This is a genomic window from Candidatus Zymogenus saltonus (assembly GCA_016929395.1).
GTDB lineage: Bacteria > Desulfobacterota > Zymogenia > Zymogenales > Zymogenaceae > Zymogenus > Zymogenus saltonus.
Window position 1 is genome coordinate 115,343 of sequence record JAFGIX010000054.1, and the last position, 57,671, is coordinate 173,013.

At 52.0% G+C, this 57,671-nt stretch carries 54 protein-coding genes (2 of these 54 running past the window's edge); 37 read left to right on the forward strand and 17 right to left on the reverse strand.

The genetic code is table 11. From position 1 onward, the window contains the following. The 3 genes from JW984_10880 to JW984_10890 form a co-directional block, all read left to right on the forward strand. A protein-coding gene (locus JW984_10880) for a hypothetical protein (GenBank protein MBN1573687.1) crosses the window boundary here: on the forward strand, positions 1-276 show its 3' end. It extends 345 nt beyond the left edge of the window; the window shows 276 of its 621 coding nt (coding positions 346-621); its start codon lies beyond the left edge, outside the window; the stop codon is at positions 274-276. Between the two features lie 116 nt (positions 277-392). Next, complete coding sequence (locus tag JW984_10885; protein MBN1573688.1) at positions 393-965, forward strand: hypothetical protein; 573 nt, start codon at positions 393-395, stop codon at positions 963-965. Between the two features lie 268 nt (positions 966-1,233). Then, positions 1,234-2,652, forward strand: coding sequence for a sulfatase-like hydrolase/transferase (locus tag JW984_10890; GenBank protein ID MBN1573689.1), 1,419 nt, complete (start codon positions 1,234-1,236; stop codon positions 2,650-2,652). A 376-nt stretch (positions 2,653-3,028) separates the two neighbouring features. Here JW984_10890 and JW984_10895 read toward each other — a convergent pair whose 3' ends face one another. The 3 genes from JW984_10895 to JW984_10905 all read right to left on the reverse strand — a co-directional run bounded on the left by JW984_10895 (position 3,029) and on the right by JW984_10905 (position 6,957). Then, entirely contained in the window at positions 3,029-3,796 is a 768-nt protein-coding gene (locus tag JW984_10895) for a gamma-glutamyl-gamma-aminobutyrate hydrolase family protein (protein MBN1573690.1), read from the reverse strand. Between the two features lie 9 nt (positions 3,797-3,805). Further along, positions 3,806-5,038 carry a Gfo/Idh/MocA family oxidoreductase gene (locus JW984_10900; protein MBN1573691.1) on the reverse strand — a complete coding sequence of 411 codons (1,233 nt, stop codon included), beginning with the start codon at positions 5,036-5,038 and terminating at the stop codon, positions 3,806-3,808. Positions 5,039-5,226: 188 nt separating this feature from the next. Next, the gene (locus JW984_10905; protein ID MBN1573692.1) at positions 5,227-6,957 is read right to left on the reverse strand and encodes an amidohydrolase family protein; all 1,731 of its coding nucleotides are present in this window, start codon (positions 6,955-6,957) and stop codon (positions 5,227-5,229) included. A gap of 349 nt (positions 6,958-7,306) precedes the next feature. Between JW984_10905 and JW984_10910 the strand changes: the two genes are divergently transcribed. The 10 genes from JW984_10910 (at position 7,307) to JW984_10955 (ending at position 16,695) form a co-directional block, all read left to right on the forward strand. Next, positions 7,307-8,695, forward strand: a complete 1,389-nt coding sequence (locus JW984_10910) for a YihY family inner membrane protein (protein ID MBN1573693.1) — start codon at positions 7,307-7,309, stop codon at positions 8,693-8,695. A gap of 1 nt (position 8,696) precedes the next feature. Next, positions 8,697-8,915 carry a hypothetical protein gene (locus JW984_10915; protein MBN1573694.1) on the forward strand — a complete coding sequence of 73 codons (219 nt, stop codon included), beginning with the start codon at positions 8,697-8,699 and terminating at the stop codon, positions 8,913-8,915. 320 nt (positions 8,916-9,235) lie between these two features. Then, entirely contained in the window at positions 9,236-9,880 is a 645-nt protein-coding gene (locus JW984_10920; protein MBN1573695.1) for a deoxynucleoside kinase, read from the forward strand. A gap of 578 nt (positions 9,881-10,458) precedes the next feature. Next, on the forward strand, positions 10,459-11,262 hold the full coding sequence (panB, locus tag JW984_10925; GenBank protein MBN1573696.1) for a 3-methyl-2-oxobutanoate hydroxymethyltransferase: 804 nt from the start codon (positions 10,459-10,461) through the stop codon (positions 11,260-11,262). Positions 11,263-11,398: 136 nt separating this feature from the next. Further along, positions 11,399-12,262 carry a pantoate--beta-alanine ligase gene (locus JW984_10930; GenBank protein ID MBN1573697.1) on the forward strand — a complete coding sequence of 288 codons (864 nt, stop codon included), beginning with the start codon at positions 11,399-11,401 and terminating at the stop codon, positions 12,260-12,262. Next, on the forward strand, positions 12,256-12,654 hold the full coding sequence (locus tag JW984_10935) for an aspartate 1-decarboxylase (protein MBN1573698.1): 399 nt from the start codon (positions 12,256-12,258) through the stop codon (positions 12,652-12,654). Before JW984_10930 ends, JW984_10935 begins: the two co-directional genes overlap by 7 nt. A gap of 165 nt (positions 12,655-12,819) precedes the next feature. After that, positions 12,820-13,353, forward strand: a complete 534-nt coding sequence (locus JW984_10940; protein ID MBN1573699.1) for a hypothetical protein — start codon at positions 12,820-12,822, stop codon at positions 13,351-13,353. A gap of 156 nt (positions 13,354-13,509) precedes the next feature. After that, a complete protein-coding gene (gene crtI, locus JW984_10945) occupies positions 13,510-15,009 on the forward strand; it encodes a phytoene desaturase (GenBank protein ID MBN1573700.1) in 1,500 nt (499 codons plus the stop codon). Positions 15,010-15,030: 21 nt separating this feature from the next. Continuing rightward, positions 15,031-15,183: a hypothetical protein gene (locus tag JW984_10950; protein MBN1573701.1), complete on the forward strand. Its 153-nt coding sequence runs from the start codon at positions 15,031-15,033 to the stop codon at positions 15,181-15,183. Positions 15,184-15,495: 312 nt separating this feature from the next. Next, on the forward strand, positions 15,496-16,695 hold the full coding sequence (locus JW984_10955; GenBank protein MBN1573702.1) for a hypothetical protein: 1,200 nt from the start codon (positions 15,496-15,498) through the stop codon (positions 16,693-16,695). Positions 16,696-16,847: 152 nt separating this feature from the next. On the opposite strand, the gene JW984_10960 is transcribed toward JW984_10955, so the two are convergent. From JW984_10960 to JW984_10970, 3 genes are all read right to left on the reverse strand, one after another. Then, positions 16,848-18,401 carry a hypothetical protein gene (locus JW984_10960; GenBank protein ID MBN1573703.1) on the reverse strand — a complete coding sequence of 518 codons (1,554 nt, stop codon included), beginning with the start codon at positions 18,399-18,401 and terminating at the stop codon, positions 16,848-16,850. 271 nt (positions 18,402-18,672) lie between these two features. Then, positions 18,673-19,446: a hypothetical protein gene (locus JW984_10965; GenBank protein MBN1573704.1), complete on the reverse strand. Its 774-nt coding sequence runs from the start codon at positions 19,444-19,446 to the stop codon at positions 18,673-18,675. A gap of 12 nt (positions 19,447-19,458) precedes the next feature. Then, the gene (locus JW984_10970) at positions 19,459-20,208 is read right to left on the reverse strand and encodes a hypothetical protein (GenBank protein ID MBN1573705.1); all 750 of its coding nucleotides are present in this window, start codon (positions 20,206-20,208) and stop codon (positions 19,459-19,461) included. A gap of 305 nt (positions 20,209-20,513) precedes the next feature. Here JW984_10970 and JW984_10975 point away from each other — a divergent pair, with 305 nt between their 5' ends. Genes JW984_10975 through JW984_10985 form a run of 3 tightly spaced genes read left to right on the forward strand, consistent with a single transcriptional unit; the run spans position 20,514 to position 22,441 of the window. Then, positions 20,514-20,804 carry a winged helix-turn-helix transcriptional regulator gene (locus tag JW984_10975; protein MBN1573706.1) on the forward strand — a complete coding sequence of 97 codons (291 nt, stop codon included), beginning with the start codon at positions 20,514-20,516 and terminating at the stop codon, positions 20,802-20,804. 56 nt (positions 20,805-20,860) lie between these two features. Next, positions 20,861-22,171: a permease gene (locus JW984_10980; GenBank protein ID MBN1573707.1), complete on the forward strand. Its 1,311-nt coding sequence runs from the start codon at positions 20,861-20,863 to the stop codon at positions 22,169-22,171. A 33-nt stretch (positions 22,172-22,204) separates the two neighbouring features. After that, on the forward strand, positions 22,205-22,441 hold the full coding sequence (locus JW984_10985) for a TM0996/MTH895 family glutaredoxin-like protein (GenBank protein MBN1573708.1): 237 nt from the start codon (positions 22,205-22,207) through the stop codon (positions 22,439-22,441). A 301-nt stretch (positions 22,442-22,742) separates the two neighbouring features. Here JW984_10985 and JW984_10990 read toward each other — a convergent pair whose 3' ends face one another. From JW984_10990 to JW984_11010, 5 genes are all read right to left on the reverse strand, one after another. After that, complete coding sequence (locus JW984_10990) at positions 22,743-23,036, reverse strand: DUF3467 domain-containing protein (GenBank protein MBN1573709.1); 294 nt, start codon at positions 23,034-23,036, stop codon at positions 22,743-22,745. Between the two features lie 179 nt (positions 23,037-23,215). Next, positions 23,216-23,665, reverse strand: coding sequence for a DUF3795 domain-containing protein (locus JW984_10995; protein ID MBN1573710.1), 450 nt, complete (start codon positions 23,663-23,665; stop codon positions 23,216-23,218). 94 nt (positions 23,666-23,759) lie between these two features. Beyond that, entirely contained in the window at positions 23,760-24,389 is a 630-nt protein-coding gene (locus tag JW984_11000; protein MBN1573711.1) for a TetR/AcrR family transcriptional regulator, read from the reverse strand. 10 nt (positions 24,390-24,399) lie between these two features. Beyond that, the gene (locus tag JW984_11005) at positions 24,400-24,912 is read right to left on the reverse strand and encodes a hypothetical protein (GenBank protein ID MBN1573712.1); all 513 of its coding nucleotides are present in this window, start codon (positions 24,910-24,912) and stop codon (positions 24,400-24,402) included. 274 nt (positions 24,913-25,186) lie between these two features. After that, positions 25,187-26,464, reverse strand: coding sequence for an acyl-CoA/acyl-ACP dehydrogenase (locus JW984_11010; protein ID MBN1573713.1), 1,278 nt, complete (start codon positions 26,462-26,464; stop codon positions 25,187-25,189). 295 nt (positions 26,465-26,759) lie between these two features. Here JW984_11010 and JW984_11015 point away from each other — a divergent pair, with 295 nt between their 5' ends. The 14 genes from JW984_11015 to JW984_11080 all read left to right on the forward strand — a co-directional run bounded on the left by JW984_11015 (position 26,760) and on the right by JW984_11080 (position 39,921). After that, positions 26,760-27,302, forward strand: a complete 543-nt coding sequence (locus JW984_11015; protein MBN1573714.1) for a fumarate hydratase C-terminal domain-containing protein — start codon at positions 26,760-26,762, stop codon at positions 27,300-27,302. Between the two features lie 45 nt (positions 27,303-27,347). Further along, positions 27,348-28,331, forward strand: coding sequence for an NAD-dependent epimerase/dehydratase family protein (locus JW984_11020; protein MBN1573715.1), 984 nt, complete (start codon positions 27,348-27,350; stop codon positions 28,329-28,331). A 13-nt stretch (positions 28,332-28,344) separates the two neighbouring features. Next, positions 28,345-29,358: a Gfo/Idh/MocA family oxidoreductase gene (locus JW984_11025; protein ID MBN1573716.1), complete on the forward strand. Its 1,014-nt coding sequence runs from the start codon at positions 28,345-28,347 to the stop codon at positions 29,356-29,358. Between the two features lie 144 nt (positions 29,359-29,502). Further along, positions 29,503-30,324 (forward strand): EFR1 family ferrodoxin, encoded by an 822-nt coding sequence (locus JW984_11030; GenBank protein MBN1573717.1) that lies wholly within the window; start codon positions 29,503-29,505, stop codon positions 30,322-30,324. 460 nt (positions 30,325-30,784) lie between these two features. Continuing rightward, entirely contained in the window at positions 30,785-32,017 is a 1,233-nt protein-coding gene (locus tag JW984_11035; protein MBN1573718.1) for a citrate synthase, read from the forward strand. A gap of 146 nt (positions 32,018-32,163) precedes the next feature. Then, complete coding sequence (locus JW984_11040; protein ID MBN1573719.1) at positions 32,164-33,399, forward strand: aminotransferase class III-fold pyridoxal phosphate-dependent enzyme; 1,236 nt, start codon at positions 32,164-32,166, stop codon at positions 33,397-33,399. 38 nt (positions 33,400-33,437) lie between these two features. Further along, complete coding sequence (locus tag JW984_11045) at positions 33,438-33,827, forward strand: VOC family protein (GenBank protein ID MBN1573720.1); 390 nt, start codon at positions 33,438-33,440, stop codon at positions 33,825-33,827. Between the two features lie 217 nt (positions 33,828-34,044). Further along, positions 34,045-34,836, forward strand: coding sequence for an enoyl-CoA hydratase/isomerase family protein (locus JW984_11050; GenBank protein ID MBN1573721.1), 792 nt, complete (start codon positions 34,045-34,047; stop codon positions 34,834-34,836). 92 nt (positions 34,837-34,928) lie between these two features. Beyond that, positions 34,929-35,087: a hypothetical protein gene (locus JW984_11055; protein ID MBN1573722.1), complete on the forward strand. Its 159-nt coding sequence runs from the start codon at positions 34,929-34,931 to the stop codon at positions 35,085-35,087. Between the two features lie 224 nt (positions 35,088-35,311). Further along, positions 35,312-35,914 (forward strand): DUF1007 family protein, encoded by a 603-nt coding sequence (locus tag JW984_11060; protein ID MBN1573723.1) that lies wholly within the window; start codon positions 35,312-35,314, stop codon positions 35,912-35,914. Beyond that, a complete protein-coding gene (locus JW984_11065) occupies positions 35,911-36,825 on the forward strand; it encodes a hypothetical protein (GenBank protein ID MBN1573724.1) in 915 nt (304 codons plus the stop codon). Before JW984_11060 ends, JW984_11065 begins: the two co-directional genes overlap by 4 nt. Before the next feature lie 275 nt (positions 36,826-37,100). After that, positions 37,101-37,676 carry a PadR family transcriptional regulator gene (locus JW984_11070; protein ID MBN1573725.1) on the forward strand — a complete coding sequence of 192 codons (576 nt, stop codon included), beginning with the start codon at positions 37,101-37,103 and terminating at the stop codon, positions 37,674-37,676. Positions 37,677-37,685: 9 nt separating this feature from the next. Further along, entirely contained in the window at positions 37,686-39,071 is a 1,386-nt protein-coding gene (locus JW984_11075; protein MBN1573726.1) for an NAD(P)H-dependent oxidoreductase, read from the forward strand. Between the two features lie 157 nt (positions 39,072-39,228). Next, the gene (locus JW984_11080; GenBank protein ID MBN1573727.1) at positions 39,229-39,921 is read left to right on the forward strand and encodes an enoyl-CoA hydratase/isomerase family protein; all 693 of its coding nucleotides are present in this window, start codon (positions 39,229-39,231) and stop codon (positions 39,919-39,921) included. Between the two features lie 95 nt (positions 39,922-40,016). Here the strand turns inward: JW984_11080 and JW984_11085 are convergent, their stop codons facing one another. From JW984_11085 to JW984_11095, 3 genes are all read right to left on the reverse strand, one after another. After that, a complete protein-coding gene (locus JW984_11085; GenBank protein ID MBN1573728.1) occupies positions 40,017-40,307 on the reverse strand; it encodes a hypothetical protein in 291 nt (96 codons plus the stop codon). A gap of 122 nt (positions 40,308-40,429) precedes the next feature. Next, positions 40,430-40,756, reverse strand: coding sequence for a peptidoglycan-binding protein (locus JW984_11090; GenBank protein ID MBN1573729.1), 327 nt, complete (start codon positions 40,754-40,756; stop codon positions 40,430-40,432). 567 nt (positions 40,757-41,323) lie between these two features. Beyond that, on the reverse strand, positions 41,324-41,806 hold the full coding sequence (locus JW984_11095) for a hypothetical protein (GenBank protein MBN1573730.1): 483 nt from the start codon (positions 41,804-41,806) through the stop codon (positions 41,324-41,326). A 585-nt stretch (positions 41,807-42,391) separates the two neighbouring features. Here JW984_11095 and JW984_11100 point away from each other — a divergent pair. The 5 genes from JW984_11100 to JW984_11120 all read left to right on the forward strand — a co-directional run bounded on the left by JW984_11100 (position 42,392) and on the right by JW984_11120 (position 49,705). Then, a complete protein-coding gene (locus JW984_11100; protein ID MBN1573731.1) occupies positions 42,392-45,583 on the forward strand; it encodes a hypothetical protein in 3,192 nt (1,063 codons plus the stop codon). Positions 45,584-45,595: 12 nt separating this feature from the next. After that, positions 45,596-47,050, forward strand: coding sequence for a hypothetical protein (locus JW984_11105; GenBank protein ID MBN1573732.1), 1,455 nt, complete (start codon positions 45,596-45,598; stop codon positions 47,048-47,050). A gap of 67 nt (positions 47,051-47,117) precedes the next feature. Continuing rightward, entirely contained in the window at positions 47,118-48,185 is a 1,068-nt protein-coding gene (locus JW984_11110) for a hypothetical protein (protein MBN1573733.1), read from the forward strand. A gap of 15 nt (positions 48,186-48,200) precedes the next feature. After that, positions 48,201-48,893, forward strand: a complete 693-nt coding sequence (locus tag JW984_11115) for a hypothetical protein (GenBank protein MBN1573734.1) — start codon at positions 48,201-48,203, stop codon at positions 48,891-48,893. A 185-nt stretch (positions 48,894-49,078) separates the two neighbouring features. Then, entirely contained in the window at positions 49,079-49,705 is a 627-nt protein-coding gene (locus JW984_11120) for a hypothetical protein (GenBank protein ID MBN1573735.1), read from the forward strand. A gap of 258 nt (positions 49,706-49,963) precedes the next feature. On the opposite strand, the gene JW984_11125 is transcribed toward JW984_11120, so the two are convergent. From JW984_11125 to JW984_11135, 3 genes are all read right to left on the reverse strand, one after another. Beyond that, the gene (locus JW984_11125) at positions 49,964-50,761 is read right to left on the reverse strand and encodes a FecR domain-containing protein (protein MBN1573736.1); all 798 of its coding nucleotides are present in this window, start codon (positions 50,759-50,761) and stop codon (positions 49,964-49,966) included. 31 nt (positions 50,762-50,792) lie between these two features. Continuing rightward, a complete protein-coding gene (locus tag JW984_11130; GenBank protein MBN1573737.1) occupies positions 50,793-53,027 on the reverse strand; it encodes an adenylate/guanylate cyclase domain-containing protein in 2,235 nt (744 codons plus the stop codon). 165 nt (positions 53,028-53,192) lie between these two features. Next, complete coding sequence (locus tag JW984_11135; protein MBN1573738.1) at positions 53,193-54,767, reverse strand: glycosyltransferase family 39 protein; 1,575 nt, start codon at positions 54,765-54,767, stop codon at positions 53,193-53,195. Between the two features lie 206 nt (positions 54,768-54,973). On the opposite strand from JW984_11135, the gene JW984_11140 reads away from it, so the two are divergent. Continuing rightward, positions 54,974-56,965, forward strand: a complete 1,992-nt coding sequence (locus JW984_11140; protein MBN1573739.1) for an adenylate/guanylate cyclase domain-containing protein — start codon at positions 54,974-54,976, stop codon at positions 56,963-56,965. A gap of 8 nt (positions 56,966-56,973) precedes the next feature. Next, on the forward strand, positions 56,974-57,671 hold the 5' portion of the coding sequence (locus JW984_11145) for a 16S rRNA (uracil(1498)-N(3))-methyltransferase (GenBank protein ID MBN1573740.1). It continues 46 nt past the right edge of the window; 698 of the gene's 744 nt are visible here — the first part of the coding sequence; it begins with the start codon at positions 56,974-56,976; its stop codon lies off the right edge, out of view.

The window sequence follows — 57,671 nt, forward strand, 5'->3', positions numbered from 1 at the left end:
TTTAAGAGGATATACCAAATAATAGTTGACGCTTCAATAGCCATCTATGGGGAGGTCTACAAATTCTACGATTGTGAAGAGGGTGCAACTTTGGAGATGTCGCCCTGCCTTTGGTGTGTCGGATTAAAGACGGAAAAGCCGATATGTTTCGCGCAGGTGGGATTTCAATACGGCGTAACCCGATGGATTTTAGGCAAGACCGTAAAGATAGAGGAAACCGAATGTATCGCCTGTGGAGACGATAAATGCAAGTTTGTAATTCACAGGCCCGAATAGCTCAACTTTCCTTTTAGATTCATATCGCTTAGATTTATCACTACATCATAAAGGAGTCTTCTGAAAGGTAATAATAGGCTGTCCTATTTTTAGCTCAACTGTTGGTGGAGAAAAAAATGGAAAAACGGAGTTTTATGAACAGATTCATCATCCCTGTTTTGATCGTCTTCGTCGTAATGTCCGTATCGTGGATTGTCTACAACCTCTCGTGGCGGCTCGACAACGACACGATTCATCAACTCCTCGCCGACATCTCCGGAACTCTGCTCTTCATTTCGATCACCTTTGGCGTCATTGTCGTCTATTCCATGGCGTTTTTCAGGAGGGCGTCGCTTTTGGAGAGAGTGATCGCCTCCTTCGTCAATCCCGCAATCTGGGTAATAAAGGAGGTCTTCAGGATGTTCACCTCCTTTTCAATTACGGAGTCCCTCTATTTTGCGGCAAATCCGCTGGTCGTCTGGCTGGTGTTGGGGACGATAACCCAGATGGGATTGCTGGAGATAATCTTGAGGTGGAGGCTCAAGAGGCGCGGAGAAAAAGTCAAGGTCTTCAACATCCCCGCGATTCTGGCGTTTGCCCTGGGCCTCTTTCTGGTGATAGTCCTCTATGCATGGGGGAGGGGCGAAAACGTCTTCAGCTTCTATCTCGAGATGTACAGGGCGATCTTTGGGGCCGGCGTGGGGATCTAAACAGAATTTTTAACGGTAAATGAAAGGAAAAGAGAATAGAGACATTATGTTAAAAGGTGTTTAAAAGAGGGATTAGATGTCATTCCCGTGAAAACGGGAATCCAGCAGATACTATATTACTATTCTGGAGTCATTTGTATCGCTGAGGATGATAAAACAGAAATGGAATCGAGAAGCATTGGGTATTTTGAAGAGGGACCATTTTGGGGTTTTTTGAGAGGGCTTTTATCGCGGGAGAGTTAGAAAACTTGTTGGTCGAGGTAATAAAATGTCTGACGATAAAAAGAGAGAGTTTTTTAATAACTTCATTTCCAGAAGGGATGTTCTGAAGGCGGCCGGGGCCGCGTCCGCCGCGGGGATGATGGGACTTATGCTCCCCGGGATTGCAAAAGATGCCTTCGCCTCTCCCTTTCCCAAGGGAAAACCGAATATATTATTTATCCTGAGCGACAACTGCAATGCGGACTTCATGGGATTTGTGGGGCACCCCTTCCTCAAGACTCCCAATCTCGACAGGCTGGCGAGGGAGGGGGTAGTCTTCGACCGGGCCTTTTGTACCACCGGTCTTTGCAGCCCCAGCCGGGCGAACTTCCTGACCGGCACATACCCCACAACCCACGGGGTCAAGAACAACCACACCCCCTGGACGGGCCAGAAGACGATCTTCATGGAGTATCTCAAGGACGCCGGCTACGACACCGCGTTCGTAGGGAAGTTCCACCTGCCGGGGAAGGGGCTCCCCGACCTGCCGTTTCTCGATCTCTTCATGTCATTCACCCAGAAGGAGAACCAGGGGAGCTACTACAACTGCCCCCTCGTGGTGAACGGGGTGCCGACCCCATCGAGAAAGGAATATTTGATCGAGGAGACAACCGACTGGGCACTCGACTTCATGAATCAAAAGAGGGGAAACCCGTTCTGCCTCTACCTCTCCTACAAGACCGCCCACTTCCCGTTCCTCCCGCCGAAGGATCTGGCGGGAATCTACAAAGACGAAGAAGTTAATCTTCCCAAGGAGGTCGACTCGTGGCTGGGGAGGACCAACGGGAACGTCTTCGAGGGGACGATGGTGGGATCCTTGCCCGCCCTCTACCGGAGGTACTGCGAGGCGATCACCGGCATGGACAGGGAGATCGGGCGGGTCTTGGCGAAGATCGACGAGATGGGCATCGGGGAAAACACGATTGTGGTCTACGCCTCCGACAACGGCTACATGTGGGGCGAGCACAGGATAATAGGGATTAACTGGCCCTACGAGGAGTCGATCAGGCTCCCGTTCATCGTCCGTTGCCCCTGGCTCGTAAAAGACCCCGGTGCGACGAGGCCGCAGATGATCCTGAACGTCGACCTCGCCCCGACGCTCCTCGATATTGCCGGGCTTCCGATACCGGAGGATATCGAGGGGGACAGCTTCATCCCGTTCCTGGTGGACGGCTCTGAGTCGGGGCGAAAGGCTTGGCTCTTTGAGTACTTTAAGTATTTCCCCGAGAACGTCCCGAACATCTACGGCCTGAGGACCGAGACCCACAAGTACTTCGAGTTCGAGAAGGGGATGAAGCCTAAACTCTACGATCTCGTCAACGACCCGAAGGAGAACAACAACCTTTTCGGCACGCCGGAGGGGGAGGCGCTTCTTCCCGGGTTGAAAGCGATGCTCGAGGAGCTTAAGGTCGTGAAGACCATGTAGGTTGCCGTCGGGTCGTCGTCGGTCAATATCGAGAAAGAATGGGAATTGAGATATGTCGTGTAAAGAACAACCTGGAGGATTTTTGCCCGCTGGCATGTTGACGGGCCTATTGATATGGGGTGATCTCTAAATAGGCAGGCCGGTGGAGGGAGTGGCGATGTTTTGTACGTTCAAAGCCCGGGGAGGTTCCCTCCGGGCTTTTTATAAAAAGGTGTATTCCGCCTGTTTGTCATGCAACCGAGTGCGGGAGAGGGCGGGCGCCCTACTACTTCCGCGTCCGCCAATCCATAGCAGGTTTGGATTTGTCACCTGAACTGATTAGAAAATAGTGCAGTCATCCGACTGAAAACGGTTTCCTTAAAACACGAAGTCGGCTCTAATCCGATCCGGGCGCTATCCCCGCTATCTTGAGAAAGTTCCTGAAGATCACAACTCCGTCCCCATGTCGCATCGAGGAGTACTCCGGGTGAAACTGAACCCCGTAAATCGGTTTCGTCTTGTGCCTCATCATCTGAACGCGGCATGTCTTCCCTACGCCGAGTAAGATAAAATCCTCCGGCAGCGGATCCACCTGGAGCTCGTGCCAGAAATACGTCCTTATGGGGGATGACAATCCCTCGAGGATCGGGTCCTCGGCCACGAGCTCAACCTCGATAAAGCCCTTCTCGACCGTCCCCAAGGGGACGATCTCCGACCCGTAGGCCTTACCGATAAACTGGTGCCCCCCGCAAATCCCTAAGACCGGAAGCTCCGTCTCCCTTAAGAAACTAAACAGTCCCTCCATTTTCTCGAAGTCGTAGGTGGAGAGGGGCTGCTTGTATCCGGATAGAATAACCGCCGCAGGTTTGTGGGAGTCGACTAACTCCTTCGTTACGTCGAGGAAATGGACGATAACGATGTTGACGTCCGTCTCCTCGTCGAGGAAGCTTCCCGGCCCCCTCCACTCCAGCGGCCACGAGTCGTTCGAGCCCATATCCACCAGAACTACGGTCTTGAGGTCCTTGTCGATCTCTGCCGGCGTCCAGAGGGCGTTCGTGAAGACCCTCGGCGGCACCTTGTATATCTCTATTATCCCTATCCACGCCGCCACTAAAACGACCGCAACGGCGGCGGCGATTTTGACCGAAAACTTTTTCATCTTCATAATCAGTCCTTAAATATTATTCTCTTTCACGTTCTCATTTAATAGTCCGTCTATGTCGATAACGCTCCCCCTCTTGATCGACTCCTCGGCGGCGGCACCCACGACTATCGACCAGAAACCCTCCTCGGCCGTGGCGGCGTTGGTCTCTTTTCCCTCGATGTTGTCGACGAACTCCACGTGCTCGTAGTAGGTGGCCCCGTTGTGCCCGCTCCCCTCGATGTATGCGGGGTAGCAGGGGGCCGAGACCTTCGAGGGTCTCAGCTCACCGCAGTTGATCTCGAGCCGGCTCTTTGATCTTGATATTGGCGACAGCGGCAGAAAGTCCTCGTTCTCCGAGGCCAGAAGGCGCCCCTCGTCCCCGCAGAGGATTATCTCCTCGTAGAGCATGGGGGAGAACATGCAGAGTGTGAAGTTCGCCCTTATCCCGTTTTCGTATATCACCGTGACGTAGGCGTTGTCGATGATGTCCGACTTCTCGCCGCCGTACTCGAAGTCGATGAAGTTGACCGCCATGCTTCCCGTGGCGAAGACCTTCTTCGGCCTCGATCTTGCGAAGAGGTTCATCAGGTCGAAGTAGTGGCAGCATTTTTCCACGAGGGTTCCGCCGGAGTATTTCGAGAACTTGTTCCATTGGTCGACCTTGTCCAGAAAGGGTATCCGCTGTTCGAGGACGTTGATCGTCTTGATATCGCCGATAGATTTTCTGACCAGCGCCTCGTGGATCGCTTCCACGCATATCGCCTTGTATCGATACTGGAGGCCGAGCTGGAAGACCGCCTTGTACGTTTTCGCGATCTCCGCTATCTCCCTGGCGTCAGGGATCGTCGTCGCCATCGGCTTTTCGAGGAGGATGTGCTTTCCCGACTTGGCCGCCTCCCTCACCACGTCGATGTGGGTGTAGTTCGGGGTGGAGATGATCAGCCCGTCCACATCAGGGTCGCTGCAGGCGTCCTTTAGGGAGTCGTATATCTTCAGGGTACGGCCGGGGGCGAGCATCGAGAACTCCCCCTTCGTCTTTTCGATGCAGATGTTGTTCGTGTCGTAGATGCCGTGGATCGTTCCCCGCCCCTCGAGGAGCGTGATCTTCATGTGCTCCCTCCCCATCAGCCCCGCCCCGATGATGTTGAACCTGTACTTCGGCTCCGGGAACGAGAAGAGGTACTTGTCCTTGTCGGCCAGGTATTGGAAGCCCGGGTTTAGAGACAGAAATCTGCTTTTGAACTCCTTTCCCTCCTTTTTCATAAGACTCCCCTTTATATATATGATATTAATTTGCAGGATATGATTCAAGACAATATATCGTTTTCGATTTTATGTCAAGGAAAAACGGCTCGTGCCTCCCGTGAGAGAAGTACAGAATTGTATTCTTCTCACCGGCCGGAGTGAAGGAGTCTGACGGGATCGAAGCTAAAAGACGTTTTGGAAAGCTTTTAATTCCTCCTCAGGACCTCCCCCGCCATGACGCCCCTCTGGTAACCCTCCGGCGTAACCACCGGCTTCCCGTTTATGATAACGTACTCTATCCCGTCAGGGAAATTCGCCGGCTCGTAGAAGGTGGAGTTGCTCCTGAGCCGATTCCAGTCGATCACCAGTATGTCCGCGCAGAAGCCCTCGGTGATCCGCCCCCTTCGCGGGATGCCTAACTGTTTTGCCGGAAGGGAAGTACACTTCCTTATCCCCTCGGCGATGCTCAATCCCCCCTTCCCCTTGGCGTAGAGGTCGAGGAACCTGGGGAAGCAGTCGTAGAAGACGTGGGCCGGACGACCCAATCCCAACAGGATCGTGTCGGTCACGATCGAGACCTCCGGATGTAAAAGGGCGTATCGCATTGAGCGGGCCACCAGCGGGTCGTCCGGGACGGTAGGGGTGTGGAATACCATGACCCTCCCCGACTCCTCTGTCAATAAATCGCACATGACGTCGAAGGGGTGCTTCTTCAGCTCCCTTCCCAGCTCCGGGAACGACCTCCCCTCCATGTAGCGGTTCTTCTCGCTCGGCACGGTCATCACCCTGACGCCCCCCCACCCGGTCATCTTGAAGTAGTTCATCGACCACCCGGCCCTGTCCGTGTGGGGCCAGTCCGGCTCCCCCTTCTCGATGTCCTTTTTTATCTCCGCCCTCGTCTTGGCGTCCGATATTCTTTCGAGGGCCTTCTCCCTTCCCCCCTCCAGAACCCAGGGGGGGAAGAAGGCGAATAGCTCCGTGAAGCCCTGGGACGTGGGGACTACGTCCGCCCCCACGGGGAGTCCATCCGCTATCGCGTTATCTATCGGCTTGAACTGCCCCTTGAGCCCCAGCTCGATAGGTATCGGGACGCCGACCTTGTTGTAGAAGAGCGACGCCCCCTGCATGAATCCCTTCACGAGGGGGGTGATATATTTTGTGTAGGGCTGCCAGTATATGTGGGAGATCTGGACCCGGATGTCGTTCTTTCTGCCGACGGTCAATACCTCATCGATCGAGTTGGGCAGCGTATGGCAGTAGCTCCTGAGATGGGAGGTGAAGACCCCGCCGTACTTCGACAGGACCTTGCCCATATCCAAAAGCTCCTCGGTGTTGCTCTGGGAGCCGGGGAAGTATTGGAGCCCGGTCGACATTCCGAAGGCGCCCTCCTCCATCGTCCTTTCGAGGAGGGAAGCCATCCTCTTTTTCTCGTCGGCCGCAAGGAGCCTCCTCACCGGGCCCGCCGCCGAGAGGCGTAGGATACCGTGGGGGGCGAGCATCCCCATATTTAATATTATGCCCCGCTTCTCTATGTTGCTCAAAAACTCGGAGAGTCCCCACGTGCGACCGTCCGTCTCGACCCGGCGCATGACGAAGGCCTCGTTGTAGGCGACGATGTCCTTTCGGTTCTCCTCCGTCACCGGCGCCGCCCCCAGGCCGCAGTTCCCCCCGATGCAGGTGGTTATTCCTTGCATCACCATAGGCATCAGGATATCCTCGTGCTCCTCGAGGTTGACCGAGAGGTCTGCGTGGCTGTGGATGTCGACAAAGCCGGGCGTGACAAGCTTTCCCTTTGCGTCTATTGTTTTCACAGCCACCGCGTCGGCCAGGTCTCCCACCTCTTCGATCTTTCCGTTCAGTACCGCAAGATCGGCCTTGAAAGGATCAGCCCCCGTGCCGTCGACGACCGTTCCCCCCCTGATTATCAGGTCGTACATGTTTTATCTCCATATTTTTCTGGATTCCCGCTTCCCAAGGGAACCGCAATTATTCCGTCATTCCCAACTTGATTGGGAATCCAGTTGACATTTTGTCTGGATTCCCGTTTCCACGGGAATGACAATAAGGATATTTTTCCGGATTCCCATTTTCACTGGAACCGCAATTATTCCGTCATTCCCAACTTGATTGGGAATCCAGTCGATATTTTGTCTGGATTCCCGTTTTTTACGGGAGTGGTCAATGACAAATAATTCAAAAAGTCCTTGCCAAAAAGCGTATTAGGCATATAATTGTTTAATAAGGCCGAGTATACTCTAAAATTATTGTTCAAGTAAAGGGGAAATCATGTTCAAGGGGACGCTCTTGAAGATTCAAAAGCGGATCACCAATATCCTCACCATGAAGATCACCTCCTCCCACGAGGGAGAGATCACGGTGGAGAGCTTCATCAAGAGGGAGTGGAATACCATCAAGCTCATATATCAGACGCTGGTGGGTAGAAACGTGTCGATCAGGGCCGCCGCCCTCACCTTCACCACCCTCATATCTCTGATTCCAATGCTCGCCTTCGCGTTTTCCATCCTTAACGCCCTCAAGGTGAACTACAAGGCAAAGGAATATATCATTGAAAGGATACCCGGACTGAGCGATGTAGCCAGCACCGTCATCAACTATATCGACAACACCAACTTCGCCACTCTGGGGTCGATTGGGCTTGTGGTCACGTTCACGGCGGTTTACTTTGCCCTCGGCTCTTTCGAGCAGACCATAAACAACATATGGGGAATTCGTCAGAAGCGCCCCTTGCTCGCCAGGACTTCCTACTATACGAGCATCGTCGTCCTTTCACCCATAATAATATTCTTTTCCATCGGCCTGAACACCATGATGGAGAGCAACACCATAGTCGAGAAGCTCTCCGAGATATTCATCTTTTCAACCCTGTTGAAGATATTTTTCAGGTTGCTCCCTTATTTCGTGATATGGCTTCTCTTCACCTTCATCTATAAGGTGATTCCAAACACAAGGGTTAAGCTCACGTCCGCCCTCTTCGGCTCGGTGGTAGGCGGAACCCTATGGCAGCTTACCCTATATTTTTATACAAAGTTCCAGTTCGGTCTCGCCCGGTACAAGATCATATATTCGGTCTTCGCATCGATACCTTTCTTCATGGTGTGGCTCTACCTGAGCTGGCTTATGATAATCCTCGGGGCCGTGGCGGCGTATATCCATCAGAACTACGGGGGTTTTCGGAGCTACGCGGCAACGGAGAGGGTCAGCTTCTCCTTCAGGGAACGCCTAGCCCTGAGGATCTTTATGGCGATTGCCGTCAACTTCCACGAGGGGAGAGAACCCCTTGGCTCCGAAGAGCTGTCCGAGTTTCTCGACATCCCCGTCCACCTTATAAACGACGTCCTCTTCGTCCTGATAAGCGAGGGGCTGATATCCCAGATGGCCAACGACGAAGGGGGGTATCTGCCGGTAAAAGACCTGTCGAAGATACGGTTTACGGACGTCATGGAGGCGTTGAGAGAGAACGGCGAAAATCCCCAGGAGCATATCGCCAAGGCGGAAAAGGGTTTTCTCTCGGAGACAATAGAAGAGATACTAAAGGACGCCCGGATAAAATACAAGGACGTTACGTTCGACGATCTCTGCAAGGCCCACGCCAAGGAGTACGCGGCGGAGATTAAAAAGTCAATCAAGAAGATTGAGGAGACGGCTGGCAAATAGGATGAAAAAGGGCAAAGAAAAGTCGATGGAGAGAGATAAGGCATCAAAGGGGATGGATAAAGATATTCTGGACAGCGGCAGCGATGACGATATGGTCATTCCGCTCTGCTTCGGTGAGCTGAGCCGAAGAGACGCGGAGGGGATCAAGGAGCTTTGGGAGAAGACCTGGTCAGCCGATTCGAGGTTCAGCAGGAAATCCAAGGGGGACGACAAGGATTAATTGATTAACGGGGGGGCTGACAGGGGACAATCAATGGGGGGGTAGGGGTGAATGATGGGGAGGGATTGGTCTTTTTGTCTTATTCTTTTGCAAAACACGATTGTCTGATATATAATATACAGGGGAAAGAGCAAAAAGGGCTGGACAGATACCCCGCAATGTGTTATAAAAATGTCCTGTTTTCAAATGTGTGGGGGGGGTCGGCGGGGTCGGCGGGGTCGGCAGTTTTAAATTTCTGGATTTTTTGAATTTTATTCAAATTTTACTTAATATAGCAAACTTATTAAAAAGAAGCTCAAGGCATTATATATTAGTTATCGATGCATAAGGCCAGGTACATCGCCCTCGAAGGCCCCATCGGCGTGGGAAAGACATCTCTGGCCGCACTTCTGGCGAACGAGTTTTCCGCCAGGACGCTCTTTGAAAATGCGGAAGAAAACCCGTTTTTGAAGGATTTTTACCGGGACCGAAGGAAAAACGGTTTCAAGACACAGCTCTTTTTTCTCCTTTCGCGATACCAGCAGCAGCTTGAGCTTGCCCAGTCGGACCTGTTCAACAGGATCACCGTATCCGACTACATCTTCGCAAAGGACAGGATCTTCGCCCACATCAACCTCGACGAGCACGAGATAGCCCTCTACGAAGAGCTGTACCGCATCCTCGACCCGAAGGTTCCTAATCCCGACCTCGTGATCTACCTTCAGGCCGACCTGGATGTCATCTTGAGAAGGATCAGGAGGAGGGGATATTCATACGAGAGGGGCGTTGACCCCGAGTATCTCGAAAGGGTAATCTCGGCTTACAACGAGTTCTTCTTTAACTACAGCGAGACCCCGCTTCTGGTCATCAGCACAAACAAGGTCGATTTCGTTGCGAACGAGGGGGATTTCAGGGAACTGGTAAAAGAGGTAAAAAAATTCAGATCGGGTACCCAATATTTTGTGCCGCTTGGATCCAAGCCTTAGCCGAAATATCGATATTTACGGCGGAGGGCGGACTGGGACGGACACAATAACGGCAGACAGATATTGGATATCGGGATATCGGGATATCGATATTTGTCTTAAGGGGCTTTGGGAAGATAGATAAGTGCTTGGGAGAGAGGGGTCAGGGAAAGAGGATTTCAGGGAGAAGGGATTTCAGAGAGGCGGGATTACAATTTTGAGTATGTGTGGGAGAGGCCATTAAGAATGCGTGGGAAAGGATGTTTGGGAGAGATACTCAGATACAGGGGAGCGGGGACGAGAGAAGCACTGATGCCGAATAACCCTTGTAATTCGACAGCGAAGAGATCGTTCGATTCAGACATTTGAGGTGAGACAAAGGGCGGTTTTATAAGAGAGATTTCAATACAGGGACTTCAGGCAATTATCTTCCGGGCTCAAATCAAGAAAAAAATCCGAGATAAAAGGTATCGGCCTGCCGCTATTAAGGGCGTAAATTAAGGAAATCAAGTTATTTCATCAACCCCCCGTGTCCAATGGCACGGGGGGTTTTTTATTTTGGGACTTTTAGCCGATTCTATGGAAAAGGAGGAATTGAGATGACGAGGAAAGTTACAATTCTGGACCTGAAGAAGATGAAGGACGAGGGTGAGAAGATCACCATGATTACGGCGTACGACTTCTGTTTTTCCAAGATATTTTCGGATGCGGGGGTGGATGTAATTCTCGTGGGCGACAGCGCCGCAAACGTCGTCTGCGGGATGGAATCCACGCTTCCCATCACCATGGACGATATGCTGTTTCTGACCGGTGCGGTCTCCCGGGCGAAGCCGGAGGCCCTGGTCGTGGGCGATATGCCCTTTATGAGCTACCACACCTCCATCAAGGAGACGCTGCTGAACGCCGGGCGCTTTCTGAAGGAGGGACACGCGGAGGCGGTCAAGCTCGAGGGGGGGGAGAACGTGAAAGACAAAATAGCCGCCATAACGAACATGGACATCCCCGTTATGGCGCACATCGGGCTTACTCCCCAGTCCGTGCACAGGATGGGGGGTTACAAGGTCCAGGGTAAAGACGATGTCAGCAGAAAGAAACTCCTCATGGATGCAAAGGCGGTCGAGGAGGCGGGGGCGTTCTCCGTAGTCCTCGAGGCGATACCGTCGACCCTCGCAAAAGAGATAACCGAATCGGTGAGTATCCCAACGATCGGCATCGGGGCGGGGGTCGACTGCGACGGTCAGGTGCTTGTAATGCACGACATCCTGGGGCTCTCCTTCGGCAAGAGGCCGAAGTTCGTAAAGGAATACGCCAATCTCAAGGAAATGGCGGAAAAGGCGGTCAGGGAATTCGTCGACGAGGTACATGCGAAGCAGTTCCCGACCAATGAACATATTTATTCATAACAGGAATGTCGATTGAAGAGGGTGTTGGGAAGGTTTTCGGGCCGGGTTGCTTCGTCGGTCGATTTTGAGTATTGACTTTGTGTAAAAAATATACTAATTTGAAATCGCTGACGCAAAATTTAGATGGGAGTTGATAATGGAGATAATCGAAAAGATAAAGGATATGCAGGCCTATTCTCAGGATCTGCGGGTGGAGGGAAAGGTCATTGCCCTTGTGCCCACCATGGGATATCTCCATGAGGGTCACCTCTCCCTGATGAGGGAGGGAAGAAGACGGGGCGACGTCCTCGTGGTGTCCGTGTTTGTGAATCCGACGCAGTTCGGCCCGAACGAAGACCTGGATAAGTATCCCAGGGATTTTGATCGAGACAGGGAGATGATGCAGGAAGTTGGGGTGGATGTTATATTTCACCCCCAGGTCGAGGAGGTCTATCCCGAGGGATACCAGACGTTTGTTACGGTAGATGGGGTTTCAAAAAATCTCTGCGGCACGCCCCGACCTGTGCACTTCAGGGGCGTTGCAACAGTGGTCGCAAAGCTCTTTAATTGTGTCCTCCCCCACATCGCAATCTTCGGGAGAAAGGACTACCAGCAGCTCAAGGTCATAGAACGAATGGTCAAGGACCTCAACATGGACGTGGGTATTATCGGAATGCCCATAGTCCGTGAGCCGGACGGCCTTGCCATGAGCTCCAGAAACGAGTACCTGAAGCCTAAAGAGAGAAAGTCCGCGCTGTGCCTCTATAAGGCGATCTTGGCGGTAAGGGAGCTCTTCGACAACGGCGAGAGGAGAATCGGGGCCTTAACCGACAGGGCCATCGGCATCATTATGACCGAAGACATCGCCACCATAGATTACGTCAAGCTTGTCAACCCGGAGACTATAGAGGACCTCGTTGGAGTGGTATGGGACAGGGCGCTGCTCGCCATTGCCGTATATATCGGAAGCACTCGACTCATCGACAACACAGTTCTGGGAGAGGAGTTTGAGAAATGTTAAGATCGATCTGTAAATCGAAGATCCACCGGGCAATCGTAACGGAAGCGGATCTGGAATACGAGGGGAGTATAACGATAGACTTAACCCTCATGAAGGCCGCCGATATCCTTCAGTACGAAGAGGTGTGGATTTACGACATCACGAACGGGAACAGGCTCCAGACCTACGTAATAGAGGGGGAGGCGGATTCGGGCGTGATCGGCATCAACGGGGCCGCGGCGAGGCACATAAGCCCCGGCGACCTGGTCATCATCGCCGGCTACTCCGTGATGGAGACGGAGGAGGCTATGGATTTCGTCCCGAAGCACATATTGGTGGACGAAAACAACAGGGTCGTCAGGGAGCTTATCCAGGGCCGTAACTACATTGAGAAGGTCAAGGCCGTTACGTAATAGGTGCTCGGGATCTCATTGAATCGGAAACACAACCGATACTCGATCTATTTTGAATAGCATATTATCAGCTGTTATGGTAATCTTACGCTGAAGCACCGTTACGTCTAAAAAAGGTCGACAGCAAAAATAGTGTTTTTTCCCCATCGGGGGGAGGGGGGATCGATGAATAGAAGAAGCCTTGCCGCGTTATTATTTCTTGCCTTAGTAATCATTTCAGCCTCGCTCCTTGCGGCGGAAGAGGGTGTGTTGAACACCAGGGGGGCAAAGGAGGGGATTATCAAGGGCGGGGCCGCGGTCGGAATGGGTGGAGATGGAGCCTACGCCTTTGTGGTGAACACCGCAACCCGCTGGTTCGATACCGGAATCGACGTGAAAAAGGGGGACAAGATAACCATCGTCGCCTCCGCCAGCAAGACCGACCCCCCCTGCGACGGAAGGACCGGCTGTCCCCCCTACCGTAATCCGGACGATGTGATAGCGGACGGCTTTGCCGGGAAGGGATTAAAGGCCCTCGTAAGCAGGATAGAAGCGGCTGAAGAGAAGAGCGACTATTCGGGCGATCCCTTCTCCGTTGGGAAGGAGCTTATCCTCTCCGCACCTAAAGAAGGGAGGCTCTATCTCGGCTACAACGACTGTGAGGATTGCTTTTCCGACAATACCGGGGCCTTCGAGGTTTCCATAAGCGTTGAGAAATAGCGAGGCTGGATTTGGAATCTCGATCGGTGTCCATCGTCCTATTAGTCGTACTATTATGTCCTATTACATACCAGAGAAAGACCTTCTCGATCTCAGGAAAAACTTGGACTTGAAGCTTATTCTTTTTCGACAGCGATTCTATGTGGAGATACATTTATGGCTGATTACGACGCGATAGTCATCGGGGCCGGGCTGGGGGGACTCTCCGCCGGCGCACTTTTATCCAAGGGGGGAAGGAAGACCCTCGTCGTCGATCAGAGCCCCCGAATAGGAGGCTACTGCTCCACCCTTGAGTCGGACGGCTTCAGGTTCGATGCGGGGGCTTCCATCATCATGATCCCTGAGATAATAGACCTCTGCTTTCAGCGCCTGGGGACGTCCCTCGAAAACGAAGTGGAGCTTATCCCCCTGGATCCGATATACACCATTGCGCTGAAGGACGGGACAAAGATAAGATACCCCGTGTCCAAGGACGAGTATGCCGAGGAGATAAAAAAGATCGCCCCGGGCGACGTCGAGGGGTGGTACAGATACGCAGAATATATGGAGGGCTTTCTTAGCACGGCCCTTAAGGGGTTCTTTCTCTCCCCCGCCAACACGTATTCCGATATGGCGAGGATGTTAATCAAGACCCCGTCGTTATTAGGGTATATCCCTCTTTTCGTCAAGAGCTATCAGCAGGTGATGTCCTCCTACTTCAAAGACCCGAGGATCCAGGAATCCCTCTCGTTTCAGGCGAGCTTCATGGGGCTCCCCCCGGAGCTCTGCCCCGGACACATGACCATGCTCCCCTGGGCGGAGCACAAGGGCTTCTACTACAGCAAGGGGGGGATGATCGCCCTTCCCGAGGCGCTGGCCCGTATCGGCAAGGGGTTCGGTATGGAGGTGAGAACAGACACGTTGGTCAAAAAGGTCATCGTGAAAGACAAAAGGGCCGTCGGAGTGGTCCTCGGCGACGGGGCGGAAATCACAACCGACCTCGTAATATCCAACATCAACGCAAAAGCTCTATACCTCGATCTCATCGGGGAGGAGCATTTGGGCTTTATGGCGCGGACCGGCATCAAGAGCATGGAGCCGTCCGTCGCGGCCCCCCTCCTCCTCCTCGGGGTAGACTACGAGCCGCCCCTCGATTCCCACCACACCCTCTGCACGCTGCCCGTGGAAGAGTTGAACAGCAATTACTGGAACGTCATCAAGAAGAATGAGCTGCCCAAGGAGCAGTTCGGCCTCATCAGCTGGACCACCTTCTCGGACAGGGGGCTTGCTCCTAAGGGGAATCACATCCTCGTCATGACGCTGACCGGACCGAACCGACTTAGGGACAGGAGCTGGAGGGATGTAAAACAGTCCCTGATAGATGAATACATAGATTATATGTCTGAAAGATACGTCCCGGAGCTCAAAAATCACGTGAAGGTGGCGAAGATGATCACGCCGGAGGACTACGAAAAAGACCTCCTCGCCCCGGAGGGGAGCATCTACATGTTTCAGCAGGATGTCTCCAACACTACCGTTTACAGGCCCGCGTCTAAATCGAAGGGCATAAAGGGGCTGTATCTCGTCGGGGCCTCCACGCACCCAGGAGGCGGACTGCCGTCGGTCATCGCCTCTGGGATGATAGCGGAAGACCTTATTGGTAAATATGAGGGTTAAAGTTTAAGCACGGATGTCAAGATGAAAACCATACTTCTAATTATCTGTGGTGTTATTATCGGGATGCTTCTTCTCTGCACGATATTCTACATTGTGATGAGTCCATCGAAGAAGCGCTTCCTGAAAGCTCAGATGAAATCGGCCCATTACATGCTGCCGAGGTATTTTGTTTGAGGGTGGAGTTTCTCATCCCTAATATAAAAAGCATTGACTTTATCTGCCCATAACGGCAGGGCTGGTTTTTATGAATTGTTTTTATTGAGTTGGGTCAATGGCATACCAATAACATCGTTGGCAAAGCGGCGTGAAACAAGGTTTGGAAGTCCATAAAAAAATTTCTAAATAGAGGATTTTAAAGCAGTAGCCTTTTTTGGGGATTGTGGAAGCATGATAAAATTAAGGAACAGTAAAATTGTATATTTGCTAGTACTTTTTATCTTATTATCTACTTATGCCATTGCCAATGATGCATCAAGCAGTTTAGATGTGGTCAAAGAGAAGGCCCATAAAATAGACTCTTTTGTCAAAAGGAGTGAAATGATCGCATCGGAGATATCGACAATGGTTGGAATAGCTATCAATCCTCTTTTAGGCATGGTATGTGTCGGGGGATTTGAATTCTATAAGGCCAAGACAAAATCGGAACCTTTGAGCTGGTACAACTCACTCTGGTTTCTGATCCCTGCTGCTTTAATATTGTTGATAATCGCTTTGAAAGACACCATTGGTGAAGCACTGCCTCCATTGAAGAAGTTCTTGGACGGATTCGAATTGGTCGAGCATAAGGTTTTCGCCGTTCTCGCTTTTTCCTCAAGGGTCCCATCGATAGTGGACAGCTTGAACGCCCCTTTGAGTAAATACGTCTCTTCAATCCTTGATAATTTTGGGATCGCTACGGCATACGCGGCAACGTCGGGTGGTTTAGCGGGGGGGGTGGGTGATGGTGTATCTAATATAATAAGTATAGTCGCTGTAATTCTGATAGTGCTTTTCTGCGCTGTAATCTTTTTCGTGGTTTGGCTCACGAGCGGTGTCGTTGAGACCTTATCGTTTCTGTCGCCCATTCCCTTTGCGGGCCTTCTTCTTAAAATAGTCAGGCTGCTTCTACTCTTTTTCTTCACCGTATTATCTATTCTAAGTGTATTTTTGGGATTTATAATCTCAATGATAATTGTTTTGTTGTGCATCAAGTTGGCTGGCTGGTCTTTTAGGCTTTCCGTGTTTGGCATAGTCATTTTCAAAGATAATATCACCATGAAGTGGAAAAGATTCGATGTCAGAGGGGAAAAACATATTCGTGTATTCAGCTCTAAAAATATTGAATCCGTGAAAAACAGAAGCTATGGAAGGTTTATTAAAGAAGGAGATAAGCTTGTGTTTTTATACAAACCGTTCTTGGTTTTTAAGGAAAGAAGCATCTTTATAGATGAGCGGCCGGATAACCTGAAAATTGCAAAGGGTCTGTTGTATCCGAGCGTTGTGATATTCGATTCGATAAGCAATTCACACACTTTGCTCTTTCATCTGCGCCCCATGTACAGAAATCACGAGGAAAATGTCGCAGAATTAATAGGGATCCAAAAAGATGTCCATCAGCTGTGGGTGGTAACAAAGTTAAGGGGTATTTGGAGGTGGATTAAGGATCAAATATCAGAAGAACATCTCGTTAAGGTAGAGAACATTTGATTGGTTTCAGTATTTGGAACTCCTTGAAATATTAGTCTCGAAAAAATCAGATTTTCAAGTCCCGATAGGTCTTTCTTTTAGATGATTATAAGATTATATTAAAAACCCCCGGCGGTCTCCCACCGGGGATTTTTACTCTCAATCGAGATTCTTTAGAACTCATACAGGAGCACATTGGTGATGGACCATATCTCGCCCCAGCCGCCCCTGGTGCCGTCCGCCTTCTCGTAATCCCAGGAATCGCCCGTAAAGAGGACTCCCGCGCAAAATTTGTAGGTCAGCCCCTCCATAATCTCGTATGAGAATCCGAAGTCAACCTCCCACCCCAGGTCGTCGCTGGCATCCCACGACTGGTACATATAGTTGCCGTATCTTACCGCCGGGTGGGGATATCCTGCGCCCTTGGAAGAAACCAGGGCCGCCCTGGTGCCCGCAAAGTTCTGTCCAACGTCCTCCGTCCACTTTGCCCAGGTGACCGAGGCGTTAAGCGTCAGCTTCTCCACCGGGCATATCTCGAAGTAGAGCTTTGCCGCAGTAAGGTTTTCTGTGCTCCACTGGCCGAAGAGCGAATTTCTGTAGATCGAATTTATGCCTCCACCTTTGGCGACCAGTATCTTGTTAAATTCAAATTGTGCCTGGCTGATGTAGTTCATGTTGATGTTGTCGTAGGAAGAGTAGTTTGGGCCATTGACTGGGTCAACCCAGAGGTGATGCTGACCGCTGCTCATGAGAAAGACCATGCCGACCCTCAAGAGGTCGTTGTAGTAGGAGAGGTCGGTGTAGATGTTCCATCCGTTGACGTGGATGCTCGGCGGCGCCATGTTTGCGCCGGCAACCGGGACAAAAAGCCCGGGACCGTAGTGCCGTGTGGCATGGCCCAATACATAACTGTTCTCAAACTTTATGTCGAACATGTCTCCAATTTTACCGGTGTATGCAAGACCCGCAAACCCGATGTCGGCGCAATAATCGCCGCCGACCCCGAGCCATCTAAGCGTTGACCATGCATAAGAGTTTCTCAAAACACCGCCGAGGTTGCCGGCGCCGTTGGCGTCATTGTCCTGCATGTATCCGCCGAAAAGCTCTATTAGATGATTTTTTGCAGGAGCAACCTTCAGGTTCATGGCATACAGATCGGCGTCCCAGTTGTACCAGCTGTTGTTCGATCCCCTGGTTACCCTGTCCGCAATCTTGGCATAAAGGAGCGATGCGGCAACGGGTCCCCAGGCATTTGCCCAGCGAACGCCGGTGAGTCCGTTGAGCGTTGTGGTTCCCGCACCGTTATCGCTGAATGCGAGGCCGTAGCCGTAAGTCTGTGGGAATTTCCCTGCGGTAAACGTTCCGAGCTTGGGAAAAGTGAACTCGAGGTATGCCCAGGGTGAGGAAGCGCCGACCGTGGAGTTGTTGATTCTCAGGTTTCTTTGCTGTCCCCAGGTATCCTCCACAAGGTCGATCCTTATAACCGCCTTTAAGTACTCGCTCCTTTTGTGAGTGATGGTGAGCCTGAACCTCTGGTCAACCCAACCGTCGTACTGGGGATTTTCGTGTGATGGAAGGGCGGTCGAATCTTCGAGCTTCTTGTCGAAGTTGTACTCGCTCCAGGCCCTTATATAATAGATGCCACTGAATGTGGTCTCGGCGGCAAGGGCCGTAAAGGCCGTTGCGATGAACATGACAGCGAGCAACAGAATCAGAAATCTTCTCATTTGGAACTCCTTATATATATTTAGATGAACACATTTAGGTGGATTTGATATACAAAATATACAAAGGCTATCAAGACGGGCAGGATTTAAAAGGGAAGAATATCAATAATGGAAAGGATTGTCAAGGAATAATTAAAAAGATTTAATTTTCAATGGGATTTTTAAAGAAGCCCTTTATTCGGAGAGGATTAGTGAGTTAGTATTTTGTTACTAAAAACCCCGACCGTATAATAACGGCCGGGGTTTTTCTTGGTCTCTAGATAGGGATTCTTTAGAACTCGTACAGCAACTGGTTGGAGATAGACCAAATCTCGCCCCAGTCGCCCCGGGTGCCGTCCGCCTTCTCGTAGTCGAAGGAGTCTCCCGTAAAGAGGACGCCCACGTCAAGGGAGTAGGTCAGCCCCTCCATTATCTCGTAGGAGAAGCCGAAGTCGAGCTCCCAACCCAGGTCGTCGCTGACGTCCCAGGAGTTATAGAAATAGTTACCGTATCTAGCTGCGGGATGGGTATATGCCGAGCCCTTTGCCTGAACTATGTTCGTTCTGGTACCGGTAAGATTCCAACCCACATCTTCCGTCCACTTGGCCCAGGTTATCGATGCGTTAAGCGTCAGCTTCTCGATCGGGCAGATCTCGAAGTAGAGCTTTACCGCAGTGATGTTCTCGATGCTCATCCCGCCGAAGAGGCTTACTGGATATGGGTAGATGGAGTTTGTGCCGCCGCCTGTGCCAACAAGAATATTATTGAAGGCGAAATCGTCCTGGCTGATGTAATTGACATTGATATTTTGTAAGGAATAAAGGTTTGGGAAAGTTGGGGGATCATTCCAGAAGTGGTGCTGGCCACTCCCCATGATAAATGCCACGCCGACCCTTAAAAGGTCGTTGTAATAGGAGACATCCGCGTATATGTTGTAACCTTGAATCTGAATGCTCGGAGACCCCATAAAAGGAGAACCGGGAGGGGATGGATTTGAGAGTCCGGGGCCGTAGTGGCGCGTGGCGTGACCGAAAACGTAGCTGTTCTCGATCGCAATATCGATCATGTCGGCGATGTTTCAGGTGTAGGCAATACCGGCAAAGCCAACATTCGCGCTGTAATCGGCGGAAAATATATTTAGATAATTGTTATTGATAATGCCGCCAAGACCGCTTCCCGCGGTGGCGTCATTGTCCCGAACGTATCCGCCGAAGAGCTCGATTACATGATTCTCGACTGGGGTGATCTTGACGTTCATTGCCCAGAGATTGGCGTCCCAGTTGTACCAGATGTTTCCGGTGCCGGTTGTCACCCTGTCAGCCATTTTCGCGTACATGACAGAAACGGCGACGGGTCCCCAGGCGTTCGCCCAGCGGGCGCCGGTGAGGCCTATGGTGCCATCACCCTCGTCGCTGAACACGAGGCCGTAGCCGTAGGTCTCGTTGAACTTACCCACGGTAAACGTGCCGATACTGGGAAGCGTGAACTCGATATAGGCCAGATTGATGAAATCCGTGCCGCTGTTGTTAATGAACAGGTTTCTCTGCTGTCCCCAGGTGTCCTCTACGAGGTCAAACCTTATAACCGCCTTCAAGAACTCGCTCCTTGTATGGGTAATTGTGAGGCGGAACCTCTGGTCGAACCAGCCGTCGTACTGGGCGTTTTCGTGCCCGGGAAGGCGGGTTGTGTCCTCGAGCTTCTTGTCGAAGTTGTACTCGCTCCAGGCCCTCACCCGGTACTGGCCCTCGAACGTGGTATCCGCCGCAAAGGCGGAAAGGGCCGTCGCAACAAAGATGATAGATACAGCTGCTACTAATACTTTTTTCATATAAACCTCCTAATATTTTGTTTTTAAGATGAGTGTAAAAATGAATACATCACCCTCAAATTTTATCAGTATTCTACAATAGTAAAAGGGATTGTCAAGAATAAAATTAAAGTATTTTAATATTTCACTCGGGCCGCTAAATAACTTTTGAGGGAGATAAAAAACCTTGACTTTTATGAACTATTTGGCTATAATGCCAAATAGTAAAATAGAAGGAAAAAGCAAGGCAAAAAGTCCAAAAGGGGGGGATAAACGTGGACGAAAAATCGAGAGAGAGGTTCGCCAGGCTCGAGATCAGGGCCTCGATGCTCAAGGCGATCGCCCACCCCACGCGGCTCTTCATCCTTGACGAGCTCTCCGGCGGAAGGAGGTGCGTATGCGAGCTGACCGAGATGATCGGGGCGGACATATCAACCGTCTCGAAGCACCTCGCCGTTCTCAAGGGTGCCGGGATAGTCAGGGACGAAAAGGAGGGTCTCAAGGTCTATTACAGTATAGCCATTCCCTGCGCCCTCGACTTCTTCGGCTGCGTGGACAGGGTAATAAAGAAAGAGGCGGAAGCCCGCCTGAGACTCGTCTCCGGTGGGAGCGAGTGATCACATGAACAGCGAAACCTCAATGAAAAACCTTTATAAAAGGAATCAAAGACAATATGGGACCGAATGAAAAATACAAAATCGAGGGGAAGATACTCTTATTAATGCTGGCGGTCTTTTTCGCCTTTCATTTTCTCCCGCTGGGAAACGCCCGCTTCGACAGTGCCGTCATGGAGGCGTTGTATCTGACCAAGCTCTACGCCAGGGAGCACGTAGTCATGTGCCTCCTTCCGGCCCTCTTCATCGCCGGGGCGGTGACCGTCTTTCTCAGCCAGAACGCAGTGATGAAATATCTCGGCGCCGGCGCAAAGAAGGTCGTCTCATACGGCGTGGCGGCGGTCTCCGGCTCCTTCCTGGCGGTCTGCTCCTGCACGATACTCCCCCTCTTCGCAGGGATTTCGAGGGTGGGGGCAGGGCTGGGGCCGGCGACGACCTTCCTTTACTCCGGCCCGGCGATAAACATCCTTGCCATCGTCCTTACGATGAGGGTCCTGGGTCTCGAGATCGGGATAGCGAGGGGGGTGGGGGCGATCCTCTTCAGCGTCATTATCGGCCTCGTCATGCATTTCATATACAGAAGGGAGGAGGCGGAAAAGGTGAAGGTCCAGGCGGCGATGCCGGAGCCGGAGGTAACGAGGCCTCTTTACAAGAACGGGCTCTTCTTCCTTGCCATGATCGGGATTCTCGTCTTCGCCAACTGGGGGAGGCCGGAGGAGCCCACGGGCGTATGGGGTTTTATCTTTTTTAACAAGTGGGCAATCACGGGAGCCTTTTCCGTTGCCCTCTCTGTCGTCCTCGTTTTGTGGTTCGGGGCTTCCTGGTGGAAGGTGGCGATCGCGGCCGTGGCGGTCGTCGTTTTTGCGTTCGCCCTTCCCGACCTTCCGATAATCTCCTTCAGCGTTGGGATTGTCGGACTCTCGGCGATAACCGGAACGGGCGACGCCGAGGCGAGGGGGTGGTTTTCATCCACATGGGACTTCACGAAGCAGATTCTCCCCCTTCTCTTCGCCGGTGTGATGATCGCCGGCGCGCTCCTGGGGAGGCCGGGGAGCGAGGGGCTGATACCGTCTTCGTGGATTGCCTCGGCTGTAGGGGGAAACTCCCTCGGCGCGAACCTCTTTGCGGCCGTATCGGGCGCCTTTATGTACTTTGCGACGTTAACCGAGGTTCCGATCCTCCAGGGCCTGATGGGGGCGGGGATGGGGAAGGGGCCGGCCCTTGCGCTCCTGCTCTCAGGGCCTGCGGTGTCTCTGCCGAACATGCTCGTCATCAGGAGCGTGATGGGAACGGCAAAGACGCTTATATATATTATATTGGTAATCGTCATGTCCACGGCGGCAGGGATGATTTACGGCACACTCTTTTAAATAAGTTTATGAAAATAACTTGAGGAATATGATATGAAAAAGCTTCAGATTCTGGGCGGGGGCTGCGCAAGGTGCGAGACGCTTTACGAGATGACCGAGGCCGCGGCGAAAAGGCTCGGGATTGAATACGAGATGGAAAAGGTGACGGACTTAAAGAAAATAACTGACTTCGGCGTGATGACCACCCCGGCCTTGGCCGTCGACGGCGCCGTCAAGGTCGCGGGGAGGATGCCGACGGCCGACGAGATCGAGGCGATGATCGGGGGGTGAAGGTGGTTGGCTAGTTCCGTCCGCTTTCTTTTAAATTGAGGGGTAAATGGAGGGATTCATATCAATGATATGCCGGTCCTGAGGAGTCACTGCTTATATTCATTAATGAGGTTTCTTATCCTAATTCGGAAACGTGATTTAATCCAATGTCGGCAAACAGGATTTCGCAAAAGGAGCCGCTTCTGTATTGATGGAATCAACTTCGCTTTGCACTTCCTCGGTTTTCCGAGGGGAAGCCTACCTTCCTAAGGCAGGATGACAAGGATTGAGAAAAACCTTACGGGAGGAGATCAAAGGGCCATCAGTGTTTGCTCTCCTTCGTGTAGTCCTGGCTGGCCCTGGCCGTGTACTTGTCCATCTGTTCTTTTAGAAGCATGAGAAGCGATCTCGCGTGCTCCGGGCTCATCTGGACCATGACCTCGAACTTTTGGATAACCTCGGTGTTGCCGGACATGGTCTCGGCGGGATTTATAAAGGCCTTCCCGAAGGCTATCGTGACGTCGAAGGGGGAGGTGCTGATATTCAGCAGGTTCGAGTAGTAGATATTGACGCCCTCTTCATCGAACTTCCTGACAAACTTTGTTTCGGTTGCCATCGCATTTTACTCCTTTTATCCGTTGACCTTTTAATCCAATTCGATTCTTACAAGACTCCACTGAATAATAGTCCACGGCCATCGAAAAATCAAATCAAAAAAAGGGGGCGGTTTTTCCCCGCCCCCCTTTAAGAGGAGACGAAACTTTTAAACTGGCTCATTTGAGCCCGAGGGTCGGCCTAATCCAGATCCACCTCCGTCTTGCACTCCCTGCACTTCTTCGCCCCGCGAAACAGCGCGTATCCGCACTCGGGGCAGTTATAGCGCTCCTCCTCCGCATTGACCCAGGCCTCGGTTCCCATCTCCCGCCATTGGGGGACGGCCCTTAAGATCACCTTCTTCCCCACCGGGATGGGAAAGTTGTCGATATGCTGGCAGGGGAACTCGTCGCACTGGTGGCACCCATCGTATTTCCTCTCCCTCGTGCAGTCCTTGATGGGGCAGCTCCTGCAGTAGACAAAGGGCTCGGGGGAGAGACAACCCTCGCACCGGATCTCCTCCACCGGCACGCCGTAGACCCCGGTGAGTATCTCCTTGAACTTCTGGTTGTTGTCCCTGTGGGCGATGTAGATGGCGCAGACGCCGCAGTAAAGGCCGCACGGGGCAAGCAGGTTTTTATTCACAGACATTTTATCTCCTTTCAAAAAAATATCAAAAATTATCCATCCAAAATATCTAAAGTCTTAGACGCTCGGAGACGCCCTATATTTCATTTAAATCAAGCTATTTACTGCCGCCCATGACGCTCTCTTCAAACAGCCCCGCCACGACGTCGGTGAGCTTCAGGATGTAGCCCCGTATCTCCTCCTGTGTCCTCCCCGGGTACCTGGCGTAGCTGATCATGTTTCCGTTGAGCGCCGCGAAGAGGGCGTGGGAGATGGTACGGCTGTTCTTCGGTTTTCCATCGGGTGAGATGGCGATCACTACCTTCTCGATCATGTCAATCAAATCCCTCATTATCGGGTTCAGCCTCCCGGTCGCCTCGAAGGAGAGCTTTCCCGCCAGCATGAAGTGGCCCATCATCAGGTAGAAGGAGAAGTTGTCGTTGAGATAATTAATGTATACCTTGCAGAGCCTCCTCAGGGAGCACCCCTTATCCGTCAAGCACTCGCTATCGATGATCTCCTTTATCTCCTTTACGCTGGCGACAAAGACATCCATAAAGAGGTCGTCGATGTTCTGGTAGTACCGATATATCGTGCCGGGGCTCATCCCCGCCTCCTTGGCGATCTCCCTCACCGTGACGCTCTTGTAGTCCTTCTCGGCGAAGAGCTTGAGCGCCGCCGAGAGGATCATCTCCCGCCTCACCTCCCGCTCCTGCTCCTTCAGCTCGTCGTAGGGCGTCGGCCGCATTTAGGTCTCCTCACTCTTTTGAAAAGTTAAAATTTAAGTTGACCACGCACTTCTCTCCCTTGTGCTTGAGGCATCGGGAGAGGTCGGGGGTGCGGGTGTATTTCAGATCCATCGCGTCGAACCACCCCTCGATCCGCTCGAAGATACCGCACTCGTACTCCCCTATTACCCCCGCCTTCGTCATTCCGTTGAAGGCGAAGCAGTCGAACACCTCAGCCACGACAGTGCCGTCGTCGTTAAACGTGAAGGTGAAATTCATGAAGGGCGGAACGAATATCTTCATACCCTCCCTGTAAATCTCCTCGAGCTCCACCATGTTCGTCGGGGGCTTGGCGCCGGCCGCCTTCATGTAGCGTTTGAACTCGATTTTCCCCAGCGTCCTGCATACCCTGAGGTTCATGGGGCTTGCCTCCGCCATCCCGAGCTTGGCCGCCGCCTCCCCGTACCAGAGGGCGTCGTGGGTCATCCAGTTCCTAATGAGGATGTCCCTCAGCTCCTCCCCTTCCAGTTTTTTCAGTTCCATATCGTTTTTCCCTCGCATAGTCCTTTATATGCCGGCTATCTCTTGCGCGATCCCCTCCTCCACCCCCCTGCCACTTATACGGACTCCCGGCGGAGAGCGGTTTCAGGCACTTCCCCCATTCGGCCCGGGCGGGGATGGCTAACGGCACACCCCCCTTATCCGGTCGATGTCGGTTTTCGGGCTTCCACGAAAGCCAATATTTAATAGAAAACGGCCAATATCCAATAGAAAACAACCAACAGCCAACAACCGATGACAAGTTGGCGGTGGCCCCTTAGTCCGCCGCCTTTCCCCCCTCGTGAACTTCCCACATGTCCTCGTCGGTGAAGCAGCGCTCCGCGACGTCCGGGTTCATGGCGTCCCGCTCCATCTCCCTCCTGTTGTAGGGCTGGTTCAGTATCTCGTCGTAATACTCGTGCTGGATGAGGAGGCTCATGATCTCCGACGTCCCCGTCCAGATCATGCAGAGGCGGAAGTCCCTGAGCGCCCTCTCGATCGGGTATACATCGGTGTAGCCTATCCCCCCCATGACCTGCATGGCGTTGTTGACGATGTCCCAGCCGGCTTTCGTTGCGAACTTCTTCGCCTCGCTGACAATCCTCCTGACGTTCGGGTAGTCGTTGTCGATGGCCCGCCCCGCCAGGTAGCAGATCCCCCTTGCCGCGTCGAGCTGGGTTACGGACTCCGCTATCAAGAAGTTGACCGCCTGGAACTTCCTGATGAGCCTGCCGAAGGCGGCGCGCTTGTTGGTGTATCTCAGGGCGATATCGAGGCTCGCCCATACGGCGAGGCATCCCGCGGCCGACGTCATTCTCTCCGGGATCATCATCTGGTTGAAGCATAAGGCTCCACCGTGAAGCTCCCCGACCAGGTTTTCTTTTGGAACCTTTACGTCCCTGAAGACGAGACGCCCGGTGCCGCCCCCCCTGCATCCCATAAGCCCGTACTGGTATTCCGTCTCCACCCCCGGCCCCTTGTCCACGATCAAGAGGCTGATTCTGCTGTACTTGTGGGCGTCCGGGTCGAAGTTCGTCCTGCAGTAGACGAGGAAGAAGTCCGCCTCCACCGCCCCCACCACGAAGCGCTTCTGGCCGTTCAGTATGAAGTGATCCCCCTCGAGGACCGCCTTCGTGGTGGCGCCGAAAAAGTCGGAGCCGCCCCTCGGCTCGGTCAGCGCCTCTGCGGAGACCAGTTTCCCTTCGAGCATCGGCTTCAGGTACTTCTCCTTCTGCTCATCGGTGCCGAACTTGTCGAGCGCCTCCCCCACGATGGAGGGCATCGAGAAGGCGCACCCCAGGGCGATCCCGAGACACCCCACCTCCTCCAGGGCGGCGATCTCGCCGACCCAGCTCATCCCCCTTCCCCCCCACTCCTTCGGAAAGCGCGTTCCGATGAGGTTGTGCTTTGCAAGGTTTTCCACGAACTCCCTCGGGTAGCTTATCTTGTCTTTGTCCATCGACCTCAGAAAGTCGGGGGTGACCTCTTCCCTCGTGAACTCCCGCACCTCGTCCCTGAAGGCCTTTTCCTCTTTTGTCAGAATGAAATCATACATCTTACATCCCTCCTTAAAAAGATCCTCTATATATTTAATTCAGCTATTTTTGAGCCTTGAGAATAGAACCAACCGTGAACAATGTTAATTTTATTAAACAGCGTTTATTCTGTCAAGTAAAAAGGGACAAATCGTCATTTTTTGCGCCTCGAATAAAAAAGGGAGTAAACAACGGCGGGTCTTCTAAAACGATTGCTTTCACCGTAAAACTGTGGTATCTTCAATCTTCGTTGAAAACTGGGACTATATTTAGAGGGTGTCGATCTTGGTAAAAGGTAAGGGGGGTAGAGGGGCGATAAGTCTCGTGACGCCCCTCGGCGATGAAGACGTAAGGGCGCTTAAGGCGGGGGATTCTGTCCTTATCTCCGGTGTGGTCTACGGCGCCCGGGACGCCGCCCACAAGAGATTGGTCGATTTGATCGATGCCGGCGATCCGCTCCCCTTTCCGGTTGAAGGGGGTATCATCTATTACGTCGGCCCAACACCGGCGCCCGAGGGGATGGCAATAGGCTCCGCGGGTCCTACAACCGCGGCGAGGATGGACAAATACGCGCCGGGGCTCTACTCCCTGGGGCTCAGGGGGACCATAGGAAAGGGTGAGAGGGGAGACGAGGTAAAAAGGGCGATCGTGGAGAAGGGTGGAGTCTACTTCGCCGCTACGGGGGGTGTTGGCGCGCTTTTGTCCCGTCATATACAGTCGGCCAAGGTGATCGCCTACGGGGAGCTCGGCCCGGAGGCCCTTTTCGAGTTTGAGTTTATCGATTTCCCGGCGGTCGTTGCGATCGACTGTCACGGAGGCGATATTTTTACAATCGGCAGGGAAAGATATGCGATATAGTCCCGATATGAACTGCTCATGGTTTAAAGCGAGAAAACAGCCTCTATGAAAGATTCATTTAAGGGGAAAAAGGCCCTCATCACCGGGGGGTTGGGCTTCATCGGGAGCAACCTTGCAATAAGGTTGGTGGAGCTCGGCGCCGACGTGACCCTGACGGACGCCATGCTCACAGACTACGGCGGAAACCTGTTCAACATCGAGCCGATAAGGGAAAGGGTAAGGGTGAATTTCTCCGACATCAGGGACAGAAACGTCATGAATTACCTTGTCCCGGAGAACGACTATATTTTTCACCTGGCCGGGCAGGTCTGCCACGTGATGAGCCTCACCGATCCGTTTCCCGACATCGACATAAACATCAAGGGAACAGCCGTCGTAATGGAGGCTATAAGGAGGCACAACCCAAAGGCGAAGGTGGTTTTTTCCGGCACCCGGGGGGAATACGGGCCGGCCGCCTCCCTTCCGGTGAACGAGGAGGCGCCGACGAATCCTAAGGGGATGTACGAGCTGTCTAACCTCACCGCGGAAAAGATCGTCAAGCTCTACAACGACACCCATAATATAGCAGGGGTCATGCTCAGGATAACGAACACCTACGGCCCCCGGGGGCAGATGAAGCACTCCCGCTTCGGCGTGGTGAACTGGTTTGTCCGCCTCGCCCTTGACGGAAAGCCCATCACCGTCTTCGACACAGGGGAGATGATCAGAGACTTCCTCTACGTGGACGACTGCATAGAGGCGATCCTGATGGCCGCGGCCTCCCCGAAGGCCGCCGGCGAGGTCTTGAACGTGGGAGTCGACAATCCTCAGACCATCCGGGAGATGGCCGAGACGATTTGCGGGATAACCGGAACGGAGATCAAACTTGTCCCCCCCACGCCGGAGAGGGCGGTGCTGGAGCCGGGGAATTTCTACTCTGACATCACCAGGATCAGAAACATCCTGGGATGGGAGCCGACCGTGGGTCTTAAAGAGGGGCTGACGAGAACCGTGGAGTACTACAGGAAGAACAAAAAACACTACTGGTAATATAGGATAAAAGATGACGGATTTAAGAGTATCGCTTATCGGAGCTGGAGGATGGGGCTCAAATGTCTTGAGGGCGCTCACAAGGGTTGAAGGGGCAAGCCTCGTCTCCGTATGCGACATAAATCAGAAGAAGATAAAATCTCTATCGGCCCAGTACCCGAGCATATCCTTTACGGGCGACCTAAAGGATATCGAGAGGGACGGCTCGATCGACGCCGTCGTAATAGCCACGCCCTCTCCCACCCACGCGGAGATAGCGAAGTCCTTTCTCGAATCGGGGAGGGCGGTCTTCGTGGAGAAACCGATGGCGGTAAGCCTCGAAGACGCCCGGAGGCTCTACGAGCTTTCCACGGCGGATAAAGGCCCCCCCCTTATGGTGGGGCACCTCCTCATATACCACCCGGCGACCAATATCGTCAAAGATCTTGTAAGAAAGGGCGATATAGGCGATGTCTACTATATCTACTCCAAGAGGCTGAACCTCGGCGTGGTCAGGCAGAACGAGAACGTCCTCTGGTCCCTCGCGCCCCACGATATATCGGTGGTCCTCTACCTTATGGGGGAGATGCCGGAGGCCGTCTCGGTTCATGGTAGCTCCTACTTGACAAAGGGTGTTCAGGATGTTGCCTTTATGACCCTCTTCTTTCCCGGCGGCAGGATGGCCCAGGTCCATGTCTCGTGGCTCGATCCCCACAAGGAGGGGAAGGTCGTGGTCGTCGGCTCGAAAAAGATGGTGGTCTTTGACGACATGGAGGCCAACGAAAAGGTAAAGATTTACAACAAGGGGGCCGAGGTGAAGGGATCGGCCGACCTTATCGAGAGCATATCGATCCGCCACGGCGAGATAATGATACCCCTCGTGCCTCCCGTCGAGCCGCTCATTGCGGAGATGGAATATTTTGTCAAGTATGTCAATGGAGATCTCCCGCCCCTCTCCGGTCCGAAGGAGGGTTTGGATGTGGTCAGGGTGCTTACCGCCGGCAACGAGTCGATGGTTAAAAACGGTCAGGTAATCGCTATAAAATAACCGAGGAATCCCGACTTTAAATCTTTAGGGGAGCCATCATGTCCCATCGGCCCTTTGCAGAAAAAGCAAGGACATAAGTGCGGCGGATCTGACCTGCAGACCTTGGATACTGTCTCTATTCTCAATCTGACAGAGGAGTTTTTTATGAAAATACTGATACCCTTCTTTTCCGCCACCGAAAACACCGCCAGGATCGCTGAGGTTATAAGGAAGAGATTAGAGAGCCTCGGCGCCGGGGTGGAGGAGCTGGACATAACCCCCCGCGGCAGCAGGGCAAGTGGACTCGATCTTGGACCGTATGACGCGGTGATCTTCGGGGCGCCGATCCACTCCAACCGTGCCCCGAGGGTCGTCAGGGAGTGGCTGATGATCTTGGACGGCGGGGGGAAGAAGTGCTCGACCTTCTTCACGTACGGTGGATTCACGGTACACCCCACCCACTATTCGACGCAGCAGATCTTGAAAAAGAAAAACTTCGTCCAGGTCTCATCGGCGGAGTTTCTGGGTAAGCACACCTTCAATCTCGGAGGGTGGAAGGCCCTGCCTGACCGGCCCGACAAGTCCGACTTCGCCGTGGCGGAGAAATTTGCCGAAGAAACCTACAAAAGGTTTACCGGCGAAGACAACGACGTCTTGGGTGAGATGGAAAAGACGAATCATACCGAGGAATATCTCGACGAGATTGAAGGAGTCAGGTTCAGGGCGGTGACCCAGCTCCCGACGAGGGGGGGCGAAGAATGCAGCATGTGCATGAAATGCGAAGAGCTGTGCCCGACAAACGCAATGATCGCCGAGATTGGAGAGGCCGAGGCCGGTAAATGCATTGCATGTCTCAGGTGCGTCGATGTCTGTCCCGACGGGGCCCTGAAGATAAACGATCTCAGCCATATATGGCCAATAAAGCTTCAAATGGAAAATGAGACGGAGGAGACGATCAGGAATAAAGAGAGCAAAATATACTTGTGAAGGGAAAGATTTCCCGTCAGTACCGAATCTTCTTATGACAGAGGGCCTTGATAAATATTCTATTTCATCTCTTTATTTCAATCCAACGGCATTAGTTGACATCTTCCCATTGTCTTCCGGGACGCATATTCTGATGCCGTTCTCCACAAGTTGGGGGGTAAAAAGTCCCGTTAAAAAATACGAGGGATTTGGAAAATTCCCCCTCTTTTTATCTCGCCCTCGATCACTCGGATTTCGAAGACTTCCTGACGACATTCAAACCTGCTTACTCCCTTCTTCATCAACGAAGGCCCGGATTAAAAGACTCGACATAAAAAAATTTCGCACTTTTGTGGGAAAATTTGACAAAATACCATATTTTTGGTATTTTAAGTAGCTTTTCAGAGTAAATTTATATCTTAAAAAACCGTTTTCTTATCAACTGTGGTTTTTTATTTTATCTAATAAATGTGGGGGAAGTATGACAAAAAAAGATGATACAAAGGTTGAAGAAAAAGTGATTGAAGAGAGTGTTGAGGACTCGAAGGAGAAATCCCCTGTTGATACGGTAAAGAAGAGCTACGCCCCCGGGCTGGAAGACGTCGTGGCCACCCGCTCCTCGATCTGTTACATAGACGGCGAAAAGGGGAAGCTGTTATACCGGGGAATCTCGATTGAAGAGCTTGCGGAGATGAGCTCCTTTGAGGAGACGGCCTTCTTGCTTTTATATAATCATCTCCCGAACGACAGGGAGCTCAAGCAGTTTACCACCCTTATGGGAAAACAGCGAAATCTTCCCCTCTCGGTACATGAGGCTATAAAGCGGTTCCCGGTGGGGATGCACCCGATGCTGGCATTACAGTCCGCCATTACGCTCCTTCAGGGAGAGGACTTCTATGCGGACGACGTTTCCTCACCGCACCACAACCTGAAGCGGGCGGTTTCCCTGATCGCCAAGGTGCCCACGATCATAGCGGCATTCGAGAGGTGCAGAAACGGCGAGGACCCCTTTCCGCCGGTGGCGAGGTTCACCCACGCCGAGAACTTTCTCTTTATGCTGAACGGCGTACCCCCCGATCCATATGCGGGAAAGGTCCTCGATAAATGCTTTATCCTGATGGCGGAGCACACGCTTAACGCCTCGACCTTCACGGCAAGGGTGATCGGCTCCACAAACGCAAGCGTATACTCGGCGGTGTCCGGCGCCGTGGGGGCGCTCTCCGGATCGCTCCACGGAGGCGCCAACGAGCGCGCCCTGAGGATGCTCTATTCCATCGGAAGCCCGGATAACGTCGAGAAGTTCGTCGACGAAATGACCGACGCCAAAAAGAAGATCATGGGGATGGGTCACAGGGTATATAAAACGATGGACCCCAGGGCGCCGATACTGAAGTCGTACGTCCCCGAGCTTGTAAAGAGGATTGGAGGGGAGGAGTTCAAACAGCTGTACGAGATAGCCCTGGCCATGGAAAAAGAGGTGGAAAAGAAGCTGTCCCATAAAAATATCTATCCGAACGTGGACTTCTACTCCGCAGTCGTCATGGAGATACTTGGGATTCCCGTAGACCTCTTTACGCCCGTTTTTGCCATCTCGAGGGTGGTGGGCTGGGCCGCCCACTGGAACGAGCAGGTGGAAGTCAACAGGATTTACCGCCCGACACAAGAATATATCGGCGATCTCAACAGGCCCTATATCCCCATCGACAACAGGTAGGATAAGCGGCTTCGTTTTGTGATTAATTGGGTTGACCGCGCTTTGTTTGGCGTTTTGTTTAATATCTAAACCGGGCGTTGTTTTGGAATTGACCACCGCAGGTGGGAGTTGAAACTGTAATCTTAAACATTTTATCGAGTTGGAAAATGAAAACCTACACATTCAAGAAATCGTACGAGATGCTGGAAGAGGCGAAGAAATACGTCCCGAACGGAATCTACGGCCCCAGGAGCCCGATGTTTTTGACCTACGGCTCATATCCCTGCTTCCTTCAGCGCGGGGAGGGCGCCCACATCTGGGATGTCGACGGGAACGAATACATCGACTACATGTGCTCCTTCGGCACAAATATACTGGGGATAAATCACAAGGGGGTGGAGGCGGCGGCGAATAAACAGGCGGAGATGGGAAACTGCTTCACCCTCCCCTCCAACAGGTGGAACGAGCTGGCCAAGAGGCTAGTTGGGCTGATCTCCGGAATGGACTGGACGGTCTTCGGGAAAAACGGGTCGGACGCTACCTCATATTCCATCGCCGTGGCGAGAAACCACACGAAAAAGAGGGTGGTCTTGACGGCCAACGGGGCGTACCACGGCGCCCACTTCTGGAACTCCCACAACCCGGCGGGGATACCGCCGGAGTACCAGGCCTTTGTCGAGCACTTCGACTACAACGACCTCAAGGGTCTGACCGCCAAATTCGAGGAGTTCCCCGGCGACGTCGCCGCGGTGATGCTCACCCCATATCACCATCCCGCCATGGCGGACCAGGTGTTGCCGGACGAAAAATTCCTGAAGGGGGTCAGGGACCTCTGCGACAAGAACGGCTCCCTTTTGATAATAGACGACATAAGGTGCAACTTCAGGCTCCATATAAACGGCTCCCACGTCTACTTCGGCGTAAAGCCGGACCTCGTCACCATGGGAAAGGCGATCGCCAACGGCCACCCGATCTCAACCGCCTTGGGGACCAGTGCGGTCAAGGAGGCGGCGGAGGGGGTTTATTTCTCCGGGACGCACTTCTTCTCGGCGGTGCCGATGGCGGCGGCCCTGGCGACCATCGACATCATTGAGGAAGAGGGAACGATAGAGACGGTGGCGAAGCTGGGCGGAATGTTGAAGGAAGGCCTCAAGTCGGCCGCCGAAAAGTCGGGACAGACGATAAAGATCACGGGGCACGACGCAATGCTGTTTATGACCTTTGCCGACGACCCGGTGTTCGAGAAAAACCGCCTCTTCTGCGGGGAGGCGGCGAAGCGGGGCGTCTTCTTCCATCCCCACCACAACTGGTTTTTGTCCTCCGCGCACACCGAGGCCGACATCGAAAAGAGTGTGAAAGTAGCCGAAGTTGCCTTTGACATAGTAAAAAATTCGGGCAAGTAAGGGACGCGCGAAATATTTAAGAGAAAAAAAGGGGGGAGATGGAGGAGATGCATTTGCGTTTCGATCACGTGGGGATAAAGTCGAAGGACATCAAGAAGTCGGTGGACTTCTACACCCGCATACTCGGATTTGAGGTCCTCGAGGAGGTTGAAGTCCTAAACAGTATATATACGTTTGTCGGTGACGAAACCACCCGAATCGAGATAGAGCAGGCGGCTCCCAACGACAAGATGATAGACGTAAACACCCAGTACGGCCTCTACCACATCGCCTTTATCGTGAAGGATATAGACTCACTGGCCGAGAGACTGAAAAAGGACGGGGTGAAGTTCATCATGGAGCCGATTCAGCTTCGCGAAGACAGGAAGATCGCCTTCATAGAAGACCCGGACGGGGTCAGGATTCAGCTCATCGACTTCTTCGAATAGCCGAAAAACCGCTCCCGTTTTTTTAAGTTTGATGTCTTAAGGCCGATGTCGTTTGAGGGGAAATAGGCCGTGGCCTGTCAATGCTGTGGGGGGGGATAGGGGAGGAGTGTTTTATATGATCGGCAAGGTCGTACCGTTGGGGGGTAAAGACCGCGGGGTATTGGATGGCCGGTAAGATTATGATGTTGGGTGGATCTTAAAGATCGGGAGGCGTTAAATGTCCGGTAAGGTAAAAGTGGAGAGGGATGGGGAGGTCGAGGTGATATCGATCGACCGCCCGGAGGCCTTCAACGCCTTCGACCACGGGCTTATAAGCGATTTCTCAGAAGCCCTTGTCGCGACAGCAAAAGATAAAGAAGTTAGGGGCGTCGTGATAACAGGCGTCGGGAAGGCGTTTTGCGCCGGCGGCGACCTGAAGGCTATCCTCGATTTCAAGGGCGGGGCTGGCGCCGGCTTCCACGCCCTGGCATCCTTTTTTCACAGGGCAGTCCTCGAGATCAGGCGAATGGGAAAGCCGGTGATCGCCGCCGTAAACGGTATCGCGGCGGGGGGCGGATTTTCCCTGGCGCTGGCCTGCGACTTTCGAGTCATGGAAAGATCCGCCACGTTGAGGCAGGCGTACTCCTCGTCCGGGCTCTGCATAGACGGCGGGGGGAGCTTCACCCTCCCGAGGCTCGTAGGGCTTGCCAGGGCGATGGAGATTATCGCCTTTGACCGACCGATCTCGGCCGATGACGCCCTCGAGTGGGGGCTTGCCACCAAGGTCGTGGAGGACGGAGAGGCGCTGACCGGGGCGGTTGCGATGGCAAAGGAGCTCTCGTCAATATCCCTTCACTCCTTCGCGCTGATGAAGCGCCTCATTACCGACTCCTTCGACACCCCCTTCGAGACGCAGATAGAGCGGGAGCGGTTGGCACTTGCGACGTGCGGCGAGCACCCGGACGGGATCGAAGGGATGAAAGCCTTCGTCGAAAAGAAGAGGCCGGTCTTCAATAAGAGCAATAAATAGCCGCCGATATAGGTGAAATAGGAACCGGAATCTGCATCGATGTCTGCCCCAGGGACTGCTTCACCCTTGACAAGAAGAGGCGAAAGGCCGAGATGACGGGAAGCGAAAGCTACGAGAGGTGCGCGGCGTGCATCGTCCAGTGCCCCTTTGACGCCCTCTCTTTCAGGAGCTATAACGGAAGGACGGTCAGCTCCGGGGTCACCCGTAAATACAAGCAGAACCAGATGGGGAAAAGGAGCGTAAGCGCCTAACTCTCGATAGAAACGGGGGTAAAGCAATCATCTCCTCATATCCTTAAGGATCTGTTGTGAAAATCCTTAAATTAAGTGAGGAGAGAATCCTTGACAAAAGAGGTCGCTTAATGCTAAATTTCTCTTTGATAAGCAGACAGCATTTCGCTGCGGAGGTTCTTTTCTACAGTTTCTTGACAAAAAAACGATAATAGAGTTGCATCAATTAAAACTGCGCGTTTACCATGAAGAAAGCGACTTTTGCTCTGCTCGTGGTGTTTTCCTTTTTTGTCCTGGCGGATGATGTTTTTTGTCATCCGCATGTTTTTATTGACGCGGAGCTGGTGTTTGTCTTCGACGACCGCGGGCTCTCCGGGGTAAGAGAGCGGTGGGTTTTCGACGAGATGTTCAGTCAGGACCTCCTGGTCGATTTCGATTCCGATGAAGACGGCAGGCTGAACGTGGAAGATATATCCAGGCTGCGCGATATATTCTATGAAAACACCAAAGAGTATAATTACTTCAACATCATAACAATCGACGGCCGTAAGCATTCCATCGATCGGTTGAAAGACTTTACCGTCTCCATCGAGAGCGATTGTATTGTATACGAGTTCTTCGTGCCCTGTTCCGTGCCGGCAGGGCTGGCGGAAGATAGAAAGGTAAAGGTACTGCTGTTCGACGAGACTATCTATACCCATCTGTCCATCGCCGACTACCGGGTGGATATGAAAAATAAGCCCGGAGCCTTCAGCGTAAAGATAAAATATGAGATGCTCGATGAGGTGGTAACACCCCTCGGCTCTCTTGTTCCGGACTCGGTCGTGATTACCTTTCGGAAGAAATGAAGCGCCTATTCTTGATAATTGTCCTTCTTTCGTTCTTGTGCCCCTCAACCGCGGTGGCCCAAAATCCGTTCTTGGATCAAGGCAAGGATAATACCGAGACCGAGCGCACCGAAACGGAAATTTCTCCGCCTACCTTCCTCCAAAAAGTCCCCCGCTTCGTCGTAATCTGGCAGAAGGAGCTCAGGGCCAGGATGTCGACCTTCGCCCTGGAAATCCGGGAACGCCCCTTTGGATCATCGTTCTGGCTGTTTCTACTTCTGGCCTTTCTCTACGGCGTTATCCATGCGGCGGGGCCGGGACATGGAAAAACGGTGGTCGCTTCGTATTTCATGAATCGTCCCGGTAGTGTCAGGGACGGCGTCGTGATGGCCAATTTGATAGCCTTCTTTCACGTGGCATCGGCCACCGTAATCATTGTAACGGTGTATCTGGTCTTGAAAAAGTCCGGCATGTCTTCGTTCGAAGAGGCGAGTCCGACACTGCATAAGATAAGCTATCTCCTGTTGTTACTGCTTGGGCTTTACCTCTTCTCGCGGACACTCTATGAGCTCGTCAAAGGCAAATACAAAAATGATCGAGATTCTCAAGGCACGGCTGTTAGGGGGGGGATTTTGGTCACAGCGCTTGCCGCAGGGATCATCCCCTGCCCCGGGGCGGCGATTATTCTCACCTTTACGATGATCATCGGTATTATCGGCACGGGCCTCTTGTCGATGGTGTTCATAGCGCTTGGTATGGGACTGACCGTTTCCGTCACGGCCGTTTCCACGGTACTTCTTCGGCGAACCGTTTTTCGCTCCACCCAAAGAAATCCGAAGGTTTTCACGGTGGTCTACGGCGTTCTCTCCTTTACGGGATCTATCCTGCTTATTTCACTCAGCGGTCTGTTACTTCTCTATTATCTACGGTAGCATTATGCCTTCAATAGAGATAACGGCGACAAGACCGAATTTGTATCTATTGGTTTGCGCGTTTACGAGCCTTCCTTCCAATCAATCTTCTAATATTTATTCTCAATTAGATTGAACTTTTCATAAAAAAATCGCTGCGACCTCATTTTTTTCTTGACAAGGTGTTTCGATAATTATAATATATCACTGTGATATATACTGGTAAGATATATTATTTTGTGATATAGATATGGGGTGTAGGATATTTTAGAAGATGAATAAAATGAGGTTTTCGGATGGCCAAGAAGAATAAGACAAAATACGCCCTCCTGGGGATGCTGAGCATGGGGCCTATGTCCGGATACGACATAAAGAAGATGACCGACATGTCGATCTCCCACTTCTGGAGCGAAAATTTCGGCCATATCTACCCCGTCCTCAAGAAGATGGAGGCGGAGGGGCTTGTGACAAAGAGCGTCGAGGAGACAAGCGGCAGGCCGAACCGAAACATCTACTCCATAACCGAGGCGGGGAGAAGGGAGCTTTTTGAGTGGCTCCTCCTTCCGGTGGAGCCGAAGCTCTTCAGAAACGAGCTTCTCCTAAAGATATTCTTCGCGGATCAAATCCCTGTCGAAAGGATTATCGAAATGGTCAAGGAGGAGAAAGAGAAATTCAAGGACAATCTGAAGGAGTTCAGGATGATTGAAGAGGGCCTTAAGAACGACCCGGGATACAAGGATGACGATAGGATCCCCTTCTGGCTCATAACCTTAAGCTTTGGGATCCACTCTTCAAGCGCCGCCGTCTCGTGGTGCGACGAAACTATAGAGATACTGGATAGTTTGTTAAATAAAAAGCCAAAATATAGTTAGGAGTAAAAAATGAAGATTACGGTATTGAACGGAAGCCCCAAGGGAGACCTGAGCGTTACGATGCAGTATGCAAATTTCATCGAGAAGAAGTTCCCCCAGCACAAATTTACTAGGTTCAACATCGCAAGCACTATCAAGAAGATCGAAAAGGACGAGAAGGCCTTTAATGAAATAATAGACTCGGTAAAAAAATCGGACGGGGTCATCTGGGCTTTCCCCCTCTATTTCCTACTGGTCCACGCCGGCTACAAGCGGTTCATAGAGCTGATCTCCATCAAGGGTGTCGAGTCCGCCTTTAAGGACAAGTACGCCACCACACTGACCACATCCATAAATTTCTTCGACCATACCGCCCACAACTACATGCGGGCCGTCAGCGAAGACCTTGACATGCGCTACGTCGGGGGCTACTCCGCCGAGATGCACGACCTTACGGAGAAGGGTGAGCGGGAGAGGCTTATCCGCTTTGCGAACGGATTTTTCAGCGCGATAGGAAACGAGCTGAAGCCGCCGAAGAGGTTTGCGAAAATAAAGAAAGATGCCTTTAAGTACAAGGCGGGAAAACCATCGGTCAAGATCGACTCGGACGGCAAGAGGGTCGTCGTGATCACCGACTCGGCGAAAGACGATGCAAACCTGAACGGTATGATCGAGAGGTTCAGAAGCTCCTTCAAAACAAAGCCTGAGCTCGTAAACCTGAACGACGTCGACATCAAGGGGGGATGTCTCGGCTGCATCCGCTGCGGGTACGACAACAGGTGCGCCTACGAGGGGAAAGATGGATACATCGATTTCTACAACGACAAGGTCAAGGGGGCGGACGTCCTCGTCTTCGCCGGAAGCGTTGTCGACAGGTATCTCTCGTCGAGGTGGAAGCTCTTTTTCGACCGCTCCTTCTTTAACACCCACATCCCGTCTTTTACAGACAAGCAGGTGGGATTCATCATATCCGGCCCCTTTTATCAGGTGCCGAATCTCACTGAAATCTTGGAGGGGTATCTCGACTGCCAGCAGGGAAACGTGGTCGATTTCGTAACGGACGGTTGCGGAGATTCCCTGGAAATCGACGCCAACCTGGATTCTCTTGCCGGGCAGTTGGTTGAATTCGCCAATGCCGGCTACATAAAGCCGAGGACCTTTCTTGGGGTGGGAGGCGCCAAGATCTTCAGAGACGACGTCTGGGGAAAGATGAGGTTCCCGTTCGTTGCCGACCATAAATACTATAAGGAACACGGCATATACGATTTCCCCCAGAAAAAGGACCGGAAGGTGAGGACTCTGAACAGAATTTTAACACTTTTCTCAAAGGTGCCGAGGATAAGAAAGGAGATATATAACAATATGATCAAGGAGGAGATGGTAAAGCCGATAAAGAAGGCGGCGGAGGCGAATTGATCGAAAATTTTTAGCCTCATCTTTCTATAAACCGAATTTGACGGTGGGGGTCATGATGGACAAAAAAGTGCTTTCAAAAAAGGAGGGGCACGTCTTCACCATCACCATCAACCGTCCCGAGAAGATGAACTGAATCGACGCCGAGACGGAAGATCTGTTGGTAGAAGCCTGGGGGGAGTTCAAGGACGATGAAGACGCCTTTGTGGCGATCATAACGGGCGCCGGGGATAGGGCGTTCTGCTCCGGCGCCGACCTCTCCGGCTATCTCCCGAAGGTTTCGGGAACGCCGACCTATCTCAGGCGCAGGGCCTACGATGGCCCCGGCTTCGGCGGCTTCACCAGGGGGATCGACGTCTTCAAGCCGATCATCGCCGCGATAAACGGCGTCTGCTTCGCCGGAAGGATGGAGATAGCCGCCGCGGCGGATATAAGGATATGCGCAGATAGCGCCCGGTTCGGCTGCCTTGAGAGGCGCTGGAACGTGGGTCTGGGCGACGGCGGCACCCAGCGGATGCCGAGGATCATGGGGATGGGAAACGCCCTTTACTACATCATAACCGGAAAGGAGTTCGACGCCGAAGAGGCGATGCGCGTAGGCTTCGTCAACGAGATCGTGAAGGGGGAAAGACTGATGAAAAGGGGGGTCGAGCTTGCCGAGATTATATGTGAGTTTCCCCAGGGGGCGATAAGGGTCGACAAGGAAGCGCTGATCCGCGGCGTAGGGACACCCCTTACCGAGGGCCTAAGGCTCGAGAGCATGCTGTTCAACACCCTCCTTGCGACCCGCGACTTCCATGAGGGTCCCAAGGCGTTTGTCGAGAAAAGGAAGCCGAAGTTTGATGATGAGTAGGAATAAACTCAATGACTTGGCTAAAAAGTTATTGTCACAATAACTATCATATATAGCTTTAACAAGTGCAACAAGAAAAGACTAAGTCATTAACATCATATTATTACAAAATCCCTATTCTTATAGCCCCTATACTTTTTGCACACTTCGTATCCTAGGCTTCCACCCTCATGATTTGCATTCCCTTCAATTGAAAGGAAAAAATCATTTTCAACCTGAATAACGATCCCAGTATGATGCCATTCATTTTGTCCTTCTCTATTCAAGAATAAGGAACCTATCGTAATTTTTGATTTATCCTTTGCATCAGATTCTTTTAAGAAGATTCCATTTTCCTTTGCACTCCAAGCAAGAGAAGTGCAGGCATGAGAAGGTTGAATCGGCATTTTAATTCCAAGGTTTTCACATGCTTGATTAAGAACAAAACAGGTGAAAGCCGCACACCACTCGCCACTGCCTCCATGAATATAAAACCTTACCCAAGGACCCGAATTTACGTAGTTGAGCTCTATTGGATGTTGTTCCAAATGCTGTTTTGCATAGGAACCACCATCTCCCCAAGAGTCCTGCCGTTTGGTTCAATAGGCTTTAAAACATTTTTCATCGGCTTAATCAGCCTTTCAAAGGTTTCGTTGTTAACAATGCCTGTTGCTCCTAAACGTTCCTTTTCCTGGAATTTTTTTACGGCTTCTTCGGTTGCTGGGCCAAAATCGCCATCGATAGGAGTGCTTGTCTTATGAATGCAAAGCCATTCCTGAATTAATTTTACCTTTTTACCCTTGTCTCCTCGTTTATACTCTTTGTCCAGAACGAGAAGGTCGTCCATGTAACCCATGGTTTTGCCCTTCCAAAAAAATGAAAAATATAATTACTCTCCCTCTCCGTACACTTTGTCCCTTTACAAAATACTTATTATGAAAGTTTGTATTCCATTTATGCCGGAAGGCAATTAGTAGAAAATTGTTCAATCCCTCTCTTGCACTGATATGTATTTATCGCTTGGCTATAGCTTTTCCGTAATATATGCAATTTGGTTTTCAACAAAAACCTAAAAATCACGCTCTATAAAGGGAAAGTATTAAGAAAATCTTTTCATGTTTTTTATTTTTCTTTCTCCTTTTTGCTCGCAAATAAGACTTCGGCAATTTCACTTAGCTTTGAGATAAAATCGTTCATAAAGAATCCCGCCAAAAATGCTACGCATAAATAGAAAAAAACTCTCATTAATAAAACCTGTCCAATAAATGGGGGCAGGTCAAACTCATCCTATTTCTTTTCTTTTCCATCTCGCCTTCTCCTGTTATTACTTTAAATCAAGTTTTTTATTCTCATCTTATTCCTCCCAAATTTATAAAAAATACAATTACTACAAACAGTGTGTTTCACCATACTTTCGTATTGATCACACCATCCCACCCTCCTTCAGTTGTTTGATTATCTCCCAGGCCTCTTCCCGATAGTGGTATCCCCCGCTTATTCCATAGTCCGGTTTCTCTATCCTGACCCAGAATGTAGCGGGCTTTGTTCCGTCCATCGCACGGTTGTCGATATGAAAGCCGGGATTGTACCAGTCGGGGTAAAAACCTATTCCCACCTTATCTCGATGGCCGTGTTCGTCCAATCTCTCCATCAATCTGTCGAGGCACGCCATGGGGGTAATGTCGAGAAAGTGGCCATCGACCGCCCTTCCCTTGTAATGAAAGCTGTCGGTGGAGTGTTTCCCCTGTGTACCGTAGTTGACTACAAACTGAAGCTCCATATATCCCCGAAGGTCATCCAGAAATAGCATGAAATCCTTGTCCATATCCAGCGGGTTTCCCCAGTTTTCGGCAATGCTGAAATACTTGAGGTTGTCCCAATCTTCTCTGGTCATCTTTTTAGACATTTTTTACTCCTCCCTTGTATAAATAACTACATTATCTATTGATATGATGTTACAGTAATGTAATATGCTATATAAGTCAAGAAAAAAATATTGGAGCTCAATAATATAATTTTATACAATCTAATAAATATTAACGATATGTCAGGTTCTAAAGTCGTCTTCTCGTTAAATAGGATAAAAAAACGGGGGAGATTAAATGGAAGACATAACAGGGTCCCAAACAGGTTAAGGACCGATTAATGAGATCGGAAGCGATGGCAAAGGCCGCCCAAGATGGGGCACTTTTAAACGCAAGTTAAAGATTTTCGGTCATCCCGGGGTGAATCGCCTTCTTAATCTCTTTGCTCTCGTTTTAAATGCATCCTTTTCCATACGCCAGGTGTCTAAATAGTGCCCATTTTTTAGTTGTTTTTTTTGTTGATGGCGTGTTATGATTCTGCTGTGGCGGTTTATATTTTCAATTGTTTTTTACCTGGCAGATTCCATCTTTTTGTACAGGAAACCACCGCCTTTTTTCAAAATCCTGATGACTTTGGGATAATTTCTGCATTATAAGAATAATCTATTTAAACGGGAGTGATCAAGATGAAGAAAATAATATTTTTCACCGTCGCCATCGTTCTTGCACTTTCCTCATATTCATTTTCCGCAAGCTTTGAAATCTCCACCGACGAGATATTTGCTCCGGGGGATCCGAATAATCCGGTAACGGTCTCAGTCTCCTCGATAGATATCCCGATTCTCGACATGAGGATTTACAGGATCGATGATCCGGAGGCCTATTTTCTGGGCTTAAAGGATATTCATTCCCCGACGGTCAAGACGAAGCGCGACATCTCCGGGACATCGGAGATGATAGGCGGGGTCAAGAGGAAGACGAAGAGGCTGATTAGGCAGGACTACAGGTCGCTCCTTACCGTTAAAATGCGGGAAGATGTGGTATCCGCCCTGGGTCTCCCCCATGCAATAGAGGCCGAGACGAAAAAGCCGGAGACCTTTGAGCTCTATCCGGTTTTGAAGGAGTATAAGCTTCTAAAGAAGTGGAACGAGGAGCTGAAGACCACGAAGCCCGGCAGGTGGGAATATCACAATATCGCAATCGATGTTAAGGAGTCGGGGTGTTACCTTGTCGAGGCGGTATATCAGGACAACGTGGCCTACACTGCGGTCATCGTGACCTCCATAGCCTTTGTGACAAAGAACTCACCCACCGACGACCTCGTATACGTGGCGGACAGGGTGACCGGAAAGCCGGTGGCCAACGCCAAGGTCTCGATTTGGGGAAACGACAAGAAGAGGATTACCTCGGGCAGTACAAACTCCTACGGCGTGTTCTACAAAAAGACGGAAAAGGAGGAGGTCGAGGGTGTCTATGTCTTTGCGAAGAAGGGCGACTCCTTTACCATAGCCGATCCCTATACCTATTTTGGCTGGTACGAGTCAAAGGACAAGATCTACACCTACACGGACAGGCCGGTGTACCGTCCCGGCCACACGGTCCACTTCCGCTCTATCGTAAGGGAGGGGAAGGACGAAGATCTTATAGTACCAAGGGATGAGAAGGAGTTCGTTGTGGTGATCAAGGACTCCAAGGGAAACGAGATATACAGAAAGAGCCATGAGATCAACGAGTTCGGGAGCCTCTCCGGGGAGCTAGTTCTGGGGGCGGAGCCCCCCCTGGGGGAATATGAAATCATTATCGACTATAAGGATGAACACTACTACAGCAGCTTCAAGGTCGAGGAATACAAGAAGCCGGAGTTTGAGGTAACCGTAAATACGGACAAATCGGTCTACATCACCGGCGACACGATAAAGGCGGACATCGAGGCGAAGTATTATTTCGGGAGTCCCGTCAACGGCGGCGAGGTGGAATACGTCATCTACAAGGCGGTCTACAAGCGCCCCTGGTGGTGGGGCTACGACTGGGCCTGGTATTACATGGACTCCGACTACTACTGGGGCACCAAGCAGGAGATGGTGGACAGCATGAAGGGAAAGCTCGATGAAAACGGGAAATTAAGCGTCTCTATTGACACATCCAGCTACGTGAATAACATCAACGACGATTACACCTTTACCGTCGAGGCCAAGGTCACCGACCTTTCGAGGCGGGAGATAAAGGGGGCGGCGTCGATTAAGGTGGCCAGGGCGGCCTTTGCCATGATCGTTAGGACCGACCGCTGGTTGTACTCCCCCGGTGATGATGCGAGGATTACGGTAACCGTCCTCGATTTTCAGAACAAGAGGGTCCCCAATGTCAAGGTAAACCTTATCGTTACAGAAACGGGCGGGGACAAAAAAACCATCACCTCGACCGAGATGTTCAACGCCGTCACAAATCCGGACGGTGAGGCGATTTATAAATATAAGGTAAAGGGAACCGGTAAAATCGATTTTGCCGCAAGCGCCTTTGACTTTTACGGCAATTCCACATCGAGCGTAGACAACGCCTATTCGTATACGTGGGGAAGGGGGTATGACAGTGGAGGAATGGCGGGGGGGATTACGATACTCCCGGACAAGAACAGCTACGAAAAGGGGGATACCGCTCACGTCCTTATCCTCACCCCGGCGGAGAGCTCCTATATCCTTTTCACCGCGGAGGCCCGCTCCATAATCGAGTCCAAGGTTATAAAGGTCGAGGGGGGATCGGCCATGATCGATATACCCATAGAAGATATACACACCCCCAACATCTTTCTTACCGCCAGCATGATCTTCAACAACGAGATATACACCGAGACGAAAAACATGATAATCCCAGCGACCCAAAAGTTTATGAACGTGGAAATAACTTCCGATAAGGAGATATACGAGCCGCAGGAGGAGGGAACCTTTACCGTTACCACCACGGACTATAAAGGGAAGCCGGTGTCGGCGGAGGTCTCTCTCGGGCTTGTGGACGCAGCTATATACGCCATCGCCCCGGACAACGTCATCAACATAGAGAAGTATTTTTACAAGCTCAGGCCCCACGTCGTCGAGACGACATCGTCCCTCTATTTCAGGTTCTACGGCTATTCCCACAGGAAGGGCCTCCTCTCCGCCCTCGATAAGAAGGAGACGACCCTGGCGGACTTCAAGGGGGATACCGGAATGGTGGAGCCGGAGATAAGAAAGGACTTCAGGGACACAATGTATTGGTCCCCCGCTATCGAGACGGGCCTCAACGGCAAGGGGACGGTGAAGCTCAAGTTTCCCGATAACCTCACCCGCTGGCGGGCCACATCCAGAGGGGTCACCACGGATACAGTGGTCGGCGAGAACACGTACAGGGTCATCAGCAGAAAGGACATGATAGTCAGAATCGAGGCGCCGCGCTTCTTCCGCCAGGGGGACGAGATGCTGGTCTCGACCATCGCCCATAACTACCTTTCGGAGGACAAAAACGTAAGGTTCACCTTCGACGCCAAGGGACTCAAGCTCTTCGGCGGCGGGCCTAAGGAATATGTGGTGCCGAAGAACTCCGAGAAGCGGATAGACTGGAAGATAAAGGCGGAGGACGTTGGGAGTGCGGTTCTGACCGCAAAGGCGATGACCAATGAGGTCTCCGACGGGATGGAGCTCACTATTCCGATTTTGCCCAAGGGATTGAGTATTCGCGAAAACCGGATGGGCGAGATCCTCAAAGATCCGGGCAAGGTCAAGATCACCCTTGAAAGGCCGCCCGATACGGTCAAGAACTCCTCCGAGCTGGTGATAGACATATCCCCAACTCTAGTAAACACGATGGTAGCCGCCATACCGTATCTGGTCGGCTACCCATACGGGTGAAACGAGCAGGTAATGGCAAGGTTCTTGCCATCCGTTATGGTAACATCGGTTTTGAATAAATTAGACCTCTCATATCCCGAGATAGAAAAGGACCTCCCGAAGTATATCAACAGCGGGCTTATGGTCCTCTACAAAAGACAGCACGACGACAACGGCTGGGGCTGGTACGAGAACGATGAAACAACCGCCTACATGACCGCCTATGTCCTCTATGGCCTGATCGAGGCGGAGAAGATTCTCCCCGGAACCAATATCAACATCAGGGTGGATAAAGACGTCATTCGTCGGGGAACGGCCTCTCTCATCTCCCAGCTCCCCCAAATAGAGAAGGACTCGGAGAAGGTGTACGCCCTTTACGTCCTTTCCCACACCGACAGGCTGAAGCTCGAGTGGCTGGACGAGATGTTCGAGAAGAGGGACAAGCTCACCGCCATATCGAAGGCGATGCTGCTTATCTCCTACGAAAACATGGGGGTGGACAATAAGGCGAAGACCCTCTACGATATGCTCATGGCGGAGAGGATCGAGGAAAACGGGTACGTCCACTGGGGATACAAGGGGGAGGATTTTTACTGGTGGCAGTGGGAGGCAGACGAGCTCGAGACGACCTCCTATGCGCTCAGGGTGATGGCGAGGCGCGACCTCGATAATCCCCTCATCGCGAAAGCGATCCGCTGGCTCATAGTCAACCGCACCGGCAACTACTGGCGCTCCACAAAGGCCTCAGGGAAGATCATCTACGCTTTCAGCGATTACCTCTCAAGGACCGAGGAGATGAATCCGAACTACGAGCTTACCCTTAAGCTCAACGGGACGGATCTGAAAAAGCTCAGGGTAACCAAAAAGAACCTCCTTGACGGATTCGGCGCGATCACGATAAAAGATAAGGACATAAAGCAGGGAGAGAACGTGATCGAGATTTCAAAGAAGGGGCCTGGGACCCTGTATTACTCCACGACGTTTACGTACTACGTGGACAGGGGGGATATAGCGCCGGATAATTCCGGGTTCAAGGTCGAGAGGCGCTACTACCTCCTTGAAAAGGTCCCCCAGGACGGCAAGCTGATTTACTTGAAGAAGCCGCTCAACGGCCCGGTCAGGAGCGGAGACGAGATACTGGTGGAGCTGGACGTCTCCGGGGACAAAGTTTGCGATTACCTCCTTCTCGAGGACTACTTCCCGTCCGGCTGCGAGGTGATAGTGGACGACGAGAACTACACGATCACCGGCGACGACTTCTACTCCGGCCGTTACATATATTGGTATGCGGGGAGAGAGATCAGGGACGAGAGGATCGCCTACTCTCTCAGAAATTTCCGCTATGAAAAGTACACCTTCAAGTACCTCTTGAGAGCCCAGATACCGGGCATGTTCGAGGTGATGCCGGCCAAGGCGTACCTGATGTACTACCCGACGCTGACCGGCCGCACTGGAAGCGGAGAGCTTGTAATCAACGAGTCCCGCTGACGGCTGTATCGCCTATGTCTATGGGATTTAAGTTTAAGGATGTAGTGGAAAAGGGGGAGAGAGGCTTTTGAAGATACGAAATGGGGGGGGAGGGGGACACCGTGCCCTTCTCCCCCTTTTTTTAATCTTGATAATCTTTTTCGCCTTCGGGTGCGGGAGGGGTGCAAGGCGAGAAATCGAGATGGACCGCGCCCTCCATCGGGCGGCGGAGAAGGGGCTCGGAAGAGTGAAGGGGGCCGTCATCGTGACCGACCCGAAAACGGGGAGGGTAAGGGCCGTGGTCGAGAGGGACGCCTCGATCCTGAAGCCCTATCCCCCCGGCTCCCTCGTCAAATTGGTGACGGTTTGGGCGGGACTCGAAAGGGGGCTGATTACCCCTGAGACACTCTACGAGTGCAAAGGAACCGTAAACCTTTCGGGACGGGAGCTCAACTGCTGGTACCACAAGGGGCACGGGGAACTGAACCTGGTCAAGGCGATCTGCTATTCCTGCAATATCTATTTCTACAACGTGGCGGATAGGATCGGAGCGGAGCACACCTACAAGGGGCTCAAGGAGCTCGGATTCGGCGAGGTAACCGGGATCGACCTCACCGTAAGCGACCGTTTCAACGGTGTGGAGTCCGGGGGAATCCTGCTGCCGCCCGATCCCGCTTTTTCCCACGAATACGCCATAGGGGACACCGACCTTATATGTGCAACCCCCCTTCAGGTTATAACTTACCTCTCCGCACTTACAAACGGGGGCAAGGTTCTTCTGCCGTGGTTGGCTAATACCGAGGCCGAGCTCTCAAGCTTTACTCCGAAGATGATTCGGCACCTCGGGGTCTCCCGCTCGGAGGCGGTAATAAAGGAAGGGATGTTCGAGGCGGTCAGGTTCGGAACGGCCATGAACGTGGGAAGGGGGATTATCGACCACGGCGTGGAGATAATCGGGAAGACCGGCACCGGCGGATTTTTAGGCACGGAGACGGCGACCCACGGCTGGTTTCTCGGGTTCGCCCCCAAAGAGAGGCCGGAGATTGGGGTCCTGGTCTTCGTCTACAAGGGAACAGGGGGGGAGGATGCGGCGCCGGTAGCCCGGGAGGTGTTCAGAGCCTACTTCGGGATCGAAGCAGAGGAGAGCGGGGATTAGGATATGATATTTGCCATGAAAAGAAGGAAACAGCTTTTTACGGCCGCACTGATTTTCCTTGGTTTGCTCCTCTTTGCGAATCAGGGATTCTCCCAGGAATTAAAATTAAGGGATAGTAGGACGAAGCACTTCACCGTACACTTCGCCGAGGCGCTGACCACGACGGAGCTCGGCGCTTTAAAAAAAGATCTGGAGGACGCATATTCCGACATCTTACGGGGGCTTTTTGAGATCGTCGGCGGCAAAGATTTTAACGGGAGGCCCATCGACATCGTAATCTTCGGTATGACCGGCGACTTCACGTCCTTGACAGGTCTCCCCTGGTGGTCGGCGTCGTGTGTGGTGGGGGATTCGATTTACCTCCAACCAATGCGAACCCTGAAGAGCCGAGGCATATTGAGCGAGGTCATCAGGCACGAGGTTGCCCTCGTCTTCATAAAGAGGCTTTCGGGAGGAGGCGAGCCTCCCGTCTGGCTGGCAGAGGGGCTTTCCGTCCACCTGTCGGGGGAGATAGAGAGGCTGAGGGCCAGAACAAGGGGCGAAAGGCCCAAGGTGTCGGGCACGGGTGACATAGACTCCCTCCTTCTGGACAGAGTAGATATAGACAAGAACCGCTGGGGCTACATTCTCGCCTACGAGGCGGTAAAAGAGATGATCGACAAGGGCGAAGGCGGGGAGATACTGAGGCTTCTTACGGGCGGCCGATAAGGGACGGGGCGGTGTTGTATTTGTGAGGTTTTTGCATTGCGACCGATACATCCGGGCCTCGTGTCGTTTTTGACGGCCGTTCTATTTTCTGCTTGTTTTTTAACAAAGTTACGTGGTAGTAATTGGGGGGAATTATTGAGATTGTTTTATGTTGTATTAAAGAAAATTTTTTTACGGAAAGCGTTATGAGAAATAGACTGGCCTTTGCAATGGTTGTTATGCTCTCGATCTCCCCGATCTTTTCCGGCTGCGACCTTGTGAAGAAGCTGACCCACGGCGGGAAAGATTCCGATTCGGGGCCCGAGGCCGTAAAGCCGGATTCGGAGGTGCCGCCGTCTAACGTGGAGTCGCCCCCGGCCGCCCCCCATAAAAATAAATATAAGACCCTCAAATGCTGCACGATAACCAACTTCAGGGCGGGGATAATAGAAAAGGGAGAGAATGGCGTGATAACCGTGAAAGAGGTCGAGGAGATCCCCTACGTGCCGGGGACCTACATCGGCGTCAGGTTTAACTACGAGAGCAAGACCGGAAAGCCGATCGAGTATTTGGAGGAGGAGTTCTTCCCGGAGGCCCCCCTCTACTGGGAGGAGATCGCCGGGAAGAACTACAAGGTATTTGTGGACGAAAAGCGGGCCGAGTACACCTCTATGCTGCCGCCGGTGACCAAGGACAACAGCTTTACAAGCTACTGGATATTGAAGCCCTCGGGCGACCCGGTGGGAAAGTGGATCTGGGATATCTATTTCGATAGTGAGTACTACACCACGGTGATATTCAACATCGTCAAAATCGCTCCCGGTAAAAAGTAGCGGCGGACAAAAAAGGGGAGCTGTACAGGGCATGGTTTTAAAGAGAGCGGCGGGGGGGGGAGGAGGACACAATATATCCTAATCCCTTGAAAGCCGCGTTTAAGCGGGATTTCCCCCCCAGGCGTATGTTCGGGCCGCTTGCCGCCCCGACGAATCCCGCCTGTGAACGGAGGCTCCCCTTCCCATCTCGTTTTCTACGGGGTCGTTTCCCTGAATACCCCTGGTTGAAACCGACTCCCTTTTAGATGTCGTGGTTGTCTAAAAAAATTGGGGGGAATCGTCCGCCTTTAAGACGTACATCTCGGGGAGCGGCAGGCGACAGCCGCCGTCGCCTCCTCCTTCACCTCCGCCCCTGAAGGAATCCAGAGACTCTTCCATGTTTTTAAGGGCCGAGAAGAGGGTCCTGATCTGTTTACCGGACGCATTGACCGGTTGACCCGCCGGGCCCCCCGAAGTGATCGTAGACGACATCTTTCTGCCCACGTTTACCGGATTGCCGATCGGATTTCCCGTTTTCGGATCGATGCTCGAAAAAGACACGGTTCCCCAAAGGACAATAAGGGTGCTGAAGCTGTTTTCCCCGACCCTGTCCACGGAGAAGACTGTACCTCTTGAGCCGGCGATGGAGATGTCACTCCTTATCTCGAATATGGAGTCGTTGGTGAGCTCTTTGACCTTGCTGTAGATTTTTCCCGCGACCAGCCCTATAACCGTCGAGGTTTTCGTTGCCTCTTTTCCGGTATCGCCCGTCACCTTCTCTCCGGAAAAGTCGGTAATCTCGATCTCGGTCATGGGCCCGAGCTTGATGACATCCCCGTTGAGCTCAACGATCATCGAGGACTCCTCCCCCGTCTTCAGCCGGACGCCGCCGCTTACGGCCATCCCTTTTATGGCATTAATCCAGTTGTCGGTCCCCTTCTCCGTTACAAAACAATCCCTTTTGACATCGATTATCGTCCCGCTTAACTCCTCCCCCGCGGAGATTGCCGGGGCTGCGATGAGCGCAGCAAAAAGGATCGAAACGAGTGATGAGACGACAATTTTTTTACCTTTCATCTTTGAACCTCCTTGATTCATGAAAAACACTCTACTTGACGGTCAATTCGGATATTCCCTCCCACGAGTCGTCGGGAGGAGTCACAATAAATCTCCCGCACCGCTCGATGTATAGCCTCGACGGCCTGTCGTCCGGGTCTATCTCGATTATCTCTTCAAATACCCTTTTGGCGCCCTCAAAATCGCGTTTTACATAAAGCTCCCTCGCCTCTTTAAAGAGGCGGAGCGCTTTCAGGCCCGTCTCGTCCATCTCATCGCTTTTCCCCATGACCTCGTAGATTTTAACCGCCGTTTCCCTTCCATGGACCCTAGCCAGGTCGAGCTCCCTTACCGTGAACTCCCCCTCAACGGCCCTTTTTGTCTCGCCCCCTATCAAAATTTCGCTGCCGTAGATCTTTCCCGCCGTTTCGAGCCTCGCCGCCACGTTTACGGAATCGCCCATCACGGTGTAGTTCATCTTGTGGACGGAGCCCATGTTTCCTACGACCATAGGCCCGGTGTTTATACCGATCCTCATCAGCATTGCGGGCTTGTCTTCCTCCCTCCATTTTGCCCACAGTTCTTTCAATTTCAGCTGCATCTCGTAGGCCGCCCTGACGGCCTGGAGGGCGTGGTCAGGGGTCCCAACCGGCGCCCCGAAAAAGGCCATTATCGCGTCCCCCTCGAACTTGTCCACCGTACCGTTGTGGGCCAGTATTATATCGGTCATGGAGGTGAAAAACTCGTTCAAAAGCCCCACGACGTCCTCGGGGGTAAATCTCTCGGACACCATCGAAAATCCTGCGAGGTCGGTGAACATCACCGTAAGCTCCTTCTTTTCGCCCCCAAGGGTGAGTTTTTCGGGATTCTTGATCAGCTGCTCGATGACGAAGGGGGAGAGGTAGTGGGAAAAAGCCCTTTGAATGAAACGCTTCCTCTTGGTCTCGGCGAAGTACTTCGTTGTGGTCACCGAGATGTACATGGTCAGCAATGTCGCCGCCGGGTAGATCATCGTGATGGCCACGTTCTTTTCGAGAAAGAGGTATCTAAAAAGGAAAATGTATCCGAAGACCGCGGCAGCCGTTGTGGTCATCCCCAAAAACGGGCCGATTCTCGAGAGGAAGATACCGAAGGCGACGCCCAGGACGATAATCAGAAAGATGTCTGTGACCTTGATCCATCCGGGAGCGAAGAATACGTTTCCCGTGACGATATTTTCCACGGCCGTGGCGTGTATCTCCACGCCGGGGTAGATATTCCCCATCGGGGTTACCTTGACATCGCCCAGACCCACCGCGCTCACACCGATCAGCACAACGGCGTCCTTGAAAATGGACATGTCCGCCTTCCCCTTGATGACATCAGAGGCGGAGACGTAGGGAAAAGTCCTCTCGGGGCCCAGATATTTCAGCCGGATGAACCCGTTGTCGTCGGTCGGAACGAAACTCTTTCCCAGCTTTACCCCGTCGATCCCGTAGTCGGAGACGAAAAGGGCGGAGTAGGGCAGATCCAGATAGCTCCTTGCAAGCTCGAGGGACAGGGAGGGGTAGAAATCGCCGTTGTAGTAAAACGCCGCGGGGATCCTCCTTACCGTCCCGTCGGCGTCCATGATCACGTTGAAAAATCCCCCGGAAAGGGCGTTTTTCGATACGGCGGGGATGTCTTCCAGAACATCGTAAGCCGTGATCTTTTTGAGGTACTCGGTTTTTCCCTTAACGACGCCGAAGGGTCGGGGAAGTATCGGAGTTCCCTTTTCCGCTTTTCCCTCTATTTTGGTGATGTCCCCCTCGCTTGTTATGAAGTGGTAGCCCAGGATCACGTTTCCAGCCCGGCCGACCGCTTCACCCAGGGCGTCGTCTTCCGGATGGACTTTTTCCGATCCTCTGAGAAAGAGGTTGAAAAAGCTGTCGATATTCTCCTTTTCTATTCCGAAGAACGAGTGGAAAGATCTTTTTATCTCTTCCTTAAGGGAATCGGCCATCGTTTTTGTCCCTTCCGAAAAGATTATGTCTACGCCGATAACCTTGGGCGATGACTTGGAGATATTTCTGATCAGCTTGGCCATATCGTCCCTGGGCCAGGGCCATCGCCCCACCTCCTCGATGCTTTTGTCGTCCACGGCGACGATTACAATCGGGACCGTATTTTCTCTTTGCGGGGAAGAGCGCTGAACGAGGTCCGTCAGCTTGAGTTCGAGTATGGATATGAATTCAAAATTTATACTATATAAAAATACTATAAATATTAGGGGAATCAGGACGGAGAGAAGGACATGAAACCTTTTCATTTCTCTGACTTTTTTATTAACGGAATGTCAATATGATAACCAATATCGATGGAGAAATCAAATTATTTTGATCCACGATATATGAAGCAAGATCATCCCTGAAGGGCTCCGGCGGGAGTACTCATTGAACCTGTTCTGCGGCAAACGAAGGGGGAAAAGAGTACGCTACTTCTTCACCCTGTAGATGTATACATATTCGTCTCTGTTGTTTAAAAATGTCCTGTCAAGCTCTATAAGTCCCTCTTCCTCCAAGACCCCAAAAACGTCTGGGAGGGGATCGAGGTGTGTGTTCCAGAGGACGAAATCAGGATTGAATCTGTCCAACTTTTTTCTGACCTCTAGGGGGCTGTGATAATATACTCCATTCCCTTCGGCGTAATAGACTACAATGGAGTCGTACTTTTGGGCGAGGATCACGCTCTCCTCTCCCACCATCTCGTATATATATTTTCCGGACTCCTTCTGGTAAACGTTCTTGGCCCTGTAAGGCTTCATGTTGTAAAGAGATATCGAGACTATCCAGATGATGAAGATCGCCGGAATTACCACTCGTGAGAGCCATCTCAACAGCCCCTTGGTGGAGACCGACATCTTGTCTTTTATCCACCAAAACCCGAGCGTAAATGAGACGGCGGACCATGGGAAAAGGATAATGATCAGCGGAATGAGCTGGCGTTTCGATAGGAAGCAGTGAGTTATTATTATTCCGTAGTCGAAAAGAAAAAAGGGCAGTGAAAACGAGAGGAGAAAGAGCCGGGATCCATCCTTGAGTATATTTTTTCTGTCGAGATAGATACCCACGACAAAAAAGAAAAAGAGAAAGCCCGTAAACGTTGTGGCTAGCACATTGATAAACTCCACCGTTGCCACGAGGAAAAAATGGCTTGTTATCAGCTCCACGTACTCGTCGCCGACTCCCTTTGGAATGTTGTTGATGAGGTTATCGGCGTAGACCTTGTTGTTGGTGAAGCTGAGACCCGTTACAAATCGCATAAAGCTCCCGATTACAAACTCCTTTTCCGGGCCGACGAAGATTACGAAAATGGCGTAGCCAACCAAGGGAATCGGGACAAGGAATATAAGGAGATTGATAAGTATCTCCTTTATGCTCCTCTTATCCTTTATCGCAGAGACCAGATAGGCGAAGGGGATTGCGAAGATGAGGACGATACCGTAAAGCCTCACGAAAACCGTAATCCACGAGAATACGCCGGCGATAAAAAAAAGGAGGTAGCTCCTTTTCCATGTGCCGGCAAAGGCGAAATACAGGGAGGCGACGGAGAAAAAGAAGAGGGTCGAGTCCTTCAAAACCTCCCCGGAGTAGCGGATGAGATAGAGGTGAGTCGCAAAGAAGAATGCCGTAACCAGCCCGGCCCTTACACCGACCAGTTTTCTGGCGATAAAATACAGGGGAAATATTACGGCCGTTCCGAAGATCAACGAGACAAGCTCTGCGGATAAAAGGATGTCCTTAACGAGGAAGTTCATTAAGCAGATAAAGATCGGGTAGATGGTAAATATGTTGGCGAATCCATGGCTGAAGAAATTCACGAATCCCTTCTCTATAAGATCGTTGGTCAAATAAATGTAATTGGGGCTGTCCGGGGCTATAACCTGGATTCTAAACAGAAAGAGAATCCTTAAGCCCAGGGCAAGGAGGAAAATAGCGGTGAAAATGAGTTTTTCCCTCTTCACATCTTGAGTCAAAAAGCTCTCTTCGACTTCCAATTTATTTAACATGATGATCCTTTAATCGTTCTAAAATAGGGTAGGGCCCGAGATGATTTGCCCGCACCGCTCTTTTTGCCGGCATTGTTTAATTTAATCGTTTTGGAATACTACTCCATTTAGACGGCGGTGTCAAGGATTTGAATATCAAATAGAATTGTGCATTTTAGCGATAAAAAGTATTGATACCTCGGCGATTTATTGATAATAATATTGTTATGAAATCCTTCAGAAAAACACATCCTTCCCTTTATAAAAATGTTATTGGCGTCGCCGTCGCTATTTCCGTTTCCCTTTTTATATTTCTCTTTTACTTCCCGGACTTTCTGAAGACCTTTGAAAACAAGACCGGCGACATCCGCTTCAGGCTCTTTTCCGATGAGAATAATCGGGACCCTGACATAGTGATCATCGCCGTGGACGAGGAGAGCCTGAATTTCTATCGTGACAACCTCGGCACGTGGCCGTGGCCCAGGGAGGTCTTCGGTGCGGTGGTGGATTTTTTAAAGACCGGCGGTGCAGACACCGTTGTATTCGACATTATCTTCCCGGAGCCGGATATCAAAAACCGGGCGTCCGACGAGGCCCTCTCGGAGTCCGTGAGGAAGTCTGGAAACGTCGTCACCTCGCTTGTCTTCAGGCCAGGGCGGTCGGGAATCGCCGAGGATTACGAGTCGATGGTTCAGAGACTCTATCTGAAGGAGAACCGTTCGCTTGAACTTGACAACAAGAGTGGAATAGAGTTTACCGACTACACTTCGGTTACGCTTCCCTACCTTGCGCTTCTGACAATGTCTTCCGGCGTGGGCGCGACGAACTTCGTCGCCGACCCGGACGGCCCCTCCAGGGGGACGTACCCGATTTTCAAATACGGGGGGGATTACTACCCATCCCTGGCCCTTCTCTCGGCGATGAAGGTCATGGGCGTTGATCCCTTCAAGACGGATATAGAGATAGGAAAAGACAGGGTTCTTAATGCCGATCGAATCGGTATCCCGCTTCTCAAGGACGGCAGGATGATGATAAACTGGCACGGGCCCTACATGACTTATAAGTATTATCAAATCGGGGATATCCTCGAATCGATCCTGGCGATCAGAGACGGGAAGAAGCCGGCTGTCCTACCTACGGAGTTCTCCGGGAAGGTGGTTCTGATCGGGGTTACGGCGATATCCCTCTACGACCTTCGGGCGACCCCCTTCTCCCCGGTCTACCCTGGGGTGGAGCTTAACGCCACGGTCATCGACAATATCGTCAACGGTTCCTACGTAAGGCACGTCCCGAAAGAGACGACGGCCCTACTTATCTTTCTCCTGGCGTTTCTGACCGCCTCGATATCCCTTCGGGTGGGAAGCGCCACAAGGGGGATAATCTCATTTTTCGTTATATTTTCGGCCTTTACGGCCATAGCGGCGTGTCTATTTTACGCCCAGAGGGTGATGCTCGACTATCTTGCCCCTTCGGGGGCGATTCTCCTCTCCTTTGTCGTCTCCCTTGTTGTAAACTACGTCACCGAGGGGAGGGCGAAGAGGAGGTTCAAGGACGCCTTCTCGAAATACGTCTCCCATCAGGTGGCCGACGAGATAAGCAAGAACATCGACGACCTGAAGGTGGACGTCGGCGAGAGGAAGGAGATATCGGTGCTGTTTTCGGACATCAGAGGCTTCACCTCGATGAGCGAGGACCTTCCCCCCGAAGAGGTGGTTAGGCGCCTGAACCGCTATCTCGGCGCCATGGTCGAAGTGGTGTTTCGATTTGGGGGGACGCTCGATAAATATATCGGGGACGCCATCATGGCCTTTTTCGGCGCCCCGAAGGACGACCCGGATCACGCCATGAGCGCGTGCCGCTGCGCCCTTGCGATGGTAAGGGAGCTTGACAAAGTGAACAAGAAGTTCACGGAGGAGGGTCTTCCGAAGATGCAGATAGGTGTAGGCGTAAACACCGGGGAGGTCGTGGTAGGAAACATAGGCTCCGAGCTCAGGATAGACTACACCGTAATCGGGGACCACGTAAACCTCGCCTCCCGCCTGGAGGGTTTGAACAAGGAGTTCAAGACGACGATAATTATCAGCGAGTTTACCTACGGGAGATCCCGAGACCTGAAGGTCAGGGACCTCGGGGAAGTTCACGTGAGGGGAAAGGAGAGGCCGGTCAGGATCTACGAGCTTTTGGATACAGAGGAAGTCGATATAAAAGCGATGGTGTGAGGGGAGAGATGACGAGGCTCATAATCAAAGAGAGTGTGAAGGAGGGCCAGAGGATAAGTGTTAAGAGGGAGGAGCGGCATTATCTCGTGGATGTTCTTCGGCTCGGTAAGGGGGGGGGCGTCAGGGTCGTCGACGGCGAAGGGAACGAGTTTTCCGCTGTGATAGAGGGGATTTATGCGGACGCGGTCGAGCTTGGCATCGTCGAGAAGCTTCCCGATCACGGGGAGTCGCCCCTTTCGGTTCGCCTCTACGTGGGACTTTTGAAGGGGAGGAAGATGGAGCGGGTGGTGACGGACGGAGTGGAGCTCGGCGTCGTCTCCATCACGCCATTTATATCATCGAGGACGGTTCCAAAAGGCTTGAGCGACTCGAAACTTTTACGGCTCAAAAAGATATCCAGGGAGCAGTCGAGGCTATCGATGCGAAGGGTGGTCCCGGAGGTATTTCAGCCGGTGAGTTTTTATTCCGCAATCGATAAGGCCGAGGGCGAGAGGCTGATCTTCTATGAGGGGGAGGGTGAGGTGAAGTGGAGGGGATTCCCAAGCGGGGAGTCGAGGGGGAAAAATCCCCCGGAGGTGGTGAGCCTCTTTACGGGTCCGGAGGGCGGGTTTTCAAGAGAGGAGATCGAGAGCGCTTTAAGTTCCGGTTTTCGGGTGGTGGGTCTCGGGACTAGGATTCTCCGGGCGGAGACCGCCCCCGGAATTGC

Excerpts from the sequence above, each read along its gene's own strand:
- JW984_10885 (MBN1573688.1), top strand. The coding sequence starts at position 393 with ATGGAAAAACGGAGTTTTATGAACAGATTCATCATCCCTGTTTTGATC.
- JW984_10890 (MBN1573689.1), top strand. The coding sequence starts at position 1,234 with ATGTCTGACGATAAAAAGAGAGAGTTTTTTAATAACTTCATTTCCAGA.
- JW984_10895 (MBN1573690.1), bottom strand. The coding sequence starts at position 3,796 with ATGAAGATGAAAAAGTTTTCGGTCAAAATCGCCGCCGCCGTTGCGGTC.
- JW984_10900 (MBN1573691.1), bottom strand. The coding sequence starts at position 5,038 with ATGAAAAAGGAGGGAAAGGAGTTCAAAAGCAGATTTCTGTCTCTAAAC.
- JW984_10905 (MBN1573692.1), bottom strand. The coding sequence starts at position 6,957 with ATGTACGACCTGATAATCAGGGGGGGAACGGTCGTCGACGGCACGGGG.
- JW984_10910 (MBN1573693.1), top strand. The coding sequence starts at position 7,307 with ATGTTCAAGGGGACGCTCTTGAAGATTCAAAAGCGGATCACCAATATC.
- JW984_10915 (MBN1573694.1), top strand. The coding sequence starts at position 8,697 with ATGAAAAAGGGCAAAGAAAAGTCGATGGAGAGAGATAAGGCATCAAAG.
- JW984_10920 (MBN1573695.1), top strand. The coding sequence starts at position 9,236 with ATGCATAAGGCCAGGTACATCGCCCTCGAAGGCCCCATCGGCGTGGGA.
- panB (MBN1573696.1), top strand. The coding sequence starts at position 10,459 with ATGACGAGGAAAGTTACAATTCTGGACCTGAAGAAGATGAAGGACGAG.
- JW984_10930 (MBN1573697.1), top strand. The coding sequence starts at position 11,399 with ATGGAGATAATCGAAAAGATAAAGGATATGCAGGCCTATTCTCAGGAT.
- JW984_10935 (MBN1573698.1), top strand. The coding sequence starts at position 12,256 with ATGTTAAGATCGATCTGTAAATCGAAGATCCACCGGGCAATCGTAACG.
- JW984_10940 (MBN1573699.1), top strand. The coding sequence starts at position 12,820 with ATGAATAGAAGAAGCCTTGCCGCGTTATTATTTCTTGCCTTAGTAATC.
- crtI (MBN1573700.1), top strand. The coding sequence starts at position 13,510 with ATGGCTGATTACGACGCGATAGTCATCGGGGCCGGGCTGGGGGGACTC.
- JW984_10950 (MBN1573701.1), top strand. The coding sequence starts at position 15,031 with ATGAAAACCATACTTCTAATTATCTGTGGTGTTATTATCGGGATGCTT.
- JW984_10960 (MBN1573703.1), bottom strand. The coding sequence starts at position 18,401 with ATGAGAAGATTTCTGATTCTGTTGCTCGCTGTCATGTTCATCGCAACG.
- JW984_10965 (MBN1573704.1), bottom strand. The coding sequence starts at position 19,446 with ATGATCGATATTGCGATCGAGAACAGCTACGTTTTCGGTCACGCCACG.
- JW984_10970 (MBN1573705.1), bottom strand. The coding sequence starts at position 20,208 with ATGAAAAAAGTATTAGTAGCAGCTGTATCTATCATCTTTGTTGCGACG.
- JW984_10975 (MBN1573706.1), top strand. The coding sequence starts at position 20,514 with ATGCTCAAGGCGATCGCCCACCCCACGCGGCTCTTCATCCTTGACGAG.
- JW984_10980 (MBN1573707.1), top strand. The coding sequence starts at position 20,861 with ATGGGACCGAATGAAAAATACAAAATCGAGGGGAAGATACTCTTATTA.
- JW984_10985 (MBN1573708.1), top strand. The coding sequence starts at position 22,205 with ATGAAAAAGCTTCAGATTCTGGGCGGGGGCTGCGCAAGGTGCGAGACG.
- JW984_10990 (MBN1573709.1), bottom strand. The coding sequence starts at position 23,036 with ATGGCAACCGAAACAAAGTTTGTCAGGAAGTTCGATGAAGAGGGCGTC.
- JW984_10995 (MBN1573710.1), bottom strand. The coding sequence starts at position 23,665 with ATGTCTGTGAATAAAAACCTGCTTGCCCCGTGCGGCCTTTACTGCGGC.
- JW984_11000 (MBN1573711.1), bottom strand. The coding sequence starts at position 24,389 with ATGCGGCCGACGCCCTACGACGAGCTGAAGGAGCAGGAGCGGGAGGTG.
- JW984_11005 (MBN1573712.1), bottom strand. The coding sequence starts at position 24,912 with ATGGAACTGAAAAAACTGGAAGGGGAGGAGCTGAGGGACATCCTCATT.
- JW984_11010 (MBN1573713.1), bottom strand. The coding sequence starts at position 26,464 with ATGTATGATTTCATTCTGACAAAAGAGGAAAAGGCCTTCAGGGACGAG.
- JW984_11020 (MBN1573715.1), top strand. The coding sequence starts at position 27,348 with ATGAAAGATTCATTTAAGGGGAAAAAGGCCCTCATCACCGGGGGGTTG.
- JW984_11025 (MBN1573716.1), top strand. The coding sequence starts at position 28,345 with ATGACGGATTTAAGAGTATCGCTTATCGGAGCTGGAGGATGGGGCTCA.
- JW984_11030 (MBN1573717.1), top strand. The coding sequence starts at position 29,503 with ATGAAAATACTGATACCCTTCTTTTCCGCCACCGAAAACACCGCCAGG.
- JW984_11035 (MBN1573718.1), top strand. The coding sequence starts at position 30,785 with ATGACAAAAAAAGATGATACAAAGGTTGAAGAAAAAGTGATTGAAGAG.
- JW984_11040 (MBN1573719.1), top strand. The coding sequence starts at position 32,164 with ATGAAAACCTACACATTCAAGAAATCGTACGAGATGCTGGAAGAGGCG.
- JW984_11045 (MBN1573720.1), top strand. The coding sequence starts at position 33,438 with ATGGAGGAGATGCATTTGCGTTTCGATCACGTGGGGATAAAGTCGAAG.
- JW984_11050 (MBN1573721.1), top strand. The coding sequence starts at position 34,045 with ATGTCCGGTAAGGTAAAAGTGGAGAGGGATGGGGAGGTCGAGGTGATA.
- JW984_11055 (MBN1573722.1), top strand. The coding sequence starts at position 34,929 with ATGACGGGAAGCGAAAGCTACGAGAGGTGCGCGGCGTGCATCGTCCAG.
- JW984_11060 (MBN1573723.1), top strand. The coding sequence starts at position 35,312 with ATGAAGAAAGCGACTTTTGCTCTGCTCGTGGTGTTTTCCTTTTTTGTC.
- JW984_11065 (MBN1573724.1), top strand. The coding sequence starts at position 35,911 with ATGAAGCGCCTATTCTTGATAATTGTCCTTCTTTCGTTCTTGTGCCCC.
- JW984_11070 (MBN1573725.1), top strand. The coding sequence starts at position 37,101 with ATGGCCAAGAAGAATAAGACAAAATACGCCCTCCTGGGGATGCTGAGC.
- JW984_11075 (MBN1573726.1), top strand. The coding sequence starts at position 37,686 with ATGAAGATTACGGTATTGAACGGAAGCCCCAAGGGAGACCTGAGCGTT.
- JW984_11085 (MBN1573728.1), bottom strand. The coding sequence starts at position 40,307 with ATGCCGATTCAACCTTCTCATGCCTGCACTTCTCTTGCTTGGAGTGCA.
- JW984_11090 (MBN1573729.1), bottom strand. The coding sequence starts at position 40,756 with ATGGGTTACATGGACGACCTTCTCGTTCTGGACAAAGAGTATAAACGA.
- JW984_11095 (MBN1573730.1), bottom strand. The coding sequence starts at position 41,806 with ATGTCTAAAAAGATGACCAGAGAAGATTGGGACAACCTCAAGTATTTC.
- JW984_11100 (MBN1573731.1), top strand. The coding sequence starts at position 42,392 with ATGAAGAAAATAATATTTTTCACCGTCGCCATCGTTCTTGCACTTTCC.
- JW984_11105 (MBN1573732.1), top strand. The coding sequence starts at position 45,596 with ATGGCAAGGTTCTTGCCATCCGTTATGGTAACATCGGTTTTGAATAAA.
- JW984_11115 (MBN1573734.1), top strand. The coding sequence starts at position 48,201 with ATGAAAAGAAGGAAACAGCTTTTTACGGCCGCACTGATTTTCCTTGGT.
- JW984_11120 (MBN1573735.1), top strand. The coding sequence starts at position 49,079 with ATGAGAAATAGACTGGCCTTTGCAATGGTTGTTATGCTCTCGATCTCC.
- JW984_11125 (MBN1573736.1), bottom strand. The coding sequence starts at position 50,761 with ATGAAAGGTAAAAAAATTGTCGTCTCATCACTCGTTTCGATCCTTTTT.
- JW984_11130 (MBN1573737.1), bottom strand. The coding sequence starts at position 53,027 with ATGAAAAGGTTTCATGTCCTTCTCTCCGTCCTGATTCCCCTAATATTT.
- JW984_11135 (MBN1573738.1), bottom strand. The coding sequence starts at position 54,767 with ATGTTAAATAAATTGGAAGTCGAAGAGAGCTTTTTGACTCAAGATGTG.
- JW984_11140 (MBN1573739.1), top strand. The coding sequence starts at position 54,974 with ATGAAATCCTTCAGAAAAACACATCCTTCCCTTTATAAAAATGTTATT.